65 protein-coding genes and 1 pseudogene (1 of these 66 cut by a window edge) are annotated in these 55492 nt (G+C 42.0%); 43 read left to right on the forward strand and 23 right to left on the reverse strand.

Annotated elements, in window-relative coordinates:
- The first annotated feature begins 281 nt into the window (after window positions 1-281).
- Window positions 282-467: an anacyclamide/piricyclamide family prenylated cyclic peptide gene (locus IM450_RS10835; protein ID WP_287667681.1), complete on the forward strand. Its 186-nt coding sequence runs from the start codon at window positions 282-284 to the stop codon at window positions 465-467.
- Between the two features lie 33 nt (window positions 468-500).
- Here the strand turns inward: IM450_RS10835 and IM450_RS10840 are convergent, their stop codons facing one another.
- A complete protein-coding gene (locus tag IM450_RS10840; RefSeq protein WP_287667684.1) occupies window positions 501-638 on the reverse strand; it encodes a hypothetical protein in 138 nt (45 codons plus the stop codon).
- 120 nt (window positions 639-758) lie between these two features.
- On the opposite strand from IM450_RS10840, the gene IM450_RS10845 reads away from it, so the two are divergent.
- From IM450_RS10845 to IM450_RS10905, 13 genes are all read left to right on the forward strand, one after another.
- Window positions 759-1043, forward strand: coding sequence for a ribbon-helix-helix domain-containing protein (locus IM450_RS10845; protein WP_002797461.1), 285 nt, complete (start codon window positions 759-761; stop codon window positions 1041-1043).
- Window positions 1043-1390, forward strand: a complete 348-nt coding sequence (locus tag IM450_RS10850) for a type II toxin-antitoxin system RelE/ParE family toxin (protein ID WP_287667689.1) — start codon at window positions 1043-1045, stop codon at window positions 1388-1390. The genes IM450_RS10845 and IM450_RS10850 overlap by 1 nt, the downstream gene beginning before the upstream one ends.
- A gap of 137 nt (window positions 1391-1527) precedes the next feature.
- The gene (locus tag IM450_RS10855; RefSeq protein ID WP_002802533.1) at window positions 1528-1674 is read left to right on the forward strand and encodes an anacyclamide/piricyclamide family prenylated cyclic peptide; all 147 of its coding nucleotides are present in this window, start codon (window positions 1528-1530) and stop codon (window positions 1672-1674) included.
- Between the two features lie 216 nt (window positions 1675-1890).
- Window positions 1891-2040, forward strand: a complete 150-nt coding sequence (locus IM450_RS10860) for an anacyclamide/piricyclamide family prenylated cyclic peptide (protein ID WP_287667691.1) — start codon at window positions 1891-1893, stop codon at window positions 2038-2040.
- Between the two features lie 318 nt (window positions 2041-2358).
- Window positions 2359-2751 (forward strand): hypothetical protein, encoded by a 393-nt coding sequence (locus tag IM450_RS10865; RefSeq protein WP_287667693.1) that lies wholly within the window; start codon window positions 2359-2361, stop codon window positions 2749-2751.
- Window positions 2748-3191 carry an HNH endonuclease gene (locus tag IM450_RS10870; protein ID WP_287667695.1) on the forward strand — a complete coding sequence of 148 codons (444 nt, stop codon included), beginning with the start codon at window positions 2748-2750 and terminating at the stop codon, window positions 3189-3191. Before IM450_RS10865 ends, IM450_RS10870 begins: the two co-directional genes overlap by 4 nt.
- A 33-nt stretch (window positions 3192-3224) precedes the next feature.
- Window positions 3225-4145 (forward strand): LynF/TruF/PatF family peptide O-prenyltransferase, encoded by a 921-nt coding sequence (locus tag IM450_RS10875; RefSeq protein WP_002802539.1) that lies wholly within the window; start codon window positions 3225-3227, stop codon window positions 4143-4145.
- Between the two features lie 73 nt (window positions 4146-4218).
- On the forward strand, window positions 4219-4887 hold the full coding sequence (locus IM450_RS10880) for a Uma2 family endonuclease (RefSeq protein WP_149977548.1): 669 nt from the start codon (window positions 4219-4221) through the stop codon (window positions 4885-4887).
- A gap of 42 nt (window positions 4888-4929) precedes the next feature.
- Complete coding sequence (locus IM450_RS10885; RefSeq protein ID WP_002802545.1) at window positions 4930-5376, forward strand: DUF29 domain-containing protein; 447 nt, start codon at window positions 4930-4932, stop codon at window positions 5374-5376.
- 35 nt (window positions 5377-5411) lie between these two features.
- Entirely contained in the window at window positions 5412-5981 is a 570-nt protein-coding gene (locus tag IM450_RS10890; RefSeq protein ID WP_287667698.1) for a Uma2 family endonuclease, read from the forward strand.
- Between the two features lie 31 nt (window positions 5982-6012).
- Window positions 6013-7956, forward strand: a complete 1944-nt coding sequence (locus IM450_RS10895; protein ID WP_287667700.1) for a S8 family peptidase — start codon at window positions 6013-6015, stop codon at window positions 7954-7956.
- 80 nt (window positions 7957-8036) lie between these two features.
- Window positions 8037-8294, forward strand: a complete 258-nt coding sequence (locus IM450_RS10900; RefSeq protein ID WP_002753002.1) for a cyanobactin biosynthesis system PatB/AcyB/McaB family protein — start codon at window positions 8037-8039, stop codon at window positions 8292-8294.
- 46 nt (window positions 8295-8340) lie between these two features.
- Window positions 8341-8568, forward strand: coding sequence for a cyanobactin biosynthesis PatC/TenC/TruC family protein (locus IM450_RS10905; protein WP_052278192.1), 228 nt, complete (start codon window positions 8341-8343; stop codon window positions 8566-8568).
- A 10-nt stretch (window positions 8569-8578) separates the two neighbouring features.
- Here the strand turns inward: IM450_RS10905 and IM450_RS10910 are convergent, their stop codons facing one another.
- Window positions 8579-9370 carry a Uma2 family endonuclease gene (locus IM450_RS10910; protein WP_287667703.1) on the reverse strand — a complete coding sequence of 264 codons (792 nt, stop codon included), beginning with the start codon at window positions 9368-9370 and terminating at the stop codon, window positions 8579-8581.
- A 68-nt stretch (window positions 9371-9438) separates the two neighbouring features.
- On the opposite strand from IM450_RS10910, the gene IM450_RS22495 reads away from it, so the two are divergent.
- From IM450_RS22495 to IM450_RS10940, 5 genes are all read left to right on the forward strand, one after another.
- Window positions 9439-12309 carry a PatA/PatG family cyanobactin maturation protease gene (locus IM450_RS22495; protein ID WP_353737000.1) on the forward strand — a complete coding sequence of 957 codons (2871 nt, stop codon included), beginning with the start codon at window positions 9439-9441 and terminating at the stop codon, window positions 12307-12309.
- A gap of 291 nt (window positions 12310-12600) precedes the next feature.
- Window positions 12601-13626 carry an aldo/keto reductase gene (locus tag IM450_RS10925; RefSeq protein WP_002802558.1) on the forward strand — a complete coding sequence of 342 codons (1026 nt, stop codon included), beginning with the start codon at window positions 12601-12603 and terminating at the stop codon, window positions 13624-13626.
- Window positions 13623-14030, forward strand: a complete 408-nt coding sequence (locus IM450_RS10930; protein WP_287667705.1) for a gamma-glutamylcyclotransferase family protein — start codon at window positions 13623-13625, stop codon at window positions 14028-14030. The genes IM450_RS10925 and IM450_RS10930 overlap by 4 nt, the downstream gene beginning before the upstream one ends.
- Window positions 14031-14089: 59 nt before the next feature.
- Entirely contained in the window at window positions 14090-14290 is a 201-nt protein-coding gene (gene psb35 / locus IM450_RS10935) for a photosystem II assembly protein Psb35 (protein ID WP_002802560.1), read from the forward strand.
- Window positions 14291-14528: 238 nt separating this feature from the next.
- A complete protein-coding gene (locus IM450_RS10940; RefSeq protein ID WP_287667706.1) occupies window positions 14529-15311 on the forward strand; it encodes an endonuclease/exonuclease/phosphatase family protein in 783 nt (260 codons plus the stop codon).
- A 323-nt stretch (window positions 15312-15634) separates the two neighbouring features.
- Here IM450_RS10940 and pyrR read toward each other — a convergent pair whose 3' ends face one another.
- The gene (pyrR, locus tag IM450_RS10945; protein WP_287667707.1) at window positions 15635-16168 is read right to left on the reverse strand and encodes a bifunctional pyr operon transcriptional regulator/uracil phosphoribosyltransferase PyrR; all 534 of its coding nucleotides are present in this window, start codon (window positions 16166-16168) and stop codon (window positions 15635-15637) included.
- Between the two features lie 143 nt (window positions 16169-16311).
- On the opposite strand from pyrR, the gene IM450_RS10950 reads away from it, so the two are divergent.
- Window positions 16312-17709: an amidase gene (locus IM450_RS10950; protein WP_287667708.1), complete on the forward strand. Its 1398-nt coding sequence runs from the start codon at window positions 16312-16314 to the stop codon at window positions 17707-17709.
- Between the two features lie 334 nt (window positions 17710-18043).
- On the opposite strand, the gene IM450_RS10955 is transcribed toward IM450_RS10950, so the two are convergent.
- Window positions 18044-19918, reverse strand: a complete 1875-nt coding sequence (locus IM450_RS10955) for an ABC transporter ATP-binding protein (RefSeq protein WP_287667710.1) — start codon at window positions 19916-19918, stop codon at window positions 18044-18046.
- Between the two features lie 243 nt (window positions 19919-20161).
- Window positions 20162-20320 (reverse strand): hypothetical protein, encoded by a 159-nt coding sequence (locus IM450_RS10960; RefSeq protein WP_287667711.1) that lies wholly within the window; start codon window positions 20318-20320, stop codon window positions 20162-20164.
- 167 nt (window positions 20321-20487) lie between these two features.
- Between IM450_RS10960 and IM450_RS10965 the strand changes: the two genes are divergently transcribed.
- The 4 genes from IM450_RS10965 (at window position 20488) to IM450_RS10980 (ending at window position 25186) form a co-directional block, all read left to right on the forward strand.
- On the forward strand, window positions 20488-21123 hold the full coding sequence (locus IM450_RS10965) for a FeoA family protein (protein ID WP_287667713.1): 636 nt from the start codon (window positions 20488-20490) through the stop codon (window positions 21121-21123).
- A 41-nt stretch (window positions 21124-21164) separates the two neighbouring features.
- A complete protein-coding gene (gene feoB / locus IM450_RS10970) occupies window positions 21165-23489 on the forward strand; it encodes a Fe(2+) transporter permease subunit FeoB (protein ID WP_287667715.1) in 2325 nt (774 codons plus the stop codon).
- Between the two features lie 109 nt (window positions 23490-23598).
- Window positions 23599-23838: a FeoC-like transcriptional regulator gene (locus IM450_RS10975; protein WP_159296743.1), complete on the forward strand. Its 240-nt coding sequence runs from the start codon at window positions 23599-23601 to the stop codon at window positions 23836-23838.
- Between the two features lie 364 nt (window positions 23839-24202).
- Window positions 24203-25186 (forward strand): methyltransferase domain-containing protein, encoded by a 984-nt coding sequence (locus tag IM450_RS10980; RefSeq protein ID WP_043997999.1) that lies wholly within the window; start codon window positions 24203-24205, stop codon window positions 25184-25186.
- Window positions 25187-25308: 122 nt separating this feature from the next.
- Here IM450_RS10980 and IM450_RS10985 read toward each other — a convergent pair whose 3' ends face one another.
- Genes IM450_RS10985 through IM450_RS10995 form a run of 3 tightly spaced genes read right to left on the reverse strand, consistent with a single transcriptional unit; the run spans window position 25309 to window position 27617 of the window.
- Window positions 25309-26007 carry a metallophosphoesterase family protein gene (locus IM450_RS10985; protein ID WP_002802574.1) on the reverse strand — a complete coding sequence of 233 codons (699 nt, stop codon included), beginning with the start codon at window positions 26005-26007 and terminating at the stop codon, window positions 25309-25311.
- A 21-nt stretch (window positions 26008-26028) separates the two neighbouring features.
- A complete protein-coding gene (locus tag IM450_RS10990; RefSeq protein WP_287667723.1) occupies window positions 26029-26838 on the reverse strand; it encodes a metallophosphoesterase family protein in 810 nt (269 codons plus the stop codon).
- On the reverse strand, window positions 26838-27617 hold the full coding sequence (locus IM450_RS10995; RefSeq protein WP_287667726.1) for a hypothetical protein: 780 nt from the start codon (window positions 27615-27617) through the stop codon (window positions 26838-26840). Before IM450_RS10995 ends, IM450_RS10990 begins: the two co-directional genes overlap by 1 nt.
- Before the next feature lie 660 nt (window positions 27618-28277).
- On the opposite strand from IM450_RS10995, the gene IM450_RS11000 reads away from it, so the two are divergent.
- The 5 genes from IM450_RS11000 (at window position 28278) to IM450_RS11020 (ending at window position 30796) form a co-directional block, all read left to right on the forward strand.
- Complete coding sequence (locus tag IM450_RS11000; protein ID WP_287667729.1) at window positions 28278-28427, forward strand: hypothetical protein; 150 nt, start codon at window positions 28278-28280, stop codon at window positions 28425-28427.
- Window positions 28428-28489: 62 nt separating this feature from the next.
- A complete protein-coding gene (locus IM450_RS11005; RefSeq protein ID WP_271953539.1) occupies window positions 28490-28870 on the forward strand; it encodes a hypothetical protein in 381 nt (126 codons plus the stop codon).
- A gap of 28 nt (window positions 28871-28898) precedes the next feature.
- Window positions 28899-29216, forward strand: a complete 318-nt coding sequence (locus IM450_RS11010) for a hypothetical protein (RefSeq protein ID WP_271953538.1) — start codon at window positions 28899-28901, stop codon at window positions 29214-29216.
- Between the two features lie 22 nt (window positions 29217-29238).
- Window positions 29239-30360: an ATP-binding protein gene (locus IM450_RS11015; protein WP_287667734.1), complete on the forward strand. Its 1122-nt coding sequence runs from the start codon at window positions 29239-29241 to the stop codon at window positions 30358-30360.
- Between the two features lie 40 nt (window positions 30361-30400).
- Complete coding sequence (locus tag IM450_RS11020) at window positions 30401-30796, forward strand: hypothetical protein (protein ID WP_271953536.1); 396 nt, start codon at window positions 30401-30403, stop codon at window positions 30794-30796.
- A gap of 226 nt (window positions 30797-31022) precedes the next feature.
- Here IM450_RS11020 and IM450_RS11025 read toward each other — a convergent pair whose 3' ends face one another.
- The gene (locus tag IM450_RS11025) at window positions 31023-31577 is read right to left on the reverse strand and encodes a hypothetical protein (RefSeq protein ID WP_287667738.1); all 555 of its coding nucleotides are present in this window, start codon (window positions 31575-31577) and stop codon (window positions 31023-31025) included.
- Between the two features lie 58 nt (window positions 31578-31635).
- On the opposite strand from IM450_RS11025, the gene rnc reads away from it, so the two are divergent.
- Entirely contained in the window at window positions 31636-32313 is a 678-nt protein-coding gene (gene rnc, locus IM450_RS11030) for a ribonuclease III (protein ID WP_052278499.1), read from the forward strand.
- A gap of 19 nt (window positions 32314-32332) precedes the next feature.
- Here the strand turns inward: rnc and IM450_RS11035 are convergent, their stop codons facing one another.
- Window positions 32333-33112 (reverse strand): Crp/Fnr family transcriptional regulator, encoded by a 780-nt coding sequence (locus IM450_RS11035; RefSeq protein ID WP_002802585.1) that lies wholly within the window; start codon window positions 33110-33112, stop codon window positions 32333-32335.
- A 170-nt stretch (window positions 33113-33282) separates the two neighbouring features.
- Here IM450_RS11035 and IM450_RS11040 point away from each other — a divergent pair, with 170 nt between their 5' ends.
- From IM450_RS11040 to IM450_RS22705, 6 genes and pseudogenes are all read left to right on the forward strand, one after another.
- Window positions 33283-34326, forward strand: a complete 1044-nt coding sequence (locus IM450_RS11040; protein WP_287667742.1) for a sulfate ABC transporter substrate-binding protein — start codon at window positions 33283-33285, stop codon at window positions 34324-34326.
- 11 nt (window positions 34327-34337) lie between these two features.
- Window positions 34338-34679: an NIL domain-containing protein gene (locus IM450_RS11045; protein WP_002802587.1), complete on the forward strand. Its 342-nt coding sequence runs from the start codon at window positions 34338-34340 to the stop codon at window positions 34677-34679.
- A 19-nt stretch (window positions 34680-34698) separates the two neighbouring features.
- Entirely contained in the window at window positions 34699-35541 is an 843-nt protein-coding gene (gene cysT, locus IM450_RS11050) for a sulfate ABC transporter permease subunit CysT (protein ID WP_002797970.1), read from the forward strand.
- A 41-nt stretch (window positions 35542-35582) separates the two neighbouring features.
- The gene (gene cysW, locus IM450_RS11055) at window positions 35583-36425 is read left to right on the forward strand and encodes a sulfate ABC transporter permease subunit CysW (RefSeq protein ID WP_002802588.1); all 843 of its coding nucleotides are present in this window, start codon (window positions 35583-35585) and stop codon (window positions 36423-36425) included.
- Between the two features lie 15 nt (window positions 36426-36440).
- A complete protein-coding gene (locus tag IM450_RS11060; protein WP_287667744.1) occupies window positions 36441-37481 on the forward strand; it encodes a sulfate/molybdate ABC transporter ATP-binding protein in 1041 nt (346 codons plus the stop codon).
- Between the two features lie 380 nt (window positions 37482-37861).
- Window positions 37862-37957: pseudogene (locus tag IM450_RS22705) on the forward strand (transposase); the annotation flags it as partial.
- Window positions 37958-38004: 47 nt separating this feature from the next.
- On the opposite strand, the gene IM450_RS11070 reads toward IM450_RS22705, so the two are convergent.
- A complete protein-coding gene (locus IM450_RS11070) occupies window positions 38005-39687 on the reverse strand; it encodes a DUF4435 domain-containing protein (RefSeq protein WP_287667747.1) in 1683 nt (560 codons plus the stop codon).
- A gap of 254 nt (window positions 39688-39941) precedes the next feature.
- On the opposite strand from IM450_RS11070, the gene hisH reads away from it, so the two are divergent.
- Complete coding sequence (gene hisH, locus IM450_RS11075) at window positions 39942-40580, forward strand: imidazole glycerol phosphate synthase subunit HisH (protein ID WP_002802596.1); 639 nt, start codon at window positions 39942-39944, stop codon at window positions 40578-40580.
- On the opposite strand, the gene IM450_RS11080 is transcribed toward hisH, so the two are convergent.
- Together IM450_RS11080 and IM450_RS11085 are read right to left on the reverse strand one after the other, a co-directional pair.
- A complete protein-coding gene (locus IM450_RS11080) occupies window positions 40569-41321 on the reverse strand; it encodes an ABC transporter ATP-binding protein (protein ID WP_287667751.1) in 753 nt (250 codons plus the stop codon). The two genes, hisH and IM450_RS11080, sit on opposite strands and share 12 nt — an antisense overlap.
- A gap of 111 nt (window positions 41322-41432) precedes the next feature.
- Window positions 41433-42548, reverse strand: a complete 1116-nt coding sequence (locus tag IM450_RS11085) for a branched-chain amino acid ABC transporter permease (protein ID WP_002802601.1) — start codon at window positions 42546-42548, stop codon at window positions 41433-41435.
- A 293-nt stretch (window positions 42549-42841) separates the two neighbouring features.
- On the opposite strand from IM450_RS11085, the gene IM450_RS11090 reads away from it, so the two are divergent.
- Entirely contained in the window at window positions 42842-43498 is a 657-nt protein-coding gene (locus tag IM450_RS11090; RefSeq protein WP_002802605.1) for a response regulator transcription factor, read from the forward strand.
- A gap of 14 nt (window positions 43499-43512) precedes the next feature.
- On the opposite strand, the gene IM450_RS11095 is transcribed toward IM450_RS11090, so the two are convergent.
- The 4 genes from IM450_RS11095 to IM450_RS11110 form a co-directional block, all read right to left on the reverse strand.
- Entirely contained in the window at window positions 43513-44031 is a 519-nt protein-coding gene (locus IM450_RS11095) for a low molecular weight protein-tyrosine-phosphatase (protein ID WP_002802607.1), read from the reverse strand.
- 2 nt (window positions 44032-44033) lie between these two features.
- Window positions 44034-44327 (reverse strand): hypothetical protein, encoded by a 294-nt coding sequence (locus IM450_RS11100; protein ID WP_002733401.1) that lies wholly within the window; start codon window positions 44325-44327, stop codon window positions 44034-44036.
- 130 nt (window positions 44328-44457) lie between these two features.
- Window positions 44458-45096, reverse strand: coding sequence for a DUF2834 domain-containing protein (locus IM450_RS11105; protein ID WP_287667756.1), 639 nt, complete (start codon window positions 45094-45096; stop codon window positions 44458-44460).
- Between the two features lie 360 nt (window positions 45097-45456).
- Window positions 45457-47049, reverse strand: a complete 1593-nt coding sequence (locus IM450_RS11110; RefSeq protein WP_287667759.1) for a hypothetical protein — start codon at window positions 47047-47049, stop codon at window positions 45457-45459.
- A gap of 268 nt (window positions 47050-47317) precedes the next feature.
- Here IM450_RS11110 and IM450_RS11115 point away from each other — a divergent pair, with 268 nt between their 5' ends.
- The 4 genes from IM450_RS11115 to IM450_RS11130 all read left to right on the forward strand — a co-directional run bounded on the left by IM450_RS11115 (window position 47318) and on the right by IM450_RS11130 (window position 48709).
- Window positions 47318-47614 carry a BrnT family toxin gene (locus tag IM450_RS11115; RefSeq protein ID WP_002784536.1) on the forward strand — a complete coding sequence of 99 codons (297 nt, stop codon included), beginning with the start codon at window positions 47318-47320 and terminating at the stop codon, window positions 47612-47614.
- Window positions 47604-47888 carry a hypothetical protein gene (locus IM450_RS11120; RefSeq protein ID WP_024968654.1) on the forward strand — a complete coding sequence of 95 codons (285 nt, stop codon included), beginning with the start codon at window positions 47604-47606 and terminating at the stop codon, window positions 47886-47888. The genes IM450_RS11115 and IM450_RS11120 overlap by 11 nt, the downstream gene beginning before the upstream one ends.
- 211 nt (window positions 47889-48099) lie before the next feature.
- Window positions 48100-48300: a hypothetical protein gene (locus IM450_RS11125; RefSeq protein ID WP_287667762.1), complete on the forward strand. Its 201-nt coding sequence runs from the start codon at window positions 48100-48102 to the stop codon at window positions 48298-48300.
- Window positions 48281-48709 carry a putative toxin-antitoxin system toxin component, PIN family gene (locus IM450_RS11130; protein ID WP_223210666.1) on the forward strand — a complete coding sequence of 143 codons (429 nt, stop codon included), beginning with the start codon at window positions 48281-48283 and terminating at the stop codon, window positions 48707-48709. Before IM450_RS11125 ends, IM450_RS11130 begins: the two co-directional genes overlap by 20 nt.
- Here IM450_RS11130 and uvrC read toward each other — a convergent pair.
- From uvrC to rfbC, 6 genes are all read right to left on the reverse strand, one after another.
- Window positions 48702-50579 (reverse strand): excinuclease ABC subunit UvrC, encoded by a 1878-nt coding sequence (gene uvrC, locus IM450_RS11135; RefSeq protein ID WP_287667815.1) that lies wholly within the window; start codon window positions 50577-50579, stop codon window positions 48702-48704. The genes IM450_RS11130 and uvrC overlap by 8 nt on opposite strands.
- 267 nt (window positions 50580-50846) lie before the next feature.
- Window positions 50847-51107, reverse strand: a complete 261-nt coding sequence (locus tag IM450_RS11140) for a hypothetical protein (RefSeq protein ID WP_002734814.1) — start codon at window positions 51105-51107, stop codon at window positions 50847-50849.
- A gap of 79 nt (window positions 51108-51186) precedes the next feature.
- Window positions 51187-52272 (reverse strand): 3-isopropylmalate dehydrogenase, encoded by a 1086-nt coding sequence (leuB, locus tag IM450_RS11145; protein ID WP_287667765.1) that lies wholly within the window; start codon window positions 52270-52272, stop codon window positions 51187-51189.
- Between the two features lie 395 nt (window positions 52273-52667).
- Window positions 52668-53741, reverse strand: coding sequence for a glucose-1-phosphate thymidylyltransferase (locus IM450_RS11150; protein ID WP_002802620.1), 1074 nt, complete (start codon window positions 53739-53741; stop codon window positions 52668-52670).
- 4 nt (window positions 53742-53745) lie between these two features.
- Window positions 53746-54621, reverse strand: a complete 876-nt coding sequence (gene rfbD, locus IM450_RS11155) for a dTDP-4-dehydrorhamnose reductase (protein WP_287667771.1) — start codon at window positions 54619-54621, stop codon at window positions 53746-53748.
- A gap of 5 nt (window positions 54622-54626) precedes the next feature.
- Window positions 54627-55172 (reverse strand): dTDP-4-dehydrorhamnose 3,5-epimerase, encoded by a 546-nt coding sequence (gene rfbC / locus IM450_RS11160; RefSeq protein WP_287667774.1) that lies wholly within the window; start codon window positions 55170-55172, stop codon window positions 54627-54629.
- 133 nt (window positions 55173-55305) lie between these two features.
- Here rfbC and bioB point away from each other — a divergent pair, with 133 nt between their 5' ends.
- Window positions 55306-55492: the start of a biotin synthase BioB gene (bioB, locus tag IM450_RS11165; protein WP_002802627.1), read on the forward strand. The gene runs 908 nt beyond the window's last position; 187 of the gene's 1095 nt are visible here — the first part of the coding sequence; it begins with the start codon at window positions 55306-55308; its stop codon lies beyond the right edge, outside the window.

The following is a 55492-nucleotide window of genomic DNA, read 5'->3' on the forward strand; positions in this document are numbered from 1 at the left end:
GCTCTCTTGGATTTGGTGGGTAAAGTGTATTCTAAGATACATTCCTCCTAGCGAGGGGGTGGAACGAACCACAAAGACACAAAGGACACAAAGATTGATCGATCCGATGTAAGTTAAACTTATCACACAGAACCTAGAAGAGCCGGGGTTTTCTTCGGGAAATTTAAGCTGATCAGATCTAAACTTCACAAAACTTCACGGAAACTTCACGGAAAACTATTGACGAGAAGATGTCAAGGCCGCTTAATTAAATTAATTAACATCATTGGAGGATTTACCCCATGAAAACCAAAAAACTGACACCCCGCAATGCTGCTCCTGTGCAACGGAAAAATACCGCTACCGTCTCTCGCGATGGTAATGCGATCATTCAACTTGATTGGGGAACTTTTTGTGTGCAAGAGGATGGGGAGGGAAATTGTCAAGAGTGGTACGAACTGCCGTTTGCGGGAGACGACGCAGAGTAATCTGCCCGATTCTAGCACGAACCTCAAATCAGGTCAAAAGTCTTTTTCTCCTTGCCAAGGCGCACGGTTGCTTCCTTGTAATTGACGGTGAAGAAGCAAGGGGTCAGGGGAGAGAGGGAGCAGGGGAGTACAGGTTTTTGCTCTTCTCGGTTCCCCTTTTCCTTGAGTCACGGGTGCTAGAAGACTTAGATTCAGGGAGATAAACCCGAAAATCTGTTAAAAATATAAGATGCTAAAAAGTCTGCGCTATAATACTCGATTAGGATGATATAAAGGTAATCAGGAGAAGCGATGAACACTATCCAACTGACACCAGAAATAGAAGATTTGATTGCTCAACAAATTAAAACAGGAAAATATCAAGATGATTTAGCCGTTATTCAAGAGGGATTGCGTTTATTGGCAGAAAGAGACAGAATTTACCGAGGAAGATTTGAAGAATTGAAACGGGAAGTTATGATTGGCGTTGAGGAATTAAGACGACAGGAAGGAATTAATGCCGAAGAGGTTTTTTCAGAATTAGAAGAGGATTTACAACAAATAGAGGCTAAGGGTTTCCCGATGAGTCAGAAATAATGTCAAAGATTATTTTCTCACCCTCAGCTAGATTGGATTTAAAGCAAGTTAATAGTTACTTGGCTGGGAAAAATCCGCAAGCTGCTAGAATTTTAAAAGAAAAAATCCAACAGGCTTGTAAAAAATTAGCTAAATTCCCCAATCTGGGACGTAGGCGCGATGAGTTAATCCCTAGATTACGAAGTTTTCCTGTAGAAGATTATCTAATCTTTTATTTCCCTCTTGAAAACGGAATTGAAATCGCAAGAGTAGTTAGTGGATATAGAGATTTAGATGCTATGTTTGATCTTGATCAAGAAAGCGATCGCATCAATCTAAGGGTGTCATTCTTCCCTGCTCCCCAGTAGCATCGGCTGGGGGTTTCTTCGGGAAATTTAAGCTGATCTAAGCTTAACAAAAACTCAACAAAACTTCACCGAAAAACTCTTGACTCGGAGAAAAAGAACTGGTATAACTTGACTTAAAATTATGGAGAATTTACCCCATGAAAACCAAAAAACTGACCCCTCGTAACGCTGCTCCTGTCCAACGGGAAAATACCGCTACCGTCTCTCGTGATGGCAATGCGATCGCTCCCCACTTTGAATTTTTGGGATTAAGGTTGCCTTTTGCGGGAGACGACGCAGAGTAGTCCCCTTGATTCTAGCACGAACCTCAAATCAGGTCAAAAGTCTTTTTCTCCTTGCCAAGGCGCACGGTTAGCCTCAAGGAATTGACGTACAATCCTAGTTAATTCGCGGGTTCTGTGGTACGGAGAAGTAACAAAACTTTACCGAAAAACTCTTGACTCGGGGAAAAAGAACTGGTACACAATAAAATTAAGTAAAAATTATGGAGGATACACCCCATGAAAAGCAAAAAACTGACCCCTCGTAACGCTGCTCCTGTCCAACGGGAAAATACCGCTACCGTCTCTCGTGATGGTAATGCGATCGCCCCACTCACTAGAGGTTGCTCCTTTTGTCCTTTTCCTTTTGCGGGCGACGACGCAGAGTAGTCCCCCCGATTCTAGCACGAACCTCAAAAAATGTCAAAAGTCTTTTTCTGCTTGCCAGGGCGCACGGTTTGCCTCAATGAATTGACGTACAACCCTAGTTAATTCAGGGCTTTCGGATACCTGGCACGGGGTTTGAACAAGACGAGACTTAGATTTTTTGGGGTTGGTGGTAGAGCCTTTTTCTGATAGATGAACCCCAGCCAACAGCTTACTCCCCCAGTGGCATCGGGTTGGGGTCTTCTTCTCCTTGGGTTTGTACCTTTGACAGAATTAGATGAGCTATGATTAAAGTAAGATTTACTTATTCATACATCACAAATGACTCAAATTACTATTAATTTACCAGTCAGTTTACTTGAATCAGCCCAATGTTTAGGAAAGGCTACAGAACGAGAGTTATCAGAGGTTTTAATTGATACCTTAGAAATCATTTTGCCTACCTTTAATAATCTCTCAGCTGTGGGCAATCATCTTGAAGTTTCCCATCTTTTAGATTGCGAACTTATTGAATTAGCTGATTCAAAAATGGATGCTGTTCAAAATCAACGCTTGGGAGAGTTACAAGCTAAGGGAAAAAATACGGGCTTAACCGAAGCCGAAGGCTATGAATTATTAGTTTTAATCTCAATTTACCAAATGGGACAATTAAGAAAGTCAATAGCCTTAGCTGAAGCCGTTAAACGAGGTTTGAGAGAGCCTTTAATACCATGAGTTTTCTCACAGAAACCTTACGCCAAAAAGTTAGACAACGGGCAGGAAATCGTTGTGAATATTGCCTAAGTCACCAGGATTATATTATGGGGAGATTACAAATTGATCATATCCAACCTTTAGCTAAAGGAGGTGTTAATACAGAAGATAATTTATGTTTAGCTTGTGAATTATGTAATCAATATAAATGGACTCAAACTGAAGCTATTGATCCCAAATCTGAGGTGTTGGTTTCCTTATTTAATCCTCGCCTTCAAAAATGGCAAGAACATTTTACTTGGACTCAAGAAGGAACGGAAATTATGGGAGTAACGGCTTGTGGTCGAGCAACAATTGTAGCTTTAAGATTAAATAGTAATCTGGCTGTTATTGTGCGTAAAAATTGGGTTAAAGCTGGTTGGCATCCACCTAATTTGCAGACGGAATCTCACCTTACCTAAAATATTCCTTTAACAATCTAAAAACTGGCCATTATGATAGTTGCTGACATTCAAAAAAGCTCCCTCAAAGAGCAAAGGCTACAATTTATTCGTAACCATCAACAAGCTTTCGATGTTGAGCCGATTTATCCTTTGCGGCTGTTTGAAGATTTCGTGATGGGGGTTGAGGGCGATTGTACTATTGAAGCCTCTTGTAAGATAGAATTAGACAAGTTAATCGCATCCAGGTTTCTATTCTGTTTTAAAGATCCGGAGCAGCATTGGCCTAGCTACTTGTCTCAAGGGTTATCTTTCTTTAAACAAGTTGAAAATCGGGTTGGTGTTCAGTTTGACTACTCCTTGTTACAGGCTTTTCTCGGTACAGACTTTGACTTTAGCCATGTAACAACATTTACCACAGGGATTGATCTACGACGAGAATCACTAACAGAATCTAGCGTCAAAATTCATTTCAGAATTGAAGACTATATCGCAAAAGTGCAAACTGCAATTATTTTGAGCGGCTATGAAGTAGGGTTTTTAGAAGACTTTCCCAAACAATTTCTGGCTCGGTATATTCCCCAAATTGGCTTTGACTTTTATTTTGATGGGCGTTGTGAAATTGAGCTTTATTTTGAAGTCAAAGAAAATAATTTTGACGATCCCAACGTCAAGAAGTATCTTTGGAGTAAGATGCCCCCCGTAGCATTAGCCCCTCTGAAAGATACTGATGTATTTCACCTTGGACTATCCAAAGCTAATACTAATCCAGTGTTTTACTACCAGCTTAAAAAGTACAAAGGTGATTTATTAAATCACTTTAGACTTAATGATACCGCCATGCGAGTTGATAGCTTTTATCGAAACCAAGAAACGGATTATGGTGGTTGGGTAGGCGTTGCTTTAGAGGAACTCGAAAAAACAAGAATTGAAAATATCAGGCTTTACTATCATAAATATTTTGGAATGGAGTAAACTTTATGTTAACCACAAAACTTCCCTGATATCAAGATACTCAAAAAGATAAAACTGCTAATGGAGACAATCAATGATAGCAACTACAACAATTTCTCCTCAATTAACCATTCCACGCCTTGAAAATGGGGATAAGCTTACTCGTCGTGAATTCGAGCGTAGATATAAGGCTATGCCAAATCTAAAAAAAGCAGAACTCATTGAAAGAATTGTTTATATTATGGCTTCTCCCCTAAGAATTACGAATCATGGTGAACCTCATGCTGATATTATAGGTTGGCTAAGTGTGTATAAAGCCTTTACTCCCAATCTGCAATTAGGTGATAATTGTACGGTTCGTCTTGATACTGACAATGAACCTCAACCCGATGCACTATTAAGAATTAAAAATGGTGGACAATCAACGATTAGTGAGGATGGTTATGTCGAAGGTGCGCCAGAGTTAATCGTTGAAATTGCAGCGAGTACAGTCTCCCTTGACTTACATCAAAAACTTAATGTTTATCGCCGTAACCAAGTGCAAGAATATCTAGTCTGGCGAGTTGAAGATGGAGAATTTGATTGGTTTAGATTAACAAATGAAGAATATATTAAACTTGAACCGAACTCAGAAGGGATAATTTGTTCCCAGATCTTCCCTGGATTATGGTTAGATAGGGATGCCTTATTAGCCGGTGACTTAGCCAAGGTTTTAGAGGTTTTGCAATTAGGAATAGCTACGCTCAAACATCAATCTAGTTAGGGTAATCTAAATTCAACAAAATCAAGACGGAGATAATCAATTATGCTAGGTGTTCATCAATTAAAACAACTCTACGAGCTTGATGACTCTCAATGGCTAGGAGAAACCATTAGCTTGCTTAGAAATCATCAATTTCAACAGCTAGACTTAGAACATTTAATCGAGGAATTAGAGGATTTGGGCAAAGAAAAGAAAAATGCAGTAGCCAGTCTTTTAGAACAGGTTATCCGCCATTTATTATTACTGCAATACTGGACAAAAGAAACAGAATATAATACAATTAATTGGCAGGAAGAAATCTATAATTTTCGGACTCAATTAAGGCGAAAAATGACGGCTAATCTCCGTAATTATTTAGAAGAAGAATTAAACTATATTTATGAAGATGCGTTAGGTTTCGTCAAAATCAAAACAGCGAATACTGTGATTTTTCCCTCTCAATGTCCTTACTCACTAGAACAATTACTAGATCGCGATTGGTTGCCATAAAAATTAATTAAACAACAAAAAGAGATGAAGAAATTATGTTAATCACAAAACCCCGCTTTCAAACCTTTGCCGAATATCTACAATATGAGGATAATTCAGAGGAATCTTATGAATTATTTAACGGAGAATTGGTAGAAATGCCACCAGAATCAGGACTTAACTTTCAAATTGCTAATCGTCTTTTTCTAGTCTTTGCTTTGATGCTAGGAACAGATAGAGTCAGAGGACATGGTTTAGAATTAGAAGTGAGAGGCGAACCGAAAAACCGTTATCCTGACCTAACCATTATTCGAGAAGAACATATTCAATTACTCTCCCAGAGAAATACGATTCTTCTTTCCATGGCACCCCCCTTATTAGTCATTGAAGTGGTTAGTCCGGGGGAAATCCAAAGAGAGAGAGATTACATCGCCAAAAGAAGCCAATATCAAGATTGTGGGATTCCTGAATACTGGATAGTTGATCCTCAAACTCAAACTCTTTTAGTCTTAGAATTAAGAGAAAATGCTTACACACAGGTTGGTAATTTTAGCAATGATGACCTAGTAAAATCTGCCAGATTCAAAGAATTAAACTTAAAGGTTTGTGATGTATTTAATTATTAATTTTATCGGTTAAACCAAGAATTAAAAAAAGATGAACGTCTTAACTATTCCGGGATTAAAAGAACTACAAAAACAAACCAAAGGCGCAGCAGAAATAACCGTCGCCATTCTCGATGGTGTAGTTGATACCGACCATCCCTGCTTTAATGGGGCAGACCTAACCCGTTTACCCACCCTCGTCCAGCATCAAGCCACCGCCGGGCAAATGTCCACCCACGGAACCCATATTGCCAGCCTCATCTTTGGACAACCTAAAACAGAAATAGAAGGAATTGCCCCCCAGTGTCGAGGCCTACTCGTCCCCGTCTTCTCCGACGATAACCGTAAACTCTCCCAACTCGATTTAGCGAGGGCGATTGAACAAGCCGCCGAAAATGGGGCAAAGGTGATTAATATTAGCGGCGGGGCCCTCACTGATATGGGAGAAGCCGAAGACTGGCTAATTCGTGCCGTCGAGATGTGTAACGAGAGAAATATTCTTCTCGTTGCCGCTGCCGGCAATGATGGCTGTGAATGCCTCCAAGTTCCAGCGGCCCTTCCCGCCGTCCTAGCGGTGGGTGCTGTTGATGCTAGAGGGCATCCCCTCGACTTTAGTAATTGGGGGGAAACCTACCAAAGCCAAGGCATCCTTGCTCCTGGAGAAAACATCTTAGGGGCAAAACCAGGGGGCGGGACTGTGCAACTGAGTGGGACCAGCTTCGCCGCGCCCATTGTGGCCGGAGTAGCCGCCTTATTACTCAGCTTGCAGGTGCAGCGGGGAGAAACCCCCAATCCTCACGCAGTCCGGGAGGCAATCCTAAAAAGCGCCCTCCCCTGCCAATATGCAGACAGTGAAAATGAACCGAAATGTTTAGCCGGATTGTTGAACATTTCTGGGGCAATTAAACAACTAACAGGAGAAACCATGTCCGAATCTGTGGAAACCCAAGCAACAGTAGAAGCATCAGGCTGTGGCTGCGGTGGTACGCCCGAAACCCCTGAGGCTGAACGCCAAAAACTCGAACTGAGTGCCGCAACTAGCGCACCGGTAATTCCCGTCGCCCAAATTCCCAATCCTGTCATCACCTCTCAAGGAGTATCCATGCCCGAAACTACCAATAAACCCGTCACCCCTAGCCAAGCTGCTGAACCTGCTGGTGGCATCGTCTATGCCATTGGCACCTTGGGCTATGACTTCGGCTCCGAAGCCCGTCGGGACACATTTAAACAACTGATGCCGACAGCGGTAATTGGTGGTATTGAAGTTCCCTCTAATCCCTACGATGCCCGTCAAATTGTGGATTACTTAGCTGACAACCTCTCGGAAGCTAAATCCTTAATTTGGACTCTGAACCTGGAACTTACCCCAGTTTACGCCATTGAACCTCTTGGCTCTTTTTCCCGCGAAGTTTATGCGGCTTTACAGGAACTTCTTTCGGGACAAGTACAAGCAGAAGACAGCCCCGAATATATCCAGCGGGTCAGTATTCCGGGAAGGATTACTGGGCGAACAGTACGCCTGTTTTCGGGACAAGTTGTTCCCGTCATTGAACCGGATAGCCCTCGGGGAATTTATGGTTGGCACGTTAACACTTTAGTCAGTGCGGCAATCGAAGCCGTTGGTGCAGAACAAACAGAAGCCCAAGAAAGCCAAATGCGCCGCACTTTGAGTAGTTTCCTTAATCGCATCTACTACGATTTACGCAATTTAGGGCAAACTTCCCAAGACCGCGCCCTCAATTTTGCCGCGACCAATGCTTTCCAAGCAGCGCAAACCTTCTCTGAGGCTGTGGGTGCGGGGATGGAACTCGACAGTATTAACGTTTCTAAGAGTCCTTTCTGTCGGCTGGATAGCGATTGCTGGGACGTACAGTTAAAATTCTTCGACCCGGAAAATAGCCGTCGCGCTCGTAAAGTATTCCGGTTTACAATAGATGTGAGTGACTTAATTCCCGTCACCTTGGGCGAAGTTCGTTCCTGGTCTTCTCCTAATTAGTCCTCTCCCCTGCGCTGACTTCTGACTTCAAGTACAGGCGAAGCATTCGGATAGGAAATCTAAGGTTTCAGCGATAGGTTATGCCCGAATGCTTCGCCCCTACCCCCATTATTTACCCCAAAACAACCGTGAGACTTCCCAAACAATCTGCTCCCGTCAAACGACCCCATTTTATTCATCCCCATGAATGCGTCGATATTGTTCATGGAGATGGCGAAGACTTGGTATCTATCTTAGTTAAGTTAGTTCATGGAGCTAACTACAATGATCCGGCTCAGTTTCAATACCCTCACTATGGCTATCTGAAAATGTCCTCTTTTGGCGGTTTTCGTTATTAGTATCGACTTCTAAAACCTAGTAAAAAACACTGGAGGAAATCAAACAATGGCTAGTAAACCTAAAGGTGCGCCAGAATCAACACCCGCTGCTGCGAATGTTGACCAACCAACCACGGAAAAACCCAAGATTGAGCAACCAGAAACAACTCAACCTAAAGCTAAATACGTTCCCGCCACTGGTTTAGAAGATTACGGACGCTGGAAAACCATGTTCAAAGATCGCAAGGCGAATCCCAATGATCCGCCGTTTCGTCGGGGTCGAATTTGGTGTTAAACACTTTCCATTAATCTTCAGGTTCTATCCCCAAGGCCCTTAACTGTTCCGCTAGGCGATCGGCTCGTTGTCGTTCCTGTTCGGCTCGTTGTCGTTCCTGTTGAGTAGATTCCTGGGAAGTTAACAACAAGTTACCTTCCCCATCCCACCAGCGAAGCCAGGGAAAGGATTGATTTTGGTATTCCCCCTGCCAAATTCCTAACTCTACCTTTAAAGGAACAATGGGATAATGACCGCGCTGATTAGGAGTCATTTTTTGGTAACGACCATTAACTAACTGGTACATCTCGATCTGGGCCTTGTTAACTTCATAAATTCCATAAAAAGGAATTTGAATCGCTCGCTCATAGATCCAAAATTTACCCTTAACAGGCGTTTTATCCCGTTCTTCTTCACCATTACCTGAGACAAATTCTAAGGCAATGACCGGTTCAATGGTTTCTTTCCACATCACAAAAGAACGCCGGACTTGACCATCAATAGTCGTGGGGACATGGGGAACATAAAACCAATCGGGAGCAACAGCACCTTTTTCTAGGGATTCTGGATGCTCTGGCAATCGCCAATAAATCCCACAATCTCGACCCAGACAGTAATTACCGTCAGGATGTAATTGCTCCAAAAGGGGTGTAATAGTATCCGTTAAAAGGTCTGCTTGGGGAGGCTCTTGATAGTTTTTCACAAAACTTCCATCTTTATCGGGGAGTTGGGTGTGGTCGGGTAAAGGGGAAGAGCAATACACCGTTGCAGAAGTTTCCTGAATTGTGGTTGAGGATTGTACCGTTGGGGTCATTGAACTCATCTTTAATTCCCCTATTTATTGTTATCTAGCTTTTATTCTATAACTGTTCTTGAAAACCTGCAAAAACTATGCCTGATCTCAATGCTATCCCCGGAATCACCGCTCTTCGCTCCCATACCCAAGGCGATCCACGCATTAAAATCGCCGTTCTTGATGGACCGATTGACTTAGATCGCGCCTGTTTTCAAGGAGCAAATATTACCCGCCTTGATCCCTATTGGTCGGAAGAATCTCCCATCGATCCGCAATACTTACAAGCCTTTTTAGATGTAGAAAAAAGTGGCAAAAGTGAAGAAGAAAAAGAGGATTTGTTCAAAGAAGCTATCCCCGATGAAAACATCCGCGAAAGTTTGCATTTGCGCTTCCATGCTAACCATATTATCAGCACCATTTGCGGCCAGCCAGATTCACCTGTAGAAGGGATTGCTCCTAACGCTACTGTAATTAATATTCCCATCGCCTATAGCAACGAAGATTTTATTAACCCTCTCAATCTTTCCCGAGCAATTAGTACCGCTATTGAACAGGGAGTTAATATTATCCATTGTGCCGCTTGTCACCCAACTCAAAGCGGATTAGCTCACGAATTTATTGATAAAGCGATTCGTCAGGCTCAAGCTAATAATATCCTGGTGATTGCCCCTGGAGGTAATGATAAAGGAGAGTGTTGGTGCGTTCCGGCGGTATTAGAAAATGTCCTGACCGTGGGAGCGATGAAAGATACAGGCGAGCCATTTAAATTTAGTAATTTTGGCGGTAAATATGCAACTCAAGGGATTCTCGCTCCAGGAGAGAATATTTTAGGCGCTCAACCCGGAACCGATGACCCCATCCGCAAAAAAGGGACTAGCTGCGCGGCTCCCATTGTGACAGGAACAGCCGCTTTATTGATGAGTTTACAATTAGAACAGGGTTTATCTCCCGATGCAGAAGCAGTAAGAGCCGCCTTGATTAATAGTGCCATCCCCTGCGATCCTAATGAAGTAGAAGAACCAGAACGCTGTTTATTAGGAAAAATCAATATTGCGGGTGCTTACGAATTAATTACCGGACAAAAATTATCAAGCTTACCCAGTTCAATAACAGAAAACGCCATCACCTCACCTATACTCAGTGGCAAATACATTTTAGATCCACAACCTATAGCAACGGGAAGTTTTAAAATCTATAAAGCTGTTGATGCAACTAACCCCGGCGTAAATCTTGCTATTAAGGTATATCAACTAAATCTGGAGGAACAACTAGCAACTGGTAATAAAACTTTTTTCAAATCCTTGAGTAAGGAGATGGCAAATGAAGCCTTAAAGAGAGAAATACAAGCTCTCACAGAGTTAAAACATCCTAGAATTATCAAACTGCTTGATTATGGTGTTGATGAACATACAGATAATGAGTTTTTGGTGCTTGAATGGATGGACTGGAATTTAGAAGATTATCTTCAAGTTTATCCCTATAAAGATTGGCATGACTTTTATATAAATATTGCCTTACCGATTCTTGAAGGTCTGGAATTTTGTCACCGTCATCACTATATCCACAGAGACATTCATCCGACAAATATTCTTATTGACAATCAAAGTAATGTCAAGCTTGCTGATTTTAACGTTTCCACGAAAATTGACAATAACGATAATAGTAATATTACCTTAGTCTCTCTGTTGAAACCTGGGCGAGGTATTTATGTTCCTCCTGAACCGGGTAATGGGCTAAACAGCTATGATAGAGATGTGTTTGCCTTTGGCATTTTAGTGTTAGATTGTTTAACTGATGTTGAATTGTCTAATTATGAAGATGTTTTAGCTGCACTACAAAAACTTGATGCACCACTACCCATTAAAAATTTAATTGCAGCGACAATTGCCCTTGATCCCGAAAAAAGACCGGCTACAGCCAAAGTTCTTTTAAGAGAATTACAAGCAATTGAAAACCTAGAACAGCTTAAAAAGCCCTTAGTCAAGGAATCTGAAATAAAACTCAATTCCCATCTGGTTAGTGGAAACACAAATCTTAATCAAGTATCATCAAATATCGCTGTCACAACTCCTGTTTCTGCAAACTTGATCAATGCTAGTCAAGCAAGCATTACTCCTAGTCAACGGTCAAACCTCGTTTATGTGTTAGGAAATTTAGGTTATGATTTCGGCACAGAAGCGCGTCGGGACACCTTTAAACAATTAATGCCAAGCATCATGATCGATAATCTTGAATTACCATCCAATCCCTACGATGCGCGGCAAATGGTAGATTATTTAGAAAGTAATTTATCAGAAACTAAATCTTTAATTTGGACAGTCAATTTAGAACTAACTCCCATATATGCAATTAAACCCGTGGGAGCTTTTGCCGCCGAGATTTATCAAGTCATGCAATATATGTTAGCAGGCCAAATATTGCCAGAAGCTGACGAAGATTATGTGGAAAGGGTGAGTATCCCCGGTATGCTGACCGAGGAAACCGTGAGACTTTTTTCTGGTCAAATTGTTCCCGTCATCAAGGTTAATAGTCCGCGAGGAATGTATGGCTGGAAAGTTAATACTTTGATTGAATCAGCCATAGAAACTGTTCGCACAGAACATGAAATAGCCGATGAAGCGAGGATGCGGCGTTCTCTAACCAGTTTCTTAAATCGCATTTATTATGACTTACGCAACGTCGGACAAATCGCCCGGGATCGCGCTTTAAATTTTGCGGCTACTAACGCTTTTCAAGCCGTACAAACCTTCTCCCAAGCAGTAGCAATGGGAATGGAATTACACAGTATTGAAGTGGAAAAAAGCCCTTTTTGTCGCTATGGTAGTGAATGTTGGGATGTGAAATTAAAATTCTTTGATCCCGAAAATGGTCTGCGGGCCAAACGAGTTTTTCGCTTTACGATTGATGTCAGCGATCGCACACCTGTAACTTTAGGTAAAGTGCGTTCTTGGGCTGTTTCTAAATAGCCTGAGTCTGCTAAGTAAGTAGTTATAATTAAATTGAAGATAGATTTTGCCTCTGATCCCCCCTGCTCCCCTTAATAAGGGGGGTGCCGATAGGCGGGGGGATCCCTCCTGCCCTACTTGATAAGGGGGGGATCTGACAACTTTTAACACCTACCTACTTAAGTACCTAAGCAAAGAATGATTAATCAATAAGGCCAGGGTTAACTTGTCAAAATTCTACCAAATGTACTTAGCAAAAATGTCGATCAAATTCAATTATAATTAACTTCTTATTCAAAATTTTAGTTAATTATGCGTTACAAACTTTTAGGTAATAGTGGTCTGCGAGTTTCGGAACTATGTCTAGGAACGATGACATTCGGGGAAGATTGGGGTTGGGGGTCGGATAAAGAGGAAAGTCGGGCGGTTTTTCAGGCTTTTGCGGAAGCGGGGGGCAATTTTCTCGATACTGCTAATATCTACACTAACGGAACCAGTGAAACATTAGTGGGGGAATTTGTCAAGGGCGATCGAGAAAAATGGGTAATCGCCACGAAATATTCTCTCAACACCCGCCCCGGCGATGTCAATGCTTGCGGAAATCATCGAAAAAACCTCTTTCAAGCGGTAGAAGCTAGTTTAAAGCGTTTAGGTACTGATTACATCGATTTACTCTGGCTTCATATTTGGGATTCTCTCACTCCTATCGAGGAAGTGATGCGTGCTTTCGATGATTTGGTCAGGATGGGAAAAGTGCTTTATATCGGCATTTCTGACAGTCCTGCTTGGATTGTCTCCCAAGCAAACACCCTGGCCACCCTACGGGGATGGACACCCTTTATCGGACTACAAATAGAATATTCTCTCAAGGAACGCACCCCCGAACGGGAATTATTGCCTATGGCCAAAGCATTAAACATCGGGGTGACAGCTTGGAGTCCCCTGGGAGGAGGAGTTTTAACGGGAAAATATAATCAACCCCACCCCGTCGATGGTCGTTTAAGCATGACCGACCAACCTTTTCAAATTTTTGATCGCGATCTGAAAATTGCCGAGACTGTCCTGGAGATTGCCAGAGAAATCGGGAAATCACCGGCACAAGTGGCGTTAAATTGGCTCAGAAATCGCCCTAACCCCATAATTCCTATCATTGGCGCTCGAAAATTGTCCCAATTGCAGGATAATCTCGCCTGTGTGGACTTTAACCTGACTGGGGAACAGCTGCAACGACTCGATAATATCAGTGCCATTTCCCTCGGTTTTCCCCACGAACTTTTAGCCAGTCAATTTGTTCGCGATATCCTATTAGGAGGAGTAGCTGCACAATTGGATCGATGATGGAAGTTTTTGTTTATGGAACCCTGAAACCCAGGGAGAGTAACTATTCTGCCTACTGTGCAGGAAAAGTGATCAACTCTAGAACCGTCTACACAAGGGGGCATTTATACCATCTTACCGCCCTCGGTTATCCCGGACTGACCGAGGGGGAGGGCTGGGTGAAGGGAATTTTATTGACTTTTAACGCAGATTATGATATTGGGCTTTTGGATGGTTTGGAAGATTATCAACCCGGCAGAGCTGCAGAAGAAAACGAGTATCAGCGTCGCAGAATCCCTATTTATAATCTAGAGCGAGAATTGATCGGCGAAGCCTGGGGATATGTGATGACACCGGCAAAAATAGCTTTTCATGGCGGTGTTTGGCTGCCTTCCGGTTGGTGGACCAGTAGCGATCGAGAATAGGGATGAGGGGGCCGATTCTGTTAAGATATACAAATTAAAAGCTTAATCGTGAAAAAATTATGTATCTACTCCTAGAAGTGGCCAGTGGCAAATTCCCCGTTTATTTCGTGGCAGTTTATGTGGTCGGTTTTCTGGCTGCTGTCACCATCGGTTCGATCGCTTGGTATAATTCTAAACGTCCGGTTGGTTGGGAAGATGCCCAAAGACCGGATATTATCCCCGAAGTGAAGACAGATGTAGATTCTGATTCTCGATCCTAGAAAAAGGCAGTTATCAGTTATCAGCTTCTGAAGGCAAGAGGCAAAAGACAGAATCTGGCAATTCTCCTACCTAAAAAGAAGGTTAGAAACTAAGCACATCAAAGCTTTTAGCTTAACGAATTAGGTTTTAGATTCGGACTTTGTTATCAGATGTGGGTTTTCAGTTCACTGATTACTGATTACTATTTACTGACAGAAATCCCCATTCCCTTCCATCTTCCCTATTCTCGATTTTGCTATGAAACTAACAGCGATGTCCTTTAATATTCGCTACGATAAACCCGATCCCGATGAGCGTAATTGGCGAGTAAGAAGGGAAGCAGTCGCGGCCTTAATTGCTCACTATTCTCCCGATATAATTGGTACTCAGGAAGCTCGCGCTAATCAACTATTGGATCTACACCGTTTATTGCCAAAATACCAAAGTTTAGGCAGCGATCGCAGGGGAACAGGATTAGATGAACATTGTGCGATTTTGTATCAACCAAGTCGGTTAAAATGTTTGGAAATTTACGAATTTTGGTTATCAGAAACTCCCGATGTTATTGGCAGTATTACCGAAGCTTGGGGTAATCCTTATCCCCGCATGGTAACGGGGGCTAAATTTGGCACTCTTGAGGGGCAAACTTTACAGTTTTATAACACCCATCTCGATTACTATAGCGACAAAGCTAAGGACTTAGGTGCGAAGTGCATACAAGAGCGTTTTTGTCAACTAGATTTAACAAAAGATTACCTGTTTTTAACGGGGGATTTTAATGTTAATTCTCAGCAATTACCCCGTCAGATTTTAACTCAACCTCTGCAGCCAGAAATTAAATTAAAGGACGCTTTAGCCGATTTAGAATTAGCGGAACAAATGAGCTTTAATAATTACACCGATACCCCTTATTTAGCCATCGATACCATTTATTATGATAGCCGTTTGCAGTTAGATTGGGCAAAAGTCGATCCTTCCCGTTGGTTGAATCTTATTCCTTCCGATCATTATCCTGTAATTGCTGCTTTTACCTTGCCCTAAAAATAGATTATTTTTGTATTTAGCAAATATATAGAGGGTGAAAGCTTCAGCAGACTTTAGTAATTCAATGGTTAAATTTGTTAAGTTTTCTAAACAGGAAAAAACTTAACAAGTGCTATTTTTGTGGCTATTAAGTAGCTGGTTATAATTAAATTAAAAATGGATTTTAGGTTCGATCCCCCCTGCCCCCCCTGATAAGGTAGGGTTGATTCATGAATCAACCCTACCCTTGATAAGGGGGGTGTCTGATAATTTTTAACGCCTACCTACTTATCGGAGCAATTCTGTTTATTTTCCTCTGGGGATAGTTACCAATCCTCTGTTTATTTGATTAATTCCACCCCATCTTTGCCGTCAATCTCTTGTAGATAAACTTTTACCTGTTCCTCGGCTGCGGTGGGGAGTTTTTTGCCAGTAAAATCCGGGTGAATTGGTAATTCCCGATGACCACGATCAACGAGAACTAATAAGCGGATTTTTTGCGGTCTGCCATACTCAATAATAGCATTAAAAGCGGAGCGGATTGTGCGACCTTTATAGATAACATCATCGACTAAAATCACGGTTTTTCCCGTGACATCTAGGGGCATTTTGGTTTTAGCAGGAGTGCGGGTTTTAATGCGATCGAGATCGTCGCGATAGAAGGTAATATCGATCGCTCCCACGGGAACTTTTACCCCTTCTAAGCTCTCAATTTGACTAGCAATTAAATTAGCTAAAGGCACTCCTCGCGTGTAGATACCGATCAAAATCAAATTATTCAAATCGCCACTTTTTTCGATAACTTCGGAAGCTAAACGGGTAATGGTGCGACGAATTTCGTCAGCCGAGAGAATTTCAATTAACTGTGAGGTCATAATTTTCCAAGACAAGGGGGGATAGGGGATAGGGAAATTTTTACAGCAATGGTCTTTTTTTACTTTTTCCTTTTTTCTTTTAAAACCATCTTCCCACTAACGAATATAATTATTTTCACTTACCTATTTTAACTCGATCGCTCATGAGTGATGAATTATTGCAAAAATCTGCCCTAGAATTAGCCCAACTGATTCGCACTAAACAAATCTCCCCCCTAGAATTAACCCATTTATACCTCGACAGAATCGAGAAATTTGACTGTCAAATCGGTAGTTTTGTCCATGTCGCCGGGGAAAGCGCCCTAGCAACCGCCAGCATCCAAACGGAACAATTAAGTCAAATCGCCGCTACTGCCGAATTACCGCCTTTTTTTGGAGTTCCCACCGCCATTAAAGACTTAAATGCCGTCGCTGGAATGCCCGTTAGTTACGGAGTCGCCGCTTTACAGGGAAATATCGCCCAATACGACGAAGGAATAGTCACCAGAATGAAAATGGCGGGTTTTATCCTTCTGGGCAAAACTGCCACTTCCCAACTAGGTTCCTTTCCCTACACCGAAAATCCGGGTTTTTTGCCGACTCGTAACCCCTTCAACCGCGATTATACCGCAGGAGGTTCCAGTGGCGGTGCGGCGGCGGCGGTAGCGGCGGGTTTCTGCCCGATTGCCCAGGGTTCCGACGGTGGCGGTTCGGTGCGTACTCCGGCGGGTTGTTGCGGTTTGGTGGGGATAAAACCCAGTCGCGGGCGCGTTTCCTATGCCCCGGTGGGGGAATTTCAAAGCGGTATCGCCACTAACGGCACTCTTTCTAAGACGGTGGCAGATGGGGCGGCACTGCTTACCGTGATTTCGGGCTATACGACGGGCGATCCCTACTGGCTACCCGATCCGCCCTTTTCTTTCCTAGAAGCCACTCAGAGAGGCGTAAAACCCCTAAGAATCGCTTTTTCTACTTCCATATCCCCCTTCGGCGAGGCAACTTCCGTCTATAAAAATGCTGTCCTCGCTACGGCTAAAATTTTAGAGGGTATGGGGCATCATTTAACGGAGTATTCTCCCGATTTACAGGCTTTAATCGCTCCTTTTCGGCGTATTTGGCAAGCGGGGACGGCGGCGACGGGAATTCCCAAGGAGTTATTAAGTCCCCTTAACCAATGGTTATTAGACAATTCTGGCAGCGCGGGGGAATACCTGCAAGCGGTGCAGCAGATGCACGTTATTTCGCGGCAAATTGTGGCGATGTTTGATAATTTTGATGTCTTACTTTTGCCCATTTTCCTACATCAACCCCCCGGAATTGGTGAGTGGGAAAATTTACCACCGGAAGCAGCGGTTGATAAGATGATTGCTTGGATTGCCCCTTCCCCGATTGCTAATGCGAGTGGTTTGCCCGCAATTGCTTTACCAACGGGAGTTGATAGTCAGGGTTTACCTGTGGGAATCCAGTTAGTGGGTAAACCTGCTGATGAAATCACTTTGTTAGGTTTATCGGCACAATTAGAGGCAGCTAATCCTTTCGATTTGATGGCTAATTTTAAGTAGGTAGGTGTTAAAAGTTGTCAGACACCCCCCTTATCAAGGGGGATCCCCCCGCCTATCGGCACCCCCCTTATCAAGGGGGATCCCCCCGCCTATCGGCACCCCCCTTATCAAGGGGGGCAGGGGGGATCGAAGCTAAAATCTATTTTTAATTCAATTATAACCAGCTACTTAACTAGCAAGACTTTCGGTAAATTGGGGAGTAGGTAGGTGTTAAAAGTTGTCAGGCACCCCCCTTATCAAGGGGGATCCCCCCGCCTATCGGCACCCCCCTTATCAAGGGGGGCAGGGGGGATCGAAGCTAAAATCCATTTTTAATTCAATTATAACCAGCTACTTAACTAGCAAGACTTTCGGTAAATTGGGGAATAGAAGCGATAAGTTTACGCGTGTAATCACTTTGGGGAGAGTTAATAATTTGGTTAGCTGTACCCATTTCCTCAATTTTACCTTTATTCATCACCATAATCCGATCGCTCATAAATCTGACGACACTTAAATCGTGGGAAATAAAGATATAAGTGAGATTAAATTCCTGCTGTAATTCTTTGAGTAAATTTAAGACTCCCGCTTGTACGGAAACATCTAAAGCAGAGACAGATTCATCACAGATAATAAACTGAGGATTTAAGGCTAAAGCGCGAGCAATACACACCCTTTGTCGTTGTCCTCCCGATAATTGATGGGGATAGCGATCGAACCAAGTAGGATCGAGTTTAACTCGTTCTAATAAATATTCTACTCGTTGCCGTCGCTTTTGGGAATTGCCGCCGGTATGATGAATAACCATCGGTTCTAAAATTGCTTTACCGATGGATAAACGGGGATTCAGGGAGTTGTAGGGATTCTGAAAAACTATCTGTAATTCCCGTCTCAGTAGTCTTAATTTTGGATCGCTGGGGTTTAACTTAGCGAGATTTTCTCCTCGGAAATAGATATTTCCAGAAGTGGCAGGAATTAAGCGCAGAATTGTCCTTGCTAAGGTAGATTTTCCGCAGCCAGACTCACCGACTAAACCGAGGGTTTCCCCCTGTTTAACGGCAAAACTGACCTGATCTACGGCATTAAAAAAGGTCTTTACTTGCCCGAAAACTCCCTTAACTGGAAATCTAACCGATAAATTTTCTACTGATAAAATATTCTCGTGATGTTGTAAACCTGCGATTCTGCTTTCTTCCTCCTGGAGAGTAATAAACTTAACTGCCGGTGGAGTAATTTCCTGTAAGTCAATAATCTTACCTTGAGAGTCTTTTTTCACTTGTAAAAAATCGCTGACAGTGGGTAATTTTTCGGGACGAGAGTTTAAGCGAGGACGACAGGCAAGTAAACCTTTTGTGTAGGGATGTTGGGGATAATTTAATACTTCTTCTTTTGTTCCCTGTTCGACAATTTCTCCTTGATACATCACGACAATTTGATCGGCAATTTCGTTAATAACTCCTAAATCGTGGGAGATAAAAACCATTGACATTTCTCGATCACTTTTACACAAATCGCGTAATAATCTTAATATTTCTGCTTGGACAGTCACATCTAAAGCGGTGGTTGGTTCGTCAGCAATTAATAGGGTAGGATTACAAGAAATCGCCATGGCAATCATTACCCTTTGTAATTGTCCCCCCGATAATTCGTGAGGATAACGCTTGAGAATTGCCTCTTTTTGTTCCTGAATATAAGTTCTAATTTTTTCTCTAACATGACCCTTATTTTCTAAGGAAAAAGTTTCTATATATTTCTCCTCTAACTGTTCATCACTGGGTAATAAGCGCACTTCTTGCAGTAGAGAGATGGCTTGATTTTTTGCCTGTTCGGGTGTGACTTTTTGGTGCAGTAAAATTGCTTCGGTGAGTTGAAACTCGATGTTATAAACTGGATTAAGAGAACTCATTGGTTCTTGGAAAATCATCGCCATTTCTCCCCCGCGATAATAACGCAATTCTTCCGGGGGAATAGATAATAAATCTACTGCTTGCATTGACTGACCTTTTGCCGGACGAAAGCAAATTTCTCCCCCAGTAATTTTTCCCGGAGAGGGAACCAATCCCATGAGTGCAAGGGAGGTGACGGATTTTCCTGAACCCGACTCCCCCACACAACCGAGAACTTGACCTTTCTGCAAGCTAAAACTAATGTTATTAACGGCGACTGTTGTTCTTTTCTGATTGGAAAATTCAACGGTGAGATTATGAACGTCGAGAATTTTGTTATCCATAGGTCTTTAAACAGAAAGACAGATTCGATTTACTTATTAAATATAGCTTTTTCTGTTCCCAGTAGCTGGGTGCAATTAATTGGTAGATAGCTGGGGGAATCTCCCTTGCAAGGGAGAATTTTGGCTCTCTTATTCTTTGTGTGATAAGTTTAACTTATATAGTAGTGATCGATCTCTGTGTCCTTTGTGTCTCTGTGGTTCCTTCCACTCGCTCGCCAGCAGGACTGTATCTTAGAATACATTTTACCCACCAAACCCAAGAGAGCCGAATTTTTCGGCATTAAGAAGATTTTCGTCTCTCAGCGATCGCCATTTACCGCAGACTGGCGACTTTTTTAAAGAAAAAATTTTCTTTTCTGTCTCCCCTTTGGGATTACACTGGTAATTGAGAATAATTAGCATTTATTTTTTAGCGATCGCAAGTCTTAGACAGTTTCAAAACCGTTGACTGAGGCTGACAGTAGTGCAGTTCTCACCCTTTGGCTACTTCAGTAAACTCGATGAGCTATTAAGGAATTATTGTCACTCTTGAATGAAAGACCTTCATTACCTTTGGAGATAAGAAAAGCATGGACGATAAAATTAGACCGAATCAACCAGAAAAACCAGAAAAATCGCCAAATAAAGCCCAATTTTTCCGTTGGGGTGGTAAAAAGACAGAATTAGATAATGTCACTCCCACGGGTAATGACTTTGCTGCCACTTATCCTTTAGCACAAGTGGAAATGGGAAAAACCGTCTGGTTAGTGGGATTTCAGGGGACAGGAGGGATTAATCGACTACTAGGTATGGGATTAAACCCCGGCATTCAATTACAGGTAATTAGCTCCCAACCGAGGGGATCAGTTTTAATTGGCATTCAAGACAATCGTATCGGTATCGGGGCGGAAATGGCCGAAAAAATCCTCGTTAGTGACATTCAACCGAAAAAACTGGAACCCAAAAAAGACCTAACTGAAGTAAGAACATTTCTGCGGGAGATACCCATAGGAAAAGCGGGTAAAGTCATCGGTTATGACCGAGCATTGCGCGGATACAAAGGAAAATTGTTATCAATGGGATTAACTCCGGGGACAGAGTTTACCGTTATTCGCGTCGCACCTTTGGGGGATCCCGTCGAGATTCGAGTGCGGGGATTTCATCTCAGTCTGCGTAAACAGGAGGCAGACACTTTAATCGTCGAAGAAATAGACCCAAAAAGCTAAATTTAATCATCTAAGCCTATTAATTACTCAATATCCTAATTATGGTCAAACCCATTATCGCCTTAATCGGCAATCCTAACTGTGGCAAAACTACCCTTTTTAATGCTCTCACCCGGTCCAATCAACGGACCGGCAACTGGCCGGGAGTAACAGTCGATCGCAAAGAGGGAAGATTTCAAGTTAACGGGGAAGATATCACCCTTGTGGATTTACCCGGAGTCTATTCCCTTGATGTGGAAGAAGGGGAGACAGGAATGGATGAATTAGTCGCTAGGGACTATCTACTGTCAGGAGAAGCGGATTTAGTGATTAATATCGTCGATGCTGCCAATTTAGAGCGTAATCTCTACCTGACTACCCAAATCATGGAGATGCGTTTACCGATGTTGATTGCCCTGAATATGATGGATGTGGCCAAAACTAGGGGTATTGTGGTTAATCCGCAACTCTTAAGCGTTCGCATGGATGCAATTGTCGTCCCGATTAGTGCGGTTAAAGGGGAGGGAATCGGAGAATTAAAGCAAAAAATTGGGGAATTAGTCGATGATATTAACCATACTGCTGCTTATGTGGCTTATCCTGCGGTAATTGAGGAAGCTCTTAACGAGATTATTGCCTACATTAACGACCATAGCAGTAAAAGGATCGTTGAGCCAAGATGGACCGCTTTAAATTTACTGCAATACGAGGATCGCATCGTCCCAGAATTGCGATCCCAGGAACTATTAAGCATTATCGTCAAGCATAGACGACAAATACACCAAGTTTTAGGGGAAGACCTTGATATTTTAATTGCTGATACTCGTTATGGCTTTATTCAACAAGTTACTCAGGGAGCCACTCAACGGACTGGACAGATAAATGATACCATGTCCGACCGCCTCGATCGGATTGTTCTCGATCGCTGGTTAGGAATTCCGATATTTTTGGGCGTAATGTACCTAATGTTCTTGTTTACAATCAATGTTAGTGCTGCCTTTATCGATTTCTTCGATTTAACTGCCCAGACTATCTTTGTCGATGGTTTGTCCCAAGTTTTACAAAAAATCCATACCCCCGGTTGGCTAATTGCTCTGCTCGCTGATGGAGCGGGGGGAGGTGTGCAAACCGTCGCCACTTTTATCCCCGTAATTGGCTTTATGTTCCTCTTTTTGTCAATTTTAGAGGATTCCGGCTATATGGCCCGGGCAGCCTTCGTCATGGACCGATTGATGCGTTTGGTGGGATTGCCGGGTAAATCCTTTGTCCCCATGCTAGTGGGATTTGGTTGCAGTGTGCCGGCAATTATGGCCACCAGGACCCTAGAAAATTCCCGTGATCGTTTAATGACGATTATGATGAATCCTTTTATGTCCTGTGGGGCCAGATTACCTGTTTATGCCCTATTTGCGGCGGCTTTTTTCCCCATAGGTGGTCAAAATATCGTTTTTGGTCTTTATATCTTAGGAATTCTCGCCGCTATTTTGACGGGATTGGTGATGAAAAAAACCCTACTCAAGGGAGAAGTCAGTCACTTTATTATGGAATTGCCTCCCTATCATCTACCGCGTCTGAAAGGGGTTTTAATTCGCACTTGGGAACGTCTGCAAGCGTTTTTATGGAAAGCTGGACGAGTTATCGTGTTAATGGTGATGATTTTGGGATTACTCAACTCCGTCAGTTTTGATGGTTCTTTTGGTAATCAAGACAGCGAGCGATCGGTTTTAAGTGCTACCAGTAAAGCTGTAACTCCTATTTTCTCACCCATGGGACTAGATCCGGAAAATTGGCCGGCAACGGTGGGAATTTTTACGGGAGTTTTTGCCAAAGAAGCGATGGTAGGGACATTAAACTCAATTTACAGCCAACTAGCAGGGGAAGATAACCCGAATAAGGGGGCAGCGGCGGAAAAATTCGACTTTTGGGGGCAAATTCAGGAAGCTATCGCCACTATTCCCGCCAATTTAGCGGAATTACCCAATCAATTACTTGATCCCTTGGGTTTAAATATTGGTGATTTGCAAGATCAAAAAACGGCTGCCGAGAAGCAAGAGGTAGATTTAGGAATCTTTGGCGCAATGGTGAAAAGATTTGATGGTCAAGCGGGTGCTTTTGCCTATCTATTGTTTGTTCTGCTCTATTTTCCCTGTGTTTCGGCCACATCGGCAGTATATCGCGAAACTAATGCCGGTTGGACTGCTTTTATTGCCTTCTGGACCACAGGAATGGCCTATATTGTTGCCACTTCCTTCTATCAAATCGCCACTTTTTCTCGACATCCGGGATTTTCTCTCTTTTGGATAGTCTTGATGGGTTTAACCGTAGTCGGGGTTTTATTCACCTTAAAAAATCTCCGTCCCCGAAAAATCAATCGTCCGGCAATTTAAAAGTAGGGTGGGTTAGGCGACAAAAAGCTAGGCAACTAACAAATTATTTAGATTCGCCGTAACCCACCGCAATCAAGCAACTTTTCTCGATTTTTTTCGCTTATAAACCATGATTTTAATCGATATACAGGCTTATCTTGCCAAAAATCAGAAAGCATCTCTGTCTGACTTATCTACACACTTTCGGATGTCAGCGGATGCCTTAAGTCCCATGCTCAATCGCTTGCTGAAAAAAGGGCGAATTCGCCTGATTTCCCTAGAAAAATGCGGAGGATGCAGCCGTTGTTCTCCGGAATCTATGGCTTTTTACGAATGGATTGAGGGCAATTCCACAGGGACAAACAGATAAAAGTTTAGTACTACAGAAGTGATCTAAGTAGGTAGGCGTTAAAAGTTGTCAGATGCCCCCCTTATCAAGGGGGGATTAAAGGGGGGACTAAGGGGGGATCGGCACCCCCCTTATCAAGGGGGATCCCCCCGCCTATCGGCACCCCCCTTATCAAGGGGGGCAGGGGGGATCGAACCTAAAATCCATTTTTAATTTAATTATAACCAGCTACTTAACTATTAAGATAACTGCTGTATTACCAGTCGCTTTCAACGGGGATAGTTAATTTCTGGCGAAGAACCAAAGTCACTCAACCGCAGAACCTCAAGGTTGTATAATCTTTAAGAGTTATTAAGCTTTGTATCAGTTTGCCCGGCATCATTTAATGAATATACTTTTGCTGACATCATCTTTAGGTTTACTCCTAGCGATCGCTATCGTCGTCTATTTTGTTTCCTCTCGCAAGTACCAATCGTCGGACTCGGTGGCCAATTCCTACGACCAATGGACTCAGGACGGGATTTTAGAATATTATTGGGGCGAACACATCCATTTAGGTCACTACGGTTCCCCACCAGAAAAAAAAGACTTTCTAGCGGCAAAAGCCGACTTTGTGGCGGAAATGGTCTCTTGGGGAGGTTTGGATAAACTACCCACCGGTGCAACTCTCCTCGATGTCGGTTGTGGTATTGGTGGCAGCAGTCGCATTCTGGCCCGCGACTACGGATTTGCCGTTACCGGTGTCACCATTAGTCCCAAACAAGTGGCACGGGCCAAAGAACTAACACCCCCAGATGTAAATGCTCGCTTTTTGGTCGATGATGCCATGGCCCTTTCTTTTCCCGACGAGAGTTTTGATGTGGTCTGGTCAATTGAAGCCGGTCCCCATATGCCGGACAAAGCCGTTTTTGCTCAGGAATTACTGCGAGTTCTTAAGCCGGGGGGAGTCCTAGTGGTAGCGGACTGGAATCAGCGAGATGACCGTCAAAAACCGCTCAATTTCTGGGAAAGTCCTGTAATGCGCCAACTTTTGGATCAGTGGTCTCACCCCGCTTTTGCCAGCATCGAAGGTTTTGCCGAACAGTTAGCGGCCACGGGATTGGTAGATGGGGAAGTGGTGACTGCTGACTGGACAAAAGCCACTCTACCCTCTTGGATTGATACCATTTGGCAGGGGGTGATTCGTCCCCAAGGTTGGTGGCAATTTGGTCTAACTGGGTTGGTTAAATCCGTCCGAGAAGTGCCGACAATTCTGCTGATGCGTTTGGCCTTTGGTACGGGTTTATGTCGTTTTGGGATGTTCCGCGCTGTTCGCGCTCAATCCCATCTGCAAGCAAGTCAGCAAGAGTCTCTCACCTCAGTTATCTAGCTGGTTATAATTAAATTGAAGATAAATCCCCCCTTGATCCCCCTTGATAAGGGGGGTGTCTGATAATTTTTAACGCCTACCTACTTAAATTAATCTTGAATATTTAATTAATCTCTGAAAGATTAATAAGGTACGGTTCTAAACTCCACGCAATTATTACTAGGATTATAGAGAGTGTAAACTGCTTTATTTAATTCTTTACCAACGCTACCAACCCCAATTAAACGCTTATCTTGAATCGTCAAAGTTTGACTTGGTTGCCGTTTATCTAAAGTAGTAACAGTGCTGGTTAAATTAGCGGACTGTAAAGAATAATCAAAAACTTGTCCTGCACGACCACAAAATAGATTATTAACTCCCACCCGTTGCAGTCGATCTAAAATTTGCCATGGGGGAGTATCGGGGGTTAATTCTTCACTAACACTGACACTACTGCCATGAATTAATAAACAATCCAACTCGACAAAACCAAAATCGAGATTTCGTAACCATTGCACCGTTTCTAAAGAAACTGCATCCCAGAGTTGTTTAGTGCTATCAATTCCATGTTTATGGATTAATTCCGTCGGTTCTCCTGTGGCTCCTAAACTGTGTAAAATTAAACATTGTTCTTCCCACCATCCCCGACAAACCTGCGGATATAAGTTATTTTTAGTGGGATAACGTATTTGTTCTACTAGCATTTCACTATCGGGATTAACACCGATAAAATCTCCTAAAATATATAAATTTTCTACAGTAACTGACCGTTGCTGAATATCTTCCAAGACCGCTTGATAGGCTGGTAAATTGCCTTGAATACCGCTTAAAATTGCCCACATAATTTCTTGATTTATCACAAATTAACGTTCGCAAACATGAGTCGGATCATCGGCTTTTTCCGCATATTCTAGACCCTTAGCCAATCGCCAAGCGAAAATAGGAGGTAAACCCGATGCTAAAATAGCCTGACAGGTTTCCTGATAGTTATAGGCCACTTCTCGCAGCTGTACCGCTGCCGTTTCTCGAGCGTAAATCACATAGGTGGCATTTGGACGACCGTGACGCGGTTCTCCCACCGATCCCACGTTGATGATACGTTTAACCGGTGTGGTAAATTGCCGCGACTGTTCCCCATCGGGTTGATACACTTTTATTTGCAAGCTTCCCTCGTCGAGAGTGCGAATATAGGGGATGTGGGTATGTCCACAGAATAAAACCTCTGTATCTACCGATAAAACCCGTTCTAAAGCCGTAAAAGCGTCCATTTCGGCTAAAAGGTACTCATGGTTACTTTGGGGACTACCATGGACAAAACAGAGGTGATCTAGCTTAAAAATTTCGGGCAGTTTTGACAAATAATTACGGTTTTCTGGGGTGATTATTTGATTTGTCCACTCATGAGCTAATCTACCGCGTTTTTCTGCTAAAAGCGACGGATAACTGCACTCACAGGCATTTAATCCCTCAACGATATCCTCATCCCAACACCCTTGTACCGTGGTAATCCCCAGTTGACGGATTTTTTCCACCACTTGGTTAGGATGGGGTCCATACCCAACCAAATCCCCTAAACAGTAGATTTCTTGACAACCCTGTTGGTCTAAATCTTGCAAAACAGCATTAAAAGCGGGCATATTGCCATGAATACAGGATAAAACGGCTATTTTCATCAGATTAACTCCATTTCTGGCTCTAAAGATTCTTGAAATTGTTGTTGATAATAAAAAAGTGCCTCATCGGACAGACAACAATCACTCAGGGTATCGGCAATTGTCGGTTTATCGAGATTGCGACCGACGATTTCAATCCCACTAAAGCGATTCGGTCTCCCATCGAGATTTAAGGGGAAATTTAAGCTTTGAAAGTCTTTTTCTGGCCATTCATCCATAAATTCCCCATAAATACACTGACCATCGATGATATCGAAGATACTTTTAACCCGCAGCACTTCCCCATAGGCCCCTTGGGTTAATTCTGTCCAAAAGGTGGTTAAACTGGAAAAATCGAGGATTTCTCCCGTTAAAACGGCTCTATAAATCTGTATTTCCCGTTTTTTTGACCATTGATCACCTTTTATTGTTGTTTTGACGGGACTGATGACTATTTCATCGACGGGAACTTGTCCTTCGGGGATTTCTTCGTCTGGAGACGTAATCGCTACCCGATGACAATTGAGGGGTTTTAGAAAGCTTTCGAGGGATTGCGTGTCTAAATGCCATGGTACTTCCATATAGACCCTGTTTTCCATGGATAAACTGCTCAAAAGGTCTTCTTCTTCCCTAGAAATAGAGGACAACTGGGGAAAGTCACTCTGTAAAGTGAGATGATCAATGGGAAAAGTTTCCGTCTGGGGACTAAAATATAGACTTGGCTGCTTGCTTTGGGCGATTTGTTGGCGAATCCAATGGGTTTTTCCCGCAGCTATACCCCCCGTCACCACGATAATCATTTTGCTCCTTCTTTATTGTGGTAATGATAATCATTCTAGCATAAGTGAGATTGGGGCAAGTAATCTTCCTTAACCAATCCTCTCGACTTAGCAAGGTTATTTTGGGAAAAATTGGCGGTCTCTTGGGATATTAATCATGGTTATGGCTCTTTTCTCTAGGATACCATTGGCTTTGTCCATCGGGTAAATCAACTAAGGTAATTCCCATCATTTTTAATTGTTCCCTTAATCGATCGCTTTCGGGATAGTTTTTTCAGAGAGAAAACGGGTTTCTTCAAGAAACCCGTTTTCTGGACTTGTGCCGATTGATTCTGCTCAATCTCATGGCTTCGGTCAAGTTAATCGCTGGTGCGAGAAGTCAGGGTTTAACCGCACCGAATTTAATTTGATTTTCTCTGATTCATCAATAAACCTGATAATTTTTTTAAAAAAAATAAGCATAATTTATATTTTATTGACGGAAGAAAAAAACGCTTTTAGGATGGTGGAGGGCATTAATTAATAGTCTTGTAAGCCTAAACCCTATCAGTTATTAAAAGGTTGGGGGAAGCTGGGCTGAATTGGACTTCATAAATAATACCAAGGCAGGTGGTGGGCAATGCCCACCTTACACCGTTGATTTGAGTAAGTTTCATCTCACAAGTTTAGAGGGTCAATGCAATGAATTCTCCCCTGTTGTCCAGCTTTCCTGTTGTTTACCATAGTTTGTCTGATTCTGCTCAATCTGATGGCTTCGGTCAAGTTAATCAGGTGGCTGTTGTGAGAAGTCAGGGTTTAACTGCTTTGCGCTTTGAAGATGATACTGAGTAAGAATGAGATAACAAGCAACACAAAAAACCGCCAAACAAGATATTAAAAGATAGGACAATCCAATGAAAGATTCATTAGAGCAGTTTTTGTCAAATGTTACTAATCCTCTGAAACAAACAAAGGAAAACATGGAAAATGTTTTTTCCACATTTGACAAGATGCTACCTGAGAAACCTGAAATAACATCTGAAGCAAAATATGAAGATATCATTGCCTGGTTTTTATCCCAACCAAGGCATCCAGATGTAAAATGCGGAGCAATTGCAAAAAGAGTTTTTGGCAAAGATAATAAAATTGCGATCATACAAGTTTTTCTGAATGGGGAAAAACAAGTAATACAAAAATATGAAGGACACCAATACGGTAGAAAAATTATCACACAGTCTTTAGACAAAGAACTTCGCGAAGCATTTGGAGCAAACAACGTAATCATTGTTAATTAGTTCCTCACCAAGAATATTAGGCTATATCATGGACCCTATTTCATTCGCAATTATAACTGCCCTATCTTCACTTGTTTATATTGGTGCCCAAGTCATTTACGTGATCTGGTTAACCCTTCAGAAGATACGTGAATATTTCGTCCGTCTGAAACAAAAGATACGCATGACAGGACAAGATATCGGCTTTGTGACAAACCAGATTCAATCCAATAAATGCAACCATGTTTATGGAATCTTCAATCAACAGACTGGAAAAGTTAAAGCATATGAGCTTATGGACGTAAAAGATATCGATGAAAGCGTAAAAAATCAGCTTAAAGAAACAGGTACAATCCTTATAAAATAAAACATCAGCCCCAGGATTCATTATGCAAAATGAACTTTATATAACAGGAATTCCCAATACTGTACCAGAAGTGCAAGCAGGTGTCCTGCGTACTCGACTTCTCAAGCTCATAGGTGATCTTCTAGAAAAAAACAACGTCCAAGAAATCAACATCACTATTAGCACGAGCGAGGAAGTTCAAATTGTAGGAACGAGTAAAGTACCAAAGACCTCCACAACAGAAAGCCCCGTAGACTTTACCGATCAAACGGAAAACGAGCCTATCCCTTGCCACATACAGAAACCTCTCTATAGCTTTAACCAACTAATTCTACCTAACGAAGTCAAAGAAAACCTCTTATACACCGTCGAAGCCATCAACGTTGAAGAAGTTGTTTTTGACTCATGGGGTTTAAGAGAAATTCAACCCCATCCCTGCACCGTGTTAAATTTTTACGGACCTCCTGGAACTGGGAAAACCCTAGCAGCACACGCCGTTGCAGATTACATGAGCAAGCCAATACTTCTAGCCACCTACGCCGACATTGAAAGTAAGTTTCACGGAGAAGGTCCGAAAAACCTGAAATCAATATTCAATATATCTGAAAAAGAGAGAGCCGTCCTTTTTATTGACGAAGCCGACTCGCTCCTTTCTAGAAGACTTACGGAAGTAAACTCTGGTTCTGAGCAGGCAATAAACTCTATGCGAAGTCAACTGCTAATCTGCCTAGAGCAATTTCGCGGAGTTGTTATTTTTGCCACTAACTTAATTGAAAACTACGATAAAGCATTTGAAACAAGAGTAAAACACATAGAATTTTTACTGCCTGGCATTAAGGAAAGGGAGAAAATTTGGCAATGCCACATCCCAGATCTTCTTCCAACCGACCAATTGGACTTTAACCAACTTGCACAGGTCGATGAAGTCTGTGGACGAGACATCCGTGAAGCAGTCATCGACGCTGCTAACAGAGCGGCGTTAAGAGCAAAAAAAGAAGGCAAACACCCTATTCAAGGGCAAGTGAGTACAAATGATTTACTAGAAGCTATACAACGAAAAAAAGATGAACGCATCAACGATAACAAAAACAACGATTTCAAGGATTTAGAAATCAAGGAAAAAATTGAAAAGCAAATCAGAATAAATAGTTTAAACACAAAATAATTTACTGCTTTTATAAGATAAAATACTAAAAATAGATAAAATGAGTAATCATCCAGTTATTGATCTCGGCATAACTAGCAATCTTGGTTCTCCAAACAAAGGTTGTGGCTGCTTTGGAATTATTATTGCTTTAGTAATATTAGTGGTTTCTGTATATTTTCTCGGACAGGATAGCAATACAAAAACTAACAATAGCTCCGTCACACTAGAATGGCAGCCAGCCTGCGGCTCCTCTGCCAGAAGCGGATCCGTATGGTATTCAGTTATGGGAAATAGACAAGCTCTCAAGACAGTCAAGGAAAAATATTGTGGCGACGCATTTATAACTAGCAGAGGAAATTTACAGGCTGCCAGCTTTACCTCTAAAGCTGAAGCCGAGCAATTTGCCAGTCTCCTTACCAAAGTAACAGGCTACAAGTTTTGGGTGTCGTACTAAACCAGCATCTCGAAAACCGCCCACCACCCTCCATAATGATTATCATTGTAGCAAAGGAGGGCTGATGTCTGAGAGAAAAATGCGCTCAAATCCTCCAGCGGCAAGCTCAACGATAATTAATTTTTGAGAGTTCAAAAATGAGAAAAATAGGCATAAAATCTCTAAATAGAGAATTTAATTGATTAAAGCTCATTTTTGATTCTCCTGACGACCGAATACTGGCTACTTACTCCTCAACCAAGGGAAGATTTTTGAATTTGACAAGAGGTCTATACTTAATAGAGCCGTAGATTAACAACATTGTCGTTAAAGTCATGGCCATAATTAGGGGGGCAATTTTGGCTAACCAGAAAGCCACGAAGATTATGCCGATTCCGTCAGCGAGTAAGATGGGTAAACGTGGCCCTATGCCATGGTCAATAATTTTTTCCGTGCTTGGCTGCAGTTGAATTTTGGCTAAACATTGAAACCAAATTTGACTGACTAAAACTATTAAAGCTCCCCATCCTATCCAGAGGGCAGCCACATAAAAGCCCGACAATTCTAAAACAATTGTACTAATTGTAACCATAAAAAAGCGATCAAGGCGAGGATCGCTGGTTTTTTGCTGAAATTGGGCAATTTCTGCCAAGTCCACCGCTGCCATGCGTGCCTGTTCTATACACATCACCAGGGTACCTAGGGCAAGAATAGCAGCGGATAGGTTTTCCGGTGAGAATATTTGGGAGATTATGCCTAAACTAGCTGGAAAAAACAGTAAAAAAAGGATCGTTCGTCTCATCTATTCGGGGTGGGGTCGGATTAAGATAAGAAATGCTCTTGACTTGATCATTTCTGTAATGTCTTGTTTGCCTCCTTTTCAAAATGCTCTCCTTCTCACCCAAGCTTTAACCCATCGTTCCTATGTTAATGAACAGTCCCAATTGACGGAAAATAACGAGCGCCTAGAATTTTTGGGCGATGCGATTTTGGCTTTTTTGGTGGGCGAACTTTTGTATCAAAAATATCCCGCCATGAACGAGGCAGAATTAACCCGTTTGCGGTCAAATTTGGTCAAAGAAGAACAATTAGCGCAATTAGGCATCGAAATCGGCCTGGGGGAGTTAATGCGTTTGGGTAAGGGGGCAATTAAAGATCGGGGGCGATCGAATCCTACCCTATTAGCGGACACTTTTGAAGCGATAATTGGGGCTTATTATCTAGATTCGGGGTTAAATGCGGTTAAAAACTATCTGCACGGGCTTTTTATCCCTGTAGCCTCTCATTTAGTCTCTCAACAATCGGAATCGCCATCTTTTATCGATGCCAAAAATCTCTTTCAACAGTGGGCGCTGGCCAATTTCGCCTCTAATCCAGAATATGCGATCATCGATGTGACAGGACCCCCCCACGCTAGGGAATTTACTGCCGAAGTGCGGGTTAATAACCTTCTCTACGGTACAGGTAAAGGTAAACGGAAACAGGATGCCACCAAAGCGGCTGCCGAAGATGCTTTAAAGCGCTGTCAATGGCAATAATAAATAAGGCCAAACCTACTTATCTGAGGGGCCACCAATTAACTTTATCCCTGGTGGCACTGTACACTTCTTTTAAACCCTCGGCATCCAGTACCCGAATTAAATCCCCCGTCGATTCTGAGGCAATTAATCCCACGTTTTGCAATCCTTTTAATACCTGTTCGACGGTGCGTTGATTGAGTTGACAAGCGCGAGCAATCATATCGACGGATAGATCAAAAGTATAGATATTTTCGGCACTCGGTTGACTGCCTAATTCTCTTTCTTGATAGATTAAAGCTCTGAGTAAAGTGGCTACAGCTTGGGGTGGATAGCTACTGCAATTAAGCAAATGATACTCGAATTTTTGCTGTAATTCAAATAAAAAACAGTACCGTTGACGAAAACTTTCGTTATCGTTGTAAATCTTTTCTAGCGCCGATAAGGGAATTTTCAGGACGTGGGTAGTTTTATAGGATTCCACCAAACAGGGAAAGGCGCGACTGGCTAAACCATAACTAAAGGGTAAACTCCTCATGCCAAAACAGCCGCCGGGGTAGGTAATGGCAATAATCCGGTCGAGGGGGGTGCTGCGGACGACGATTACACCCTCATTCAAAATCACATACAAAACATCTAGAAATTCATCGGGGAGAAAAGCCGTATAGACTGGACGATTGGAAAATAGCGTCTCTAACTTGAGATTGTCAGCATCCAGATACTGACTTAACCAAGCCTCCTCTAGTCCGCGAAAGAGAAAACTCTGGTTAATCAGTTGTTGTAGGAGGGTTGTTTTTTTGGTTTTGACGCTCTTGCCCATAGTCTCAAACCTAGATGTAGCACTGATTCCATCTTCTCACAGTTTCCCTTGTTATCACCTTATTTCCAATTTGTTTTATAAATGTATTGAAATTTTGTTTTCCATGCTGTAGGATTAAACTACACCTGAAAACAGATACAACCTCAGAGTAAAGCTTAGGAGCGCCGCCGATGCAGTCATCCCAGTCTTGTTTATCCCTACTCATGGCAACTGTCCTGACGGGAGGAATGCTGGCATCTTGCACCCCATCCCCCACCAATAGCGGCAATGACAGCCAAAAACCCGTGACTGTGACACTTGTTTCCTATGCTGTCACCCAAAGTGCCTACGAAAAAATCATTCCCAAATTTGTCGAGGAATGGCAACAAAAAACGGGGCAAAAAGTAACTTTTGAACAGAGTTATGGTGGTTCCGGTTCCCAAACTCGTGCCGTTATCGATGGTTTAGAAGCGGATGTGGTAGCGTTGGCTTTAGCTTTGGATACCAAGAAAATTGAGCAAGCGGGATTAATTCAACCCGGTTGGGAAAAAGAAGCTCCCAATGACTCTATTGTTCATAAATCTGTAGTGGCTTTTGTTCCTCGTGATGCCAATATTAAAATTAATAAATGGTCAGATCTAGCCAAGGATAATATTAAAGTTATTACCGCTAATCCCAAGACTTCTGGCGGAGCGCGCTGGAATTTTCTCGCTCTTTGGGGTTCGGTGACGCAAGCGGAAGGCAGTGAACAAGCGGCGCAAACTTTTGTCGAAAAAGTGTTTAAAAATGCGCCAGTTTTACCTAGAGATGCTCGTGAATCTAGTGATGTATTTTTTAAACAAGGCCAGGGAAATGTGCTAATTAATTACGAAAACGAGATGATTCTCGCTAACCAAAAAGGTGAGAATTTAGCCTATACTGTTCCCACTGATTATAATATTTCTATTGATAATCCCGTGGCGGTTGTTGATGCCAATGTGGATAAAAAAGGTACGAGAAAAGTGGCGGAAGCTTTTGTGCAGTTTTTATTTACCCCAGAGGCACAAAGAGAATTTGCTAAGGTGGGGTTTCGTCCCGTTGAACCGACGATAGTTAAAGAGTTTGAGAGTAAATTTCCTCAGATAAAAAATCTCTTTACCGTGCAGGATTTAGGCGGTTGGGATAAGGTACAAAAACAATTCTTTGAAGATGGAGCCTTGTTCGATAAAATTCTGACTAAAGCTGGTAAATCTTAAGGAGAAAAACCATGGATAATCAACCTCAATGGCAAACTATTAATCATCCCCAAAGTGATTTACATCTCGATCAATCGGGACTTGATCGCCCCACGTCCCGACGAATAAAAATTCGGGTTCCTAAACAATATATTAACGAGCCAATTATAGCACGTTTAGGGTCTTTTCCAGGTCTAAAAGTGAATATATTTTCCGCTTTGTTAGCTGCCAATAATAATCAAGATGGCTGGTTTGATCTACAACTACAAGGCAACTCTCAAGGTATAGAAAATGCCCTTTCCTATCTGGCAGATTTAGATGTAGAAGTTTGGTATGATTCAGCACAAGTTCTTGAAGAAGCGGACAATTGGTAATCTCTAGCAATAATAAACAATGGCTAACCCACAATTATCTTTATCTCCCAGTCAACCCCTGAAAAAAGTTTCTATTCCTTGGGTAATTACCATTAGTTATCTAGTGGTTTTGTTGGTTTTACCGGCAGCGGCACTATTTGCTAAATCCCTAACTCTTGGTTTTGCCGAATTTTGGCGTGTTGCCACTTTACCGATTTCTTTATCCGCTTACCAAGTCACTTTTTTTACTTCCTTAATTGCCGGACTGATAGACGGAGTTTTTGGCACTATTATCGCTTGGGTATTAGTGCGTTATCGATTCCCGGGTAAAAAAATTGTCGATGCTTGTGTGGATTTGCCCTTTGCTTTACCCACTTCTGTTGCTGGTTTAGTCCTAGCCACAGTTTACAGTGATAACGGTTGGCTCGGTCAATTTTTTGCCCCCTTTGGCATTAAGATATCCTTTACCATTTTAGGGGTTTTTGTGGCGATGTTATTTATCGCTTTACCCTTTATTGTCCGCACCTTACAGCCGGTTTTACAGGAAATGGAAAAAGAGGTAGAAGAAGCGGCTTTATCCCTCGGTGCTTCCTCTTGGCAAATCTTCTGGCGAGTTATTTTTCCCACAATACTACCCGCTATTTTAACAGGAGTTGCCCTCGGTTTTGCCAGAGCGATCGGTGAATATGGTTCTGTAGTTATTATCTCCTCTAATATCCCCTTTAAGGATTTAATTGCCCCAGTTTTAATCTTTCAAAGACTAGAGGAATATGATTACACAGGGGCGACAGTAATCGGCATGGTTTTATTACTGGTTTCTTTGTTCATGTTAGTAGTAATTAATTTCCTGCAGCAATGGGGGCAAAAATACAGGGTTAAGTAAAGAGTAAAAAATATTAGAGTATGACTGGAGACAGATCAAAAATGCTGAGTCTAAAAAAATCAACCAAACCGAAAGAGCGGGATTACAAACCCCTACTAATTATCATCGCTCTTGTCTATCTGGCACTATTATTATTTATTCCAGCAGCGGCAGTATTTTACTATGCTTTTCGCAATGGATTCCAAGCTTTTTTAGAAGCGGCGGGAACTTCTGACTTTATCGAAGCGGTAAGATTAACAGTAATTATTGCCCTAATTACTGTACCTTTAAACACAATTTTTGGACTTTGTGCCGCTTGGGTAATTGCTCGCAATCAATTTCGTGGTAAAACTTTATTAATTAGTTTAATTGACTTACCTTTTGCCGTTTCTCCCGTGGTAGCGGGTTTAATGATTGTACTGCTCTATGGGCGCAATGGTTGGTTAGGTTCTTTTTTAGAACTTTTCAGTATAAAAATACTTTTTGCTTTACCCGGAATGGTATTAGCAACTATATTTGTTACTATGCCTTTTGTCGCTAGAGAAGTTATCCCAGTCTTAGAAGAAATTGGCTTAGAACAAGAGGAAGCGGGGCGCACTTTAGGGGCAAATGATTGGCAGATTTTCTGGCGCGTAACTTTACCCAATATTCGTTGGGGGTTGATGTACGGAGTGCTGTTAACTAATGCCCGGGCGATGGGGGAATTTGGGGCGGTTTCTGTGGTTTCTGGCAGTATTTTAGGTAGAACTGCCACCCTGCCAATTTTCGTAGAACAGGCTTATAAAAATTATCTCACTCCTGCTGCTTTTAGTGCGGCGGCTATTCTCGCCTTACTAGCGGGAGTTACTTTAATTATCAAAGAAATTCTCGAACGTAAAACCGCCCACAAAATTCATACTACTTAACTACAATTAACCTAAATGAGTATTACTATCCACCAAGTTTCCAAACGTTTCGGCAATTTTCAAGCCTTAGATAATATCAGTTTAACCATTCCTGAAGGCAAATTAGTCGCCCTCCTCGGACCATCGGGATCGGGAAAATCCACCTTATTACGTTCAATTGCGGGATTAGAAAGTCCCGATAGTGGCGCGATTATCATTAACGGACAAGATACCACCCATCTGGATCCTAGACGGAGAAATATCGGCTTTGTTTTCCAACATTATGCCCTATTTAAACATTTAACTGTTCGTCAAAATATTGCTTTTGGCCTAGAAATTCGCCAGCAAAAATCGCCAGTAATTAAGAAAAAAGTTGAGGAACTATTAGAATTAATTCAATTACAAGGATTAGGCGATCGCTATCCCGCCCAATTATCGGGAGGACAACGGCAAAGAGTAGCTTTAGCCCGCGCTTTAGCCATTCAACCGAATGTATTATTATTGGATGAACCCTTTGGAGCTTTAGATGCAAAAGTTAGAAAAGAATTAAGGGTATGGCTGAGAAATTTACACGAAGAAGTTCACGTTACCAGTGTTTTTGTTACCCACGATCAAGAGGAAGCAATGGAAGTGGCCGATACGATTGTTGTGATGAATCATGGTAAAATTGAACAGGTGGGTTCTCCCGCCGAAATTTACGATCATCCAGCCACACCTTTTGTGATGCAGTTTATTGGGGAAGTGAATATCTTACCCAGTTTAGCAGGATTAGGAAATGGACATCATCCGGGGGATAATTCCACCGTTTTTATCCGTCCCCACGACCTGGAAATTATGCCCAATCAAGATGGGTTGAATAGTTGGGCAGTGGTAAAAAGAGTTATTCATTTAGGCTGGGAAATACAGGTAGAATTAATGTTAGCTGATGGGGAAATGGTGGTAGCTTACCTCAATCGTGAGGAATACAAGCAATTACAGTTACAACCAGAACAAACGGTACATTTAAAACCGAGAAAAGCGACCCTACTCACTGATTTTGACAATAAAAGTGAGAAAGTTATCGATTATTCAATTTAAAAACTTTATTTGTGTGACAGCTTTTCTCATCAAGATGAAGTATAAGCTAATTTGCTATTGATGATCGACTCCCTCCCCAAAAAAAACTTCGTGTCTCACTATTAAGATAACTGCTATGATGCTTGACTAAGACAATTATTTTTAAGTAATAAATGTTAAAGTATTCAGTTATAAAGAGAGCAAAAACGCAATATAATTGCTCAATCATTATCCTGAAAAAGTCGGCTTTCTTGAGGTTATAGTGATACTGAATTATGTTTTGAAAAGCTGTTAACGAATGCAGGAGGCAGGGAGCAGAAGTCCGTTTTTATAATGGGGATTTATGCCCCGCTCCAAAAACTTTTCGCCTTAAAAGGCGAGGTTTTAGTCCTGATTTTTTCGATAAACTGAAACTAATAAAACGAAGAGGCTATGGCTTTAGAAACTTTCGGAATTTTTGGGTTAGAAGTATGTTGTCTTGGCACCTTGTATGTTGATTTAGCATAAAGAGTAACGAAGAGCCGCTTATTTTTATTGGGTACATTTACCCCGACATGATATTAGACATATCTTCATCTTGATTAATAGTCGGCAATTCAGGGAGAGAATTTCGCAAAGCTCTGATAATTTTTTCGTTTTCCTTCTGGAGAATCAATCTTTTTATATAATCTACTAATCTATTACCTTGAAATCCGAAAAGATTTGAGACTTGAGGAAGTAATCCTTTATTATTATATAGACGCAATGCTTCAGAATAATCTTGGTTCTCTAATATCCTATTGATTTTTGTGCTTGTTTCTTGATACAAGCATGGAAGATTAATTGTAGATACCATTTGATCGAGTGATTCTTTTAGTTTTTCTTCACCAATTGCCTTGGCATTAAATGTTTTAAATGCAGCTTCAATGCGAAAAGCTACAATAGAAGAAACGAGCCTTTCTTTTTCTTTTTCCATCAGAGTAAATACTGTATTTTTAGCCTTCTCTATAATTTCATATATATCTTCTATGTGTAAAAAATCTCCTACTATCTTCAGTACGTCTTCTGATAATAAAATATTTTCAATTTCTGAAAAATCAAGACAGAATATTGCTTTATCCTTTAATTTTTTAATTTCTTGATCATTTCTAAAGTCTCGATCAATAATTCCTTTACAATCTAGCCCATGAAGATGTTTTAATTTAGAAAATGAACAAGTTGCATAAATGACATCAGCGCATCCACCATGAGGAATTACAGTATAGTCTTTAAACAGATGTGAAAAGATGAAATAATCTAAACCTTTTTTATCTCCTTCAACAAATAGGATAGGTTTTCTACTACCAATAATTTCTAAAAGTAGATTTTCAGGAATTTCGTCATTTTCAGGAATTAAATGCCAGTCCCACCTATCATTATCGTAACTTTTCAGCCAAATCTTGGTGGAATTTACGCGGGTAACTGCAAAATCTAGATCGTGAGTTAGATAGATAAATAAACAATCTGGTCTTTCTGCTTCAACTGCATCCCATAAGCGACTCTGTAATGCTTTGTGTAAATGAAGCTCAGGTTCATCAATAATGATAATCCCCTTTTCCTTGGCAGCAAGACATTGACCAATCAGATAAAAAATGACTCGTTCTCCATCACTCATTTCTGCACCATGATAAGAATTCCCACCACTTTTAGGACGTGCTTCTATTTTTCCTACCTTATCAGTAATAAGCTCACGATGAGGAAGTACAGACTCCCAAATACGTTTGATAATATCAAGATGGGTTTCTGGAGGCGTTTCTCGTAGTTCTGCCGTTTTACACTGTTGACGATATTTAGTGCTTTTCTGATAGTCTTCTGTAAATAAAAAAGTTAGTAACTTATCGTAGTCGTTCTGAAGAGCAGTATTAGGTTTAGACTGCCATTTACGTCCGATTTTGTACTGTGTAGTTTGTTCATCGGTTAAATTCTCTTGATGATAACCATATAGAAGATTATTTGTTGCAGCATCCTGGGAAGATGTAGAACAGTAATCCGGTATGGAAAGAGATCTTTGCGATGCAATTCGATGCACTAAATATCTTTCTGGTGAATGTAATTCAATCCAAGAGCCAAAACGAGTTTTTCCCGAACCATTAGCACCTATGACCACAACGCTCGATTGGGATTGCACTTTTACTGAATCCAGTGAACTCGAAATCGATGGAGGCAGTTGTAGCATTCGATATTCAGAACAATTAACACTTGCTTGCATAGCTACTCTAAAATGTATCTATAACTTGATCATAAGCTGTTGAGAATATTATGACCAACCCCCTTTCTTCAAAATCAATTATCAATGGGAATCAGATAGCCTGTGTTTGGGAAAAGGGTTTTATCAATTATGCAGGGCTGCTTTGTAAGCAGCCCGTTGCGGGTTCAAATCCCATTTAACAACTTTTGATTCAAGGGCTAATTTAGTAGTGTGATTGCTCTAAAATAAGGTCATCGCCCAATCAGTATATAGCAATGACCTTAATCGCTGTCATCGATTACGACATGGGAAATCTGCACTCTGCCTGTAAAGGACTGGAAACCGTGGGTGCAGTGCCGAAAATTACCGATTCTCCCCTAGATCTCGAAAAAGCTGACGCTATTGTGTTACCCGGAGTCGGTTCTTTTGATCCTGCCGTCCGGCAAATTCGCGCTCGTCATCTCGAAAAACCGATCAAAGCGGCGATCGCTAATGGTAAACCCTTTCTCGGTATCTGTCTCGGTTTACAAATTCTCTTTGACTCATCAGAGGAAGGACAAGAGGCGGGTTTAGGGATTATTCCGGGGACAGTGCGCCGTTTTCGCTCGGAACCTGGCATTACCATTCCCCACATGGGTTGGAATCAGTTAGACTTCACCCAGCCGGATCATGCTCTTTGGCAGGGATTACCCCCGCATCCTCACGTCTATTTTGTCCATTCCTATTATGTTGATCCCCTTGATAGTCATCTGACTGCCGCCACCGTCAGCCACGGCAGTCAAACGGTGACAGCAGCGATCGCTCGTGATCGTTTGGTGGCGGTGCAGTTTCACCCGGAAAAATCCTCGACTAATGGCTTAAAAATTCTGGCTAACTTTGTTGAACAGGTGCAAAAATTAGCTTTAGTCTCCTAAATAAGCCTTTAAAACCCGCTCGTTTTTTTGGATTTCGCTGGGAATGCCATCGGCTAAATTTGTCCCTTCTGCTAATACCCAAACGTAGTGACAAAGGGACATAATCACATCCATATTATGCTCGATAATTAAAAAGGTAATTCCCTGACGATTCCATTCGATAATATGGTCGCTGATTTGACCGATTAAAGTGGGATTAACTCCGGCGGCTGGTTCATCTAATAAAATTAATTTTGGCTCGGTCATTAGCACTCGGCCAATCTCTAATAATTTACGCTGTCCTCCCGATAAAGCCCCCGCATAATCGTGCGCTTTTTCCCCCAGACCGATCGAATCTAATATGTCCAAAGCTTTGTCACGATTTTCCTGTTCCTGTTGGCGAATTTTTGCCCCCTGAAACCAGACTTTGAGAAAATTTTCGCCCGTTTGTCCAGGACTAGCTAAGAGCATATTTTCTAACACCGTTAATCGGGATAATACCCTGGCGACTTGAAAAGTTCTTACACATCCTTTTAGGGCAATTTGATAGGGAGGCAGCTGATGAATGGGCTGACCATCAAGAAAAACTTCCCCTTTATCCGGGCGAATAAAATTAGATAAAAGGTTAAAAAGTGTAGTTTTGCCGGCTCCATTTGGTCCGATTAACCCGGTGATGCTGCCCTGCGGCACATCCAAATAAGCATTATTGACGGCGCGAATGCCTCCAAAACTTTTCGATAATCCTTTGGCAGAAAGTAACATATATAAATTATGAATTATGAATTATGAAGTGGGAAGTGTTTTCAGTGAAGAGTAATCGATGAACTGATAACTGATAACTGATAACTGATAACTGATAACTGATAACTGAAATTATTTTCCCAAAGTTAACTCCTCTTTTTTGCCGAGGATACCCTGGGGGCGCCAGATCATTAAAACCATGAGCAGCAGACCGATAATCATAATCCGTAAAGCCCCTAATTGGCTATCATTAAAAATATCTAATTGGGGCAGAATAAAGCGAGTCAGGGAATCGTAAGCCCAGAAAATTACTGCTCCTAGTAAGGTGCCGGCATTGCTACCAGAGCCACCGAGAATGATAATAATCCAAGCGTTAAAAGTCAATAACGGCTCAAAATTAGTCGGGTAAATAGTGGTTAATTGCCATGCTAAAAAAGCCCCGGCTAAACCAGCGATCGCACCGCCTAACATCAAAGATTGTAACTTATACCAAAAGACATTTTTTCCCAAAGCCCGGGGAATTTCTTCATCTTCCCGAATCGCTTTGAGGATGCGTCCCCAAGGCGATCGCAAAAGTAATTCTAAACCAGTATAAACGAGAGCGAGGAGTATTAAAACTACCACCATCAGCCCCGCTTTGTAATTATAATCATTCAAGGCAATTACACCGTTTATATACAGAAAAAGCAGTATTATCGCCCCTAACAACCCCCAAAAGATTAAAGCTCTCTTTTGCGTCGGTTGATAGCTTTTACCGCTAATTTGCCCCGCTTCGCGCCATTGTCGTTGCAGATTGCGCCCCAATTGCCAGAGAGCAAAGATAGCAAGCAGGGTAAACAGGGCAATAATTAATAATTTGACGGGAAAACTGGGATTTATATCCAAAGGTAGGGGATAACGTTGTAGTCCGAAACTACCCTTCGTTAACCAATCCTCGTTAAGCACCAGCAAACGAATTAACTCAGACACCCCGATGGTGACAATCGCTAGATAATCGGCTCTTAATCTCAGGGTGGAAAAACCGATGGCTAATCCCAACAATGCCCCTAGGATCGCCCCGACAATAGCGGCAAAAATCATCGGTACACCCTGTAAAGTTAATAAAACCGTTGCATAAGCCCCTAAAGTGGCAAAAGCAACGTGACCAAAGTTAATTAAGCCAGTAAATCCCCATTGTAGATTTAAACCGAGGGCAAAAATCGCGTAAATACCCGCCCAAATTGTCAGGGAAACTAAATAATCTGTCATCTTAAGTAAAAAGTAAACAAGGGGTTGGGGGAGTGGGAATTATCAATTATGAATTATCAATTATCAATTATGAAGTGGGCAGTGGGGGAGATGGGGGAGATGGGGGAGTGGGGAGATGGGGGAGTGGGGAGATGGGGAGAAAAAAAGCTGATGGCTGACGACTGATCACTGAAAAAGCTGGTTACTGCTAGTATAATATCAGTTAAAACGGCCTCTGTAGCTTGATGGACAATTGTGACGAGCGGAGGGTGCTAGGCTATCAATACTGAAAAAACCTTGTCCTGTTAATTTCTATGCCTCTTTTGATTCTAATTGCCGATGATGACCCCGGTATCCGCCTAGCGGTCAAAGATTATTTAGAATTAGCAGGTTATAGTGTGGTGGCGGCGAGTAATGGTTTGGAAGCTTTGAATTTATTGGATACCTATCATCCCCATCTTTTGGTATCGGATATCAAAATGCCCCGTTTGGACGGTTATTCTTTGGTGACTAAGGTGCGGCAACAGCCAGAATTTAGGTTATTACCGGTAATCTTTTTAACCGAAAGAGGGTCAACGGAGGAAAGAATTCGCGGTTATCAAGTGGGTTGTGATATCTATCTTCCTAAACCTTTTGAGATGGAGGAATTAAAAGCGGTTATTCGCAATCTTTTAGAGCGAGCGCAAATGGTGCAAAGCGAACGTCAATATCAGAAATTAAAACCAGAAGAAAGCCCCAAAACTAGGGATGTTTTAACTTCTTCTTTACAGGACGATTTTAAGTTAACTAATCGCGAGCGGGAAGTGTTAGAACATTTAGCCCGGGGACTTTCTAACAGTGAAATTGGGCAAAAACTGCATCTTAGTTCTCGCACGATCGAGAAATATGTTAGCAGTTTACTCAGAAAAACCAATACTAACAATCGGGCTGAATTGGTTCGTTTTTCCCTCGAACATAGATTAATCGATTAGCTGAAAGAAAAAACTTAAATTTTGTTTTTTACTTCCTCCAAAAGACTGCCACAGGAGTCTAAAAGTAGCTCGATTACGCGGTCAAAACCTTCACGACCACCGTAGTAGGGATCGGGAACTTCTTTTTCTGGGTGATAACGAGCATAGTCACACATTAACTTGACCTTTTCTTGATATTTTCCTGTCCGATCTAGGGATAAAATATCTTGATAATTGGCTTTATCCATGGCTAAGATTAGATCAAAATTATCGAAATCTTCGCGGGTAAATTGTCTGGCTGTCCCTTGCAGAGGAATACCGCGTTTTTTGGCCGCCGTATTCATGCGAGAATCGGGAGGAGAACCGATATGATAACCGGCAGTCCCCGCAGAATCACAGAGGATTTTATTACCTAATCCTTCTTGTTCAATCAGATAAGTCATGATATTCTCGGCAGCGGGAGAACGACAGATATTTCCTAAACAGACGAAGAGTAGTTTATAGGGCATAAATTCACTGGTAGAATCATCACTAAATTGCCAATTATAGGGCATTTCTAACATCCCGATAAAGATTTATCCTCAAAAAACTCCTCGCTGTCCATTAACCTAATTTTGGCTAATCCCAAGCTTTCTAAATAATCTTGCCACCCTTGGGGGGTATCTTCGATCGCTAATAATCCTAATACCCTAGCTACGTCTGCTACCCAGGGTAGGGTATGAATTCTATAACCCTGCCAGTTTACTTCTAAGGATAACCAAGCGGGAATCTCTTGGGGGTTAAATTGTTGGGAGGCAAGATAATCAGCTTGAAAGCAGTAAATCCGAGGTGGTTTTTGACTCTCTAACAAGGTTAAACACTCCTTCTAATCTGGACATTAATCTCTTGACTCGTATTTTAGGGGAACCTCAGCATAATTTTTGTTAAATATGAACTTCTCTTGTCAAGAAATAGTTAAGTTTGCTCAAGACAATTTACCCTTAATTCTCCCCTAAGCGAGGACGAATAATTAAATAAATTGCCGGACCGATTAGAGGCAATAGGGAAATTACCGGCAACAGGAAAGGATTTTTTAACCCCCGTCGGGTTAGATCATCTTGCAGCAAAATTGGACATAATACGGTTAAAAGACAGAAATCTAAACTCATAACATGAATAAAACGGCTAGTTTGCCACTGATGCCAAAAATCAGACCAATTGCCGTTAATTAATCCGTAAGCGATTAAAATTGCCGCAGTAATTAGGGCAATTACTCCCAACCAAGGTGAGTCTAAAAGTTTAATGACCAGATTTTTTTTACCGGTAAAATTGCTGTTGGGTTGACGGAGAGTTAGATAGGGTAAAATAGCGAAAGCACCCACGGCAAAGGAGGCAAAAGTAAAGGGCCACGCGATGATTTTTTGGTCACGACCATCGATAATTAAAAGGCTAGTGTAGATAAGTGGCCAAACTCCCATCAGGTTAAAAAGAGCGATAATTAACGGGTTGATATCTTGCCATTTCCCAGTGGAAAGATTGATAATTAAATTCACTGTATCTGGTTGATCGGGGGGTGCTAGTAAAAAAGCGTATAATCCGAAGCCTAACCAAAGTAAACCGAGAATAATTTTTGTTAACATGGGAGTAGATAATTAGGTTAATTGAGTAATCGGGTCTTCAGCATATATATTACTAGAAAAGTGATCAAAAAATCAAGCAATATTACCTAATCAATGATCATTAAGTAGGTAGGCGTTAAAAATTATCAGATGCCCCCTTATTAAGGGGAGATCCCCCCGCCTATCGGCACCCCCCTTATCAAGGGGAGATCCCCCCGCCTATCGGCACCCCCCTTATCAAGGGGAGATCCCCCCGCCTATCGGCACCCCCCTTATCAAGGGGAGATCCCCCCGCCTATCGGCACCCCCCTTATCAAGGGGGGCAGGGGGGATCGAACCTAAAATCCATTTTTAATTTAATTATAACCAGCTACTTAATTTTTAGGGAAGACGACGAGGATTCATGGTTTCTCCTGGGGTAATTTCTGCACTTTGAGAGTGGAGTAAGCGAGTTTGTTCGAGGATAGTTTCTAAGTCTTCATCCGAGAATTCTTCTACATAGTTTAATTTCACTTCTTCTAGGAAGATAATTAATAACATCTCGATTCTTTCTAGACTGTGACGGGATTGTAATTCCCCAGCGAGAGATTGCCCGAAACGCTGGACTAATTGCTGCAATAAACGTTCAAAAACTTCGTCTTCCTGGGTAATCTTGTCAGCTATATTAACAAAAGATTGATACAATTGACTAGATAGACGATTGCTCAAGTCAGTTTTTAACCCTTTCATACCGGGTAATCGCAATAAGCTCTGATACGCAGGAGTTTGACTGAGAATTTTCTCGATATTGTATTTAATTAAAGCTTCTGCTTCCGGTTTAACTTGCGGTAAAACCTTGTCAACGGTGCTATTAACTACTAACCGAAAAATTTCGATAACTTCATTAGTATCATTGAGATTATTATAGCCGCCATTGAGGGATCGATCGAGAAATTTCTCCACTTGTCCCCGTCGGATATATTCCTGTATTTGATTAATAATTCTCAGGACAATTATCTCAGTAATATCTTTAGAAATTAGCGCAACTAAACCTTTAACTGCCTGTTCTTTAATCAACTTTAAGTTAATAATTTTAACTTGGTCTAGGCGAATAACGGTAGGAATAAATCGCAACCATCTCCAGATAGGAACAAACAGAAAAATATCATACCATCGCCATAACATAGCCTCGCGCCAACGCAGGCCTTTATGAGTGCGAGCAATCCACCAAGTTCTCAGCATAAATTCCCAGAAAAAGATGGTACCAAATAAAAAATCGATCGCCTCAAAGTTATCTATCGGTCTCCCATCTTCTCCCAGGGGACGAAAATAATTAGTTTCTATTAAAGGTTGAATTTCTTGATTAAAAAATTTCAACTCTTTTTCCCAGCCATTTTGACTGAGATAATCCCAAGTCCAAAACTTCTGAAAGGCTGCTTTTGCGGAAACATTTTCTGTTTTAAAAACCCGCAAGCGCATTTTATTTTTAATCTTTTCTAAAGTCCCAGTTTTCTCCGCCGAGGCAAAGGGATTATTATCGACCATATTGACACTATTCTGGCGCAAATTTTCTAAAATTTTCTCAATCTCTTGGCGATATTCTCCCAGATTAAACTCTGGGTTAAAGAGTTTTTGATTAATTATTTGATTAAGTTTATTAACCGTATCTAAATATTCACTGGTACTGCGATAGGGTTTAATCCCTTTCACCACATCATACTTAGCGATTCCTTTAACAAAGGGAATTTCTAGGGGTTTATCGGGAGGTATTTGTAATTCTTGAAAGGAAATCGTCCCGAATTTTATTGGTTCATTAAATCTTAATAAAGTTATTTGCAAGCGTCCCTGTAACCAAAAATCTCGCAGGGGAATATAGGTTAAATCGAAAATAACCAGAATATAATTACATAACACCAATAGGGCCATGCAAGTCTCAAAGAGATTGCGCGGGGAAAAACGACGGTTTCTGCTCACGGGGTTTTTAGTCAAAGTCATTAGCCTAGAAAGCACACTTTGACTATGGTAAACCGAAAACGCCTAATTTTTTGGACCAAAAGCGATAGAAGTAGTGAAAAAAGGAGCGGTTAAACTTAGTTCTGCCTCAGCAATTAATAGATGTGGTCTTCTATTCTGTGATAGCATCCTAGCAGATTCAGTTATATCCCAAGTTACGGCGTTTTTCCTAAAGATGAAGCCTCGTAGCCTCCTAGGGTGTGTTAATAAAGTATTGACAATGTAAATACATCCTGCCTATACTACAAGTATGGATGTCTATTTTGTCCTCAGTGGCATTACTTTTGTTTGGAATGACGAGAAATCTAGGATTAACCCGATCAACCATGACGGTATTACGTTTCAGCAAGCAGCAGAAGTCTTCTTCGATCCACTGCTGGTTGTTGTTGATGCAAGTCGCAATGATGAGGCACGAGATGCGATCATTGGGTTAGATAGACGGTGGAATCTCCTGTACGTCGTTTATATTGAGCGTGAAAACGACATCATTCGGATCATTTCGGCTCGCAAAGCCACACGCAAGGAACGTGAGTATTATGAAAGTTGAGGCATTAAAAAAACGACTGGAGAAAAATCGCCCTATGACTACAATCACGATTCGTATTCCCGAAGATGTGATTGAAGATTTAAAGCGGGTTGCACCGTTACTTGGTTTCTCAGGTTATCAACCTTTGATCCGTGCTTACATTGGACAAGGGCTGCGTGCGGATTTGGAGCGTCTAGAGGGAGATACAATTTCTGCTCTCGTTGCTAGTTTGAAGCGTCATGGTGTAAGTGATGAAGTGCTGCAAGAAGCGTTGAGTGAAATTACTCCGCGTTAGTCTAGGTTTTCGGCCTCCTAGGTTGAGTTAAGCGAAACAATACGGGGTCGAAAATGGCTCAATTCGATTGAAAAAGCGAAACCCAACCACCCCAACGGTTATTCTTAGTTGGGTGTAAAGCACCTTATCTGAGGTTAAAATTTATTCTTTCTAATTGTTGCTAGAAATGGGTTATGATGTTTATGCGTTTAGACGCTAAAGGAGAAAAATCATGGTACATTGGTCACTAACCGAATCAGCTTTAGGACAAAAAGGCGCAAAAAAGGGATACTTTGAAGAAACGTCACAAAGACTGAGCTTTGAAGCAACCGTGGATTCTGTCCAAGAACGTAACTCGCGTTATTCCGAGGAAGAAATCGAAGAATCTATCAATGAGGCTATCCGAGAAACTCGTGCTGCGTCTCGTTCTTGATACCAATATTCTAATTTCTGCACTGTTACGCAAAAACACACCGCCTTATCTTCTTTATCAAGCATGGCGTGTGAATCTGTTTGAGCTAGTGACCTCGACATCGCAACTTGAAGAATTACAGCGAGTGATGGCTTATCCTAAATTGCAACGTTATTTCACCCCAGAAGAAGCCCAAACCATGTTAGCAGGGATAACCGCTTCTACCCTCTGCGTGACATCCCTCCCTATTGTGTCTTATTCACCCGACCCAGATGATAATATCATTTTGGCCACAGCGATTGCGGGTAAAGCTGATTATCTGGTGAGTGGGGATAAATCGGATTTGCTAAAACTAGGCGTTATTGAAGATATTCTCATCATAACCCCCCGTCAAGCCTTAGATATTCTTCAACAGCTTATCCCTACCTAGGATGAAAATAATTATAAATTTCCTTAGCTAATTGTTCCCCAATTCCTGTCACCTGTTGCAATTGTTCTAGGGAAGCTTCGCGAATATAATCCAGAGAATGAAAATGAGCTAATAAATCTTTTTGTCGCTTAAAACCTAAACCCGGTATCTCATCCAAACGGGAACGGCGACTTTTTTGCATCCTTTGTTGTCGGTGAAAGCTAACAGCAAAGCGGTGCGCTTCATCCCTGACTCGACGCAATAATTGCACTCCGGGTTGTTCCTTATCCGTCTCTAAAGGAGAGGATTCCCCTGGTAAAAAAATCTCCTCTCTCTGTTTAGCTAAACTAACAACTTTTACCTGTTCTAATAAATTCATCTCCCCTAAAACTGTCACCACTGCCGATAATTGTCCTTTTCCCCCATCAATCATGACCAAATCGGGAAAATCATCACTTTCGGCAATATTATCGGGATTTTCGGCATAACGACGGAAACGCCGGCGAATTACTTCTGCTAAACTGGCAAAATCATCGGAATGGCCGATTTTAACTTCGGGATTTTTGATTTTATAGTGACGATAATGTTGATTAGCGGCCACCCCATCGATAAACACCACTCCCGACGCGACTGCATTAGAACCCTGAATATGAGAAATATCATAACCCTCGATGCGGTGGGGTAGTGCCGGTAAATCGAGAATTACCGCTAAATCCTGCAAAGACTGTAAATCTCGTTCGGCGCTTCTTTTCGTCTTTTCTAACTCATAAAGAGCGTTTTTCTCGACCATAGCTAATAAATCCGCTTTACTTTGCCGTTGGGGGACAGTTAACTCGACTTTGCGACCTTTTTTTTCCCTTAACCACCCCGCTAACACCTCACCTTCCGGTAATTCGCAGGGTAACAGGATTTCGCTGGGAATTTCCACCCCTTCCACCGATAAATAATGTTCTTCTAGGACTTTTTGCAGGATTTCTCCCTCGTTTGCTGACTGACTATCGGCAAAAAATCCCAAACGTCCCACCAAACGACCAGAACGCACTTGGAATAATTGTATGCAACAATGCTGCTCGTCCTTAGCTAAAGCGATCGCGTCCCGGGATACGGTATCATCAGGTAAAGAGACTTTTTGATCGGTATTAAGAGCCTGTAATCCGCGAATTTGATCCCTAATCGTGGCCGCTTTTTCAAAATCTAGGTTTTCCGACGCTGCGAGCATCTTTGTCGCTAATTTCTCTAATAATTCCCCCGTCCTTCCCTGAAAAATCATCGCCACTTTCTGCAAGGTTTCTCGATAATCCTGGGGACTGATTAATTTTTGACAAACCCCCGGACAACGACCGATATCATAATTTAAACAGGGACGGTCTTTAAAAAGAGGTTGGGGACGTTGACGCAGGGGAAAAGTGCGTTTAATTAGGTGTAAAGTGTGGCGCAGCAGCCTAGTATCGACGTAGGGACCATAATAACGGTCTTTTTGGTTATTTATCCTACGTTTGCGGGTGATAAAAATGCGCGGGTAGGTTTCCGACCAAGTAATACAAATGTATGGATATTTTTTATCGTCCTTGAGGAGAGTATTAAAATGGGGCTGATGTTGTTTAATTAGATTAGCTTCTAGGGCCAAGGATTCTGCTTCCGTGTCGGTGACGATAAATTCAATTTCTGTCACCTGTCGTACCATCAAAGCAATGCGGGGACTGAGGGGTTGACTGGGACGAAAATAGGAACGGACTCTAGACCGGAGTTTTTTGGATTTACCGATGTAGAGAATTTCGCCATTTTGGTCGCGCAGGAAGTACACCCCCGGTTCGAGGGGAATTTCCCGAAGACGATTTTCTAGGCGATCGAGGTCTTGGATTAGGGTAGAGTTAAGATTATTCCCGAACATTCTTTTTATATTAGGGTTTGCGGCAAAAAGTTTGTCTTGGGTGTGGGGTGTGGGGTGTAGGGTTTTACCGATTTTCAGGGAAAAAGTCCAGGAATTTTCCCCCCCATTACTCCAATGGCCGGTACTTTTGGATTTCAAAAAGGTCTAAAAGTCTTATCGAACAATGTTTTTAGATTTATTCAGCAAACCCTATGTTAGACAAAAAAATTACGCCAGTGGGTATTAGCTGACGTTTGGCAAGATATTCGGGGCAAATCTTCACAAAAATTAATAGGCTTCTGATTCGATTTGCTTAATCGGGACGAAACACTCTCCCGGGAGAAGAATCGGTTTATTGTTAAAAATCAATTGGCCGCGATGATTGTCGCGGTTAATAGCGACACCGAAAGGACGTTTACTAACTCTGCTATTGAGGGTGCAGTAGATGCGATAAATGCGTCTGGCTGCCCGTAAGACAGTAGGATCTAACAAAATTGGGATTTCCATATCGACACGCTGTTGTTCTGTTTTCTCGGATAGGGCCACCATCTCACTCGTCTCCCCACGATTAAATTGACGTATTTATTAAATCAATGGTATATGACGATTTCCGAATTTGTCACTTTTGTTATGATTCTAAAACTTTCAGGATGGCCTGGCCCATAGCTTGGCATCCCACTAAGGTCATACCTTCTGAGAAAATATCTCCAGTACGATAACCGAGGTCTAAGACTTTTTCTACGGCTTTTTCCAGCGATGCTGCCGCTAAAGGCTGATTTAGCCCATATTTTAACATCATAGCAGCACTGAGAATCTGGGCGATCGGATTGGCTTTATCTTGGCCGGCGATATCCGGGGCCGAACCGTGGACGGGTTCAAAAACTCCCACCCCAGCAGTCCCTAAACTAGCGGAGGGTAACATTCCGATACTACCGGTTAACATGGCCGCTTCATCGGAGAGAATATCACCGAATAAATTGCCCGTGACGATAGTATCAAATTGTTTGGGGGCCCGGACTAACTGCATGGCTGCGTTATCGACGTAGAGATGAGACAGTTCCACATCGGGATAATTAGCGGCCATTTTCGTCACCCGGTCGCGCCAGAGTTGGGAAACATCAAGAACATTAGCTTTATCGACGGAACAGAGTTTCTTGCCGCGTTTTTGGGCAATTTCAAAGGCTACCTTAGCGATGCGGTCCACCTCCGATTCCAGGTAAACCATGGTATTTACACCGCATTTTTCTCCCGTTTCTGTCTCAAAAATCCCCTTCGGTTGACCGAAATAGACACCCCCGGTCAATTCCCGGACGACCATGATATCCACTCCCTCGATAATCTCCCGTTTGAGACTAGAAGCGTCGATTAATTGCGGAAAAATGGTGGCAGGACGCAAATTAGCAAAAAGACCTAAACCAGATCTTAAGCCTAATAATCCCGTTTCTGGCCTTTGCTGCCGGGGTAAATTATCCCATTTATAACCCCCGATAGCGGCCAGGAGAACAGCATCACTATTTTTACAGGCGCTCAGGGTTGCTTCGGGGAGGGGACTGCCGGTTTCATCAATGGCTGCCCCTCCAATTAAAGCGGTTTGGAAGTCCAACTGGAGGTCAAATTTTTTAGCGATGACTTTCAGTATCTCTACGGTGACAGCGAGGATTTCCGGCCCGATGCCATCGCCGGGTAGTAGGGTAATGCGATACTGTTGCGTCATAGTTCTAGAACGGTAAAATAGGTCAGACTCTTGATTATAACATAGTTAGGGTTGGCTGAATAAATCTAAAAACCTTGTTGGATAAGGCTTTTAGACTTTTTTCCCATCAAAAAGTGCCAGCGATTGGAGTGATTGGGGTGAAAATTCCGGGACTTTTTCCCTGAAAATCGGTAAAATCCTACACCCTACACCCAGGAAAAACTTGGCTCTCCTAGGTTTGGTGGGTAAAATGTATTCTAGGATACATTTCTCCTAGCGAGGGGGTGGAACGAACCACAAAGACACAAAGGACACAAAGATCGATCCTATGTAAGTTAAACTAATCACACAGAACCTAGAAGAGCCAAAACTTTTTGCCGCAGACCCTAATTAAACAAGCAGTTAATCCCCGATAACTAAACTAATTCCACATGGGAATCATCCCCAATCATAAAGCGTAAAGCCTTGGGACGTTGGGGAGCAATTTCTAATTTTGCCCGTCGTCCGATAACACTATCAACTATGCGCTGATGAATGCCAATAATCGTGGCATCTTTGAGAATTACACTGTGTTCTATGTCGGCATCGATTAATTTTACTCCATTAGCCACACTGCTATAGGGACCGATAAAACAATTCTCAATGTGACAATTTTCTCCAATAATGACAGGGCCGCGAATGGTACTATTAATAATTTTACTACCCTGACCAATTTGTACCCGTCCGATCACCTGACTATTAGGATCAATTTCTCCTAGTAAAGCGATTTCTAGAGAGGTATCGAGGATAATCCGATTTGCTTCTAATAAATCATCTTTTTTACCGGTATCTAACCACCAACCCAGTAGTTTATTGGCTTCTACGGCTTTATTTTGATTGATTAATTCTTGGATAGCGTCGGTAATTTCTAACTCACCCCGGCCCGAAGGTTGAATAGATGCGATCGCTTGGTGAATGGTGGGAGCAAAAAAATAAATCCCCACCAAAGCTAAATTTGAGGGGGGTTCTTTGGGTTTTTCGACTAAGTATAAAACTTTGCCGGTTTCATCGACTTTTGCCACCCCAAAAGCACTGGGATTAGACACTTTTCGCAGGAGAATTAAAGCGTCAAGGGACTGTTTTTGGAAAGAGTCTAAAAAGGGCGATAAATCATCCTCAATTAGGTTATCACCCAAGTACATAATAAAGGGGGAATCTCCTAGGAAAGATTGGGCAGTTTTGACCGCGTGAGCTAATCCGGCTGGTTGATCTTGGCGAATATAAGTTATCTTAGCCCCAAACTGTTCACCATTACCCGTGGTCTGACGAATTTCTTCCCCGGTTTCGGGACTGATAATAATGCCAATATCGGTAATTCCTGCGGCGACAATTGACTCGATTCCATACCATAAAATCGGTTTATTGGCCACGGGAACTAACTGTTTTGCCCCAGTATAGGTTAGGGGACGTAACCTCGTACCTTTGCCACCGGATAAAATTAGTGCTTTCATAGTTTTAAAGATTAAATAGTTGGTTGAGCATAGCTTTGAGAGAATCTCGCCAATAGGGAGGAATATAACCCAATTGTTGCGAGATTTTTTGACCGGAAAGAACCGAATAGGCCGGACGCACCGCCGGGGTAGGATACTCCGCCGTAGTAATAGGAATTACCCTCTGAATTTTTAGGGGAATACCGCTTATTTTTGCCTCCTCAAAAATCGCTTTAGTTAAATCAAACCAACTGGCGACACCGCTATTAGTAAAATTATAGATTCCTGCGGGATTATCGGCATTAATTAAAAGCTGAGTAATGGCCGTGGCGATATCTTTGGCCCAAGTGGGACTTCCCACCTGATCAACAACTACTTTTAACTCCTCTCTTTCCTTACCTAATCTCAGCATAGTTTTGACAAAATTACTTTTGCCATAACTACCGTAAACCCAAGCAGTCCGCAGGATAATTGCCTGAGAATTAACAGTTTTAATCTCCTCTTCTCCCCTTAACTTTGATTGTCCATAAACCCCTAAAGGATTAGTTAGATCGGTTTCTAGATAGGGAGTATTTTTTCGACCATCAAACACATAATCAGTGGAAATATGGAGAAATTTAGCTTTAATTTTCTCGGCAGATTCCGCCATGATTTTCGGGGCTGTAGCATTGATAGAATAGGCTAAATCTGGCTCGGTTTCGGCTTTATCCACTGCGGTGTAAGCGGAGGCATTAACGAGATAATTGGGGTGAATTTCCCTAATTAACTGGCCGATTTTTTCCGAGTTGGTTAAATCTAGTTCTTCTCGACCGATACTAATAACTTCACCTAACTGGGGTAAAGTTACTTGTAACTCTTGTCCTACTTGACCTTTAGCACCAATTAATAAAACTTTTTTCATCGTCTTTAGGGGAAAACTTCCACGGATTTAAAGGGTTGTCCAGCTTGGTCTTTAGGGGAGAGAATCGGCGGGGTCTGTAGAGGCCAATCAATCCCTAAATCGGCATCATTCCAGGCGATGGTTTTTTCGTATTGGGGATAATAATAATTAGTGGTTTTGTAGAGAAATTCTGCTCGGTCGGAGAGGACTAGAAAACCATGGGCAAAACCTTCGGGAACCCAGAAAATACGTTTATTTTCCGCACTTAAAACACAGCCTACCCATTGCCCAAAAGTGGGGGAACTTTGACGCGCATCCACTGCCACATCAAAAACACTACCGTTCACTACTCGCACCAGTTTACCCTGGGGATTGGGGATTTGATAATGCAATCCTCGCAGGACATTTTTTAAGGACATAGAGTGATTATCCTGGACAAAAGTGGTATTAACCCCAGTTTTCTCTCGAAAATCTTTCTGATTAAAACTCTCCAAGAAAAAACCTCGATCGTCTCCGTAAACTTGCGGTTCAATAATTAAAACATCAGGAATTTCCGTCGGAATAACTTTCATAAAATCGGAGACAATATAACTTTTGCGGGTAGTTTAGCACAAAAGAGTATTTTTTTCTAAAGTTTTTTATTAATCTTTCCTCGGTAACTGAATAATGATAAGATGAGCCTAACTTAGTCAGAGCATAAACGACGTGGTACAAGTCTCTACACACACCGCTACTCAATCTATCCCCGTGGAGGGAGAAGCCTTAAAAAACTGGTTACAGACTAGGGCTAATCAGATTATCGCTGGCGATCGACTCAGTAAGCAAGAGGCCCTGGCTTTAACTGCGATCGAAGGTCAGGAAAATATTTTCAGCTTATGTGAAGCTGCCGATC

The organism is Microcystis sp. M083S1 (genome assembly GCF_020246405.1).
Lineage (GTDB): Bacteria > Cyanobacteriota > Cyanobacteriia > Cyanobacteriales > Microcystaceae > Microcystis > Microcystis aeruginosa_C.

Bases quoted from the DNA above. Each gene is read 5' to 3' on its own strand.
- IM450_RS10835 (WP_287667681.1), top strand. From the start codon at position 282: ATGAAAACCAAAAAACTGACACCCCGCAATGCTGCTCCTGTGCAACGG.
- IM450_RS10845 (WP_002797461.1), top strand. From the start codon at position 759: ATGAACACTATCCAACTGACACCAGAAATAGAAGATTTGATTGCTCAA.
- IM450_RS10850 (WP_287667689.1), top strand. From the start codon at position 1,043: ATGTCAAAGATTATTTTCTCACCCTCAGCTAGATTGGATTTAAAGCAA.
- IM450_RS10855 (WP_002802533.1), top strand. From the start codon at position 1,528: ATGAAAACCAAAAAACTGACCCCTCGTAACGCTGCTCCTGTCCAACGG.
- IM450_RS10860 (WP_287667691.1), top strand. From the start codon at position 1,891: ATGAAAAGCAAAAAACTGACCCCTCGTAACGCTGCTCCTGTCCAACGG.
- IM450_RS10865 (WP_287667693.1), top strand. From the start codon at position 2,359: ATGACTCAAATTACTATTAATTTACCAGTCAGTTTACTTGAATCAGCC.
- IM450_RS10870 (WP_287667695.1), top strand. From the start codon at position 2,748: ATGAGTTTTCTCACAGAAACCTTACGCCAAAAAGTTAGACAACGGGCA.
- IM450_RS10875 (WP_002802539.1), top strand. From the start codon at position 3,225: ATGATAGTTGCTGACATTCAAAAAAGCTCCCTCAAAGAGCAAAGGCTA.
- IM450_RS10880 (WP_149977548.1), top strand. From the start codon at position 4,219: ATGATAGCAACTACAACAATTTCTCCTCAATTAACCATTCCACGCCTT.
- IM450_RS10885 (WP_002802545.1), top strand. From the start codon at position 4,930: ATGCTAGGTGTTCATCAATTAAAACAACTCTACGAGCTTGATGACTCT.
- IM450_RS10890 (WP_287667698.1), top strand. From the start codon at position 5,412: ATGTTAATCACAAAACCCCGCTTTCAAACCTTTGCCGAATATCTACAA.
- IM450_RS10895 (WP_287667700.1), top strand. From the start codon at position 6,013: ATGAACGTCTTAACTATTCCGGGATTAAAAGAACTACAAAAACAAACC.
- IM450_RS10900 (WP_002753002.1), top strand. From the start codon at position 8,037: ATGCCCGAATGCTTCGCCCCTACCCCCATTATTTACCCCAAAACAACC.
- IM450_RS10905 (WP_052278192.1), top strand. From the start codon at position 8,341: ATGGCTAGTAAACCTAAAGGTGCGCCAGAATCAACACCCGCTGCTGCG.
- IM450_RS10910 (WP_287667703.1), bottom strand. From the start codon at position 9,370: ATGAGTTCAATGACCCCAACGGTACAATCCTCAACCACAATTCAGGAA.
- IM450_RS22495 (WP_353737000.1), top strand. From the start codon at position 9,439: ATGCCTGATCTCAATGCTATCCCCGGAATCACCGCTCTTCGCTCCCAT.
- IM450_RS10925 (WP_002802558.1), top strand. From the start codon at position 12,601: ATGCGTTACAAACTTTTAGGTAATAGTGGTCTGCGAGTTTCGGAACTA.
- IM450_RS10930 (WP_287667705.1), top strand. From the start codon at position 13,623: ATGATGGAAGTTTTTGTTTATGGAACCCTGAAACCCAGGGAGAGTAAC.
- psb35 (WP_002802560.1), top strand. From the start codon at position 14,090: ATGTATCTACTCCTAGAAGTGGCCAGTGGCAAATTCCCCGTTTATTTC.
- IM450_RS10940 (WP_287667706.1), top strand. From the start codon at position 14,529: ATGAAACTAACAGCGATGTCCTTTAATATTCGCTACGATAAACCCGAT.
- pyrR (WP_287667707.1), bottom strand. From the start codon at position 16,168: ATGACCTCACAGTTAATTGAAATTCTCTCGGCTGACGAAATTCGTCGC.
- IM450_RS10950 (WP_287667708.1), top strand. From the start codon at position 16,312: ATGAGTGATGAATTATTGCAAAAATCTGCCCTAGAATTAGCCCAACTG.
- IM450_RS10955 (WP_287667710.1), bottom strand. From the start codon at position 19,918: ATGGATAACAAAATTCTCGACGTTCATAATCTCACCGTTGAATTTTCC.
- IM450_RS10960 (WP_287667711.1), bottom strand. From the start codon at position 20,320: ATGCTAATTATTCTCAATTACCAGTGTAATCCCAAAGGGGAGACAGAA.
- IM450_RS10965 (WP_287667713.1), top strand. From the start codon at position 20,488: ATGGACGATAAAATTAGACCGAATCAACCAGAAAAACCAGAAAAATCG.
- feoB (WP_287667715.1), top strand. From the start codon at position 21,165: ATGGTCAAACCCATTATCGCCTTAATCGGCAATCCTAACTGTGGCAAA.
- IM450_RS10975 (WP_159296743.1), top strand. From the start codon at position 23,599: ATGATTTTAATCGATATACAGGCTTATCTTGCCAAAAATCAGAAAGCA.
- IM450_RS10980 (WP_043997999.1), top strand. From the start codon at position 24,203: ATGAATATACTTTTGCTGACATCATCTTTAGGTTTACTCCTAGCGATC.
- IM450_RS10985 (WP_002802574.1), bottom strand. From the start codon at position 26,007: ATGTGGGCAATTTTAAGCGGTATTCAAGGCAATTTACCAGCCTATCAA.
- IM450_RS10990 (WP_287667723.1), bottom strand. From the start codon at position 26,838: ATGAAAATAGCCGTTTTATCCTGTATTCATGGCAATATGCCCGCTTTT.
- IM450_RS10995 (WP_287667726.1), bottom strand. From the start codon at position 27,617: ATGATTATCGTGGTGACGGGGGGTATAGCTGCGGGAAAAACCCATTGG.
- IM450_RS11000 (WP_287667729.1), top strand. From the start codon at position 28,278: ATGAATTCTCCCCTGTTGTCCAGCTTTCCTGTTGTTTACCATAGTTTG.
- IM450_RS11005 (WP_271953539.1), top strand. From the start codon at position 28,490: ATGAAAGATTCATTAGAGCAGTTTTTGTCAAATGTTACTAATCCTCTG.
- IM450_RS11010 (WP_271953538.1), top strand. From the start codon at position 28,899: ATGGACCCTATTTCATTCGCAATTATAACTGCCCTATCTTCACTTGTT.
- IM450_RS11015 (WP_287667734.1), top strand. From the start codon at position 29,239: ATGCAAAATGAACTTTATATAACAGGAATTCCCAATACTGTACCAGAA.
- IM450_RS11020 (WP_271953536.1), top strand. From the start codon at position 30,401: ATGAGTAATCATCCAGTTATTGATCTCGGCATAACTAGCAATCTTGGT.
- IM450_RS11025 (WP_287667738.1), bottom strand. From the start codon at position 31,577: ATGAGACGAACGATCCTTTTTTTACTGTTTTTTCCAGCTAGTTTAGGC.
- rnc (WP_052278499.1), top strand. From the start codon at position 31,636: ATGTCTTGTTTGCCTCCTTTTCAAAATGCTCTCCTTCTCACCCAAGCT.
- IM450_RS11035 (WP_002802585.1), bottom strand. From the start codon at position 33,112: ATGGGCAAGAGCGTCAAAACCAAAAAAACAACCCTCCTACAACAACTG.
- IM450_RS11040 (WP_287667742.1), top strand. From the start codon at position 33,283: ATGCAGTCATCCCAGTCTTGTTTATCCCTACTCATGGCAACTGTCCTG.
- IM450_RS11045 (WP_002802587.1), top strand. From the start codon at position 34,338: ATGGATAATCAACCTCAATGGCAAACTATTAATCATCCCCAAAGTGAT.
- cysT (WP_002797970.1), top strand. From the start codon at position 34,699: ATGGCTAACCCACAATTATCTTTATCTCCCAGTCAACCCCTGAAAAAA.
- cysW (WP_002802588.1), top strand. From the start codon at position 35,583: ATGCTGAGTCTAAAAAAATCAACCAAACCGAAAGAGCGGGATTACAAA.
- IM450_RS11060 (WP_287667744.1), top strand. From the start codon at position 36,441: ATGAGTATTACTATCCACCAAGTTTCCAAACGTTTCGGCAATTTTCAA.
- IM450_RS11070 (WP_287667747.1), bottom strand. From the start codon at position 39,687: ATGCAAGCAAGTGTTAATTGTTCTGAATATCGAATGCTACAACTGCCT.
- hisH (WP_002802596.1), top strand. From the start codon at position 39,942: ATGACCTTAATCGCTGTCATCGATTACGACATGGGAAATCTGCACTCT.
- IM450_RS11080 (WP_287667751.1), bottom strand. From the start codon at position 41,321: ATGTTACTTTCTGCCAAAGGATTATCGAAAAGTTTTGGAGGCATTCGC.
- IM450_RS11085 (WP_002802601.1), bottom strand. From the start codon at position 42,548: ATGACAGATTATTTAGTTTCCCTGACAATTTGGGCGGGTATTTACGCG.
- IM450_RS11090 (WP_002802605.1), top strand. From the start codon at position 42,842: ATGCCTCTTTTGATTCTAATTGCCGATGATGACCCCGGTATCCGCCTA.
- IM450_RS11095 (WP_002802607.1), bottom strand. From the start codon at position 44,031: ATGCCCTATAATTGGCAATTTAGTGATGATTCTACCAGTGAATTTATG.
- IM450_RS11105 (WP_287667756.1), bottom strand. From the start codon at position 45,096: ATGTTAACAAAAATTATTCTCGGTTTACTTTGGTTAGGCTTCGGATTA.
- IM450_RS11110 (WP_287667759.1), bottom strand. From the start codon at position 47,049: ATGACTTTGACTAAAAACCCCGTGAGCAGAAACCGTCGTTTTTCCCCG.
- IM450_RS11115 (WP_002784536.1), top strand. From the start codon at position 47,318: ATGGATGTCTATTTTGTCCTCAGTGGCATTACTTTTGTTTGGAATGAC.
- IM450_RS11120 (WP_024968654.1), top strand. From the start codon at position 47,604: ATGAAAGTTGAGGCATTAAAAAAACGACTGGAGAAAAATCGCCCTATG.
- IM450_RS11125 (WP_287667762.1), top strand. From the start codon at position 48,100: ATGGTACATTGGTCACTAACCGAATCAGCTTTAGGACAAAAAGGCGCA.
- uvrC (WP_287667815.1), bottom strand. From the start codon at position 50,579: ATGTTCGGGAATAATCTTAACTCTACCCTAATCCAAGACCTCGATCGC.
- IM450_RS11140 (WP_002734814.1), bottom strand. From the start codon at position 51,107: ATGGTGGCCCTATCCGAGAAAACAGAACAACAGCGTGTCGATATGGAA.
- leuB (WP_287667765.1), bottom strand. From the start codon at position 52,272: ATGACGCAACAGTATCGCATTACCCTACTACCCGGCGATGGCATCGGG.
- IM450_RS11150 (WP_002802620.1), bottom strand. From the start codon at position 53,741: ATGAAAGCACTAATTTTATCCGGTGGCAAAGGTACGAGGTTACGTCCC.
- rfbD (WP_287667771.1), bottom strand. From the start codon at position 54,621: ATGAAAAAAGTTTTATTAATTGGTGCTAAAGGTCAAGTAGGACAAGAG.
- rfbC (WP_287667774.1), bottom strand. From the start codon at position 55,172: ATGAAAGTTATTCCGACGGAAATTCCTGATGTTTTAATTATTGAACCG.